Raw genomic sequence first — 57,671 nt, forward strand, 5'->3', positions numbered from 1 at the left:
GCAACCGACGGAAGCACGCGACGCAAAACGTGAGAACCGTGCGGAGCAGCGGTTGACGGGGCCGCCCACGGAACTATCCTATGGTCGTTCCCTCTGCCGACTTCGTGAGGCGCTGGACGATTGAATCCCGAGTAAGCGAGAACCAGGGAGCCAACAACGATACCGTGGTGAGCTAGGCCCGGAACCATTCACCGGGAAGCCTGAAGCGGTACTTAGGCTCCCACCTAGCAGCTATGCTAGGGGTTCAAGTCCTTCTGCCCACGTCCTCGGCGGTACGGAACATCTCTCCTCTGCGGGCCGTTCATGCGGCCCGCAGTTCTTTTGTGCGCGCGACATCCGCTGTGCCCGCGACAGGTGCCCAGCGGTCGCCGCACCGCGGCGTCGCAGGTGACGCACGCCGCCCGCCCAGGCGCCGTGCGGCGCGCAACGGGGTGCGGGGCCCCCGTGCTGCGCGCCGCGCGCGGCGGCGTCGGTCCCCGCCGGGCGCGCGCGCCGCACAGGACGCGCGTCGGTCCAGGCCGGCGCGCGCCGCGCGGGCCGGCGTCGGTCCAGGCCGGCGCGCAGCGCGGGGCGCGCGTCGGTCCGGGCCAGCGCGCAGGCGGCGCCGGTGTGCGGCGGAGCAGCGCGACGCGGGGCGCGCGGCGCGCGGTGCCATCACGCGGACCGCGGCCCGGCTTTTGTTTCCGTTCTCATCCCCCTTCCGGTAGCTTCGGCCCTGCGATGGACACGAGATCCCCTCGATCTGCAGGAGCGCAGCACGACGAGCGGCGCCCGCTCGCCGGCGCAGCGCGGTTTGGGTCGTCGAGCCACCTCGGGCGCCGCGCCCCCGGCCGCGCGCGCCTCGCACGGCGCCTGGCCCTGACGCTCGCGATCCTCATGGCGCCCGGGGCGGCCCTGGCCGCGGTGACGCTCAAGGGCAGGACCACGGGCATGCCCAAGCTCCTGAACCCGGTCTGGAACGAGGCCAAGGACCCGAAGGCGAACCGGTACACGTTCCGCGAGCCCTCCCCGACCGTCCGCGCCGACGTCCGCGCGCTCGTCGGCTACATGCCGAAGGAGCTGTGCGTCGTCGCGCTCGGCGAGAAGGGCGAGCCGCAAAAGACGCCGCGGACCGTCGTCATCTCGGGCGGCCGCACCTCGCCCGTGACCGTCGTCGTCGCCCCGGGCCAGCAGATCCAGTTCGAGAACCACGATCCGTTCCCGCACAAGATCTACGACGTCGGCAACAAGGCGCTGCCGCCGGTCGAGATCGCCGCCGCAAAGACCCGCGCCTGGACGCCGCCAGGGCCGGGCAAGTACGAGATCCGCGACCAGCTCGCCCCGAGCATCCGGTCGTGGATCGTCGTCGAGCCGAAGGCCGTGGCGAGCGCCTACCCGGATCGTCAGGGGAACTTCGCCCTGGAGGTCGAGGCCGGCACGTACATGCTCCAGGGCTACTTCAACGGCGAGCCGGTCGGAAAGACCGTCGAGGCCGTCGTGAAGGCGGGGCCGGACCAGCAGTTCCTCAAGGAGCCCGTCGTCGTGGGCGAGGCCGGTGGGCCGAGCGCGGAGGCAGGAAAGTAGGCCATGCTGCTGTCGCGCTTCTGGTACGGGGTGCTCGCGCTCGCGCTCGGCGCCGCGATCTTCGTCCTCTTCGTCGCCGCTCAGCTCTACAACCGCTCGAGCCACCGCGCGATGAGCGAGGCGCTCAGCGCCGACTCCAGCGCCGTCGAGTGGTTCCTCAACGACGACGCCCGAAAACGATCGAGCGCGCTCATCCGCGTCGCGCTGAACCCGGCCCTGCGGACGGCGCTCGCCAAGTCGTCGGCCGACCCCAAGCCGGGCGCCGAGCAGCGCGAGAAGGCCCGCACCGCGCTGCGCAGCGCGGTCGCCGAGGTGCCCCCGGAGCTGAAGTTCGACCACGTGTGGGCCGTCGACGCGGCCGGCCGGGTCGTCGCGTCGGTGGACTTCGAGCACCGCGAGGACTGGGAGCTCGGCGGCTACCCGCTCGTCGCCGACGCCCTCCACGGCTGGATCCGCGACGACGCGTGGGTGTGGAAGGGCCGCATCCTCCGCGTCGTCGCGCGCCCCGTCGAGCAGGACGTCAACGGCGAGCCGGTCGGGGCCGTGATCGGCGCCAAGATCATCGACGACACCTTCGCCCGCGCGGTCACGAAGCGCACCGGCGCCGCCGTGGGCTTCTACGCCGAGGGGGCGCGCGTCGCCTCCGGCGCGCCCGAGGGGTTCGACAAGGCGAACCTCGACCAGATCACGCAGGATCTGAAGCTGCTCGACGACAACAAGGACTACATCGAGAAGGGGCGCTCCGAGGTGCGCGTCATCGGCCAGCACCTCGGCGTCGTCTACGCGCGGCTGCCCGGCGAGGCGTGGGAGCTGGGCGCCGGCTACGCGGTCGGCCGCCTCGCGGCGTCGGTCGACTCGCCGCTCAACTTCCTCGACAAGGCGAACAACGACGACAAGAGCCAGGTGCCCACGCTGCTGCTCCTGGCCGGCACCCTCGTCCTGGCCGCGATCGGGCTGGCCTTCTCGTTCCTGGAGCACACGCGGCCGCTCCACGTCTTCCGCAACGAGGCGGCGCGCTTCGCGAAGGGCGAGGTCGACGTGCTGGCGCCGAGCCGGTTCCGCGGCGCGTACCGGAAGATCGCGGCCGACATCAACGACGGCGTCGAGAAGGTGGCCGCGAAGGGCGGCGCGCCCAGGAAGGCCGCCGACCTCGAGCAGGTGCTCGGCCCGATCCCGGCGCAGCCGGCGATGAGCGCGTTCTCGGTGCCGCTCGGCCCCGGCGAGCCGCGCCCCGATTCGCGCCCGTCGTACCCGAAGCCGATGGTGAGCCCGCGCGGCCCGACGCGGCGGCCCGGCTCGCACCCGCTCAGCAACCCCCCGCCCGCCCGCGACTCCGAGGAGCCGGTCGAGGCGGTCGAGGAGATCTCGGACGCGAACATCGCGCTCTCCCCGCGCGGCCCGACGGGCGCCCCCGGGCTCCCGCCGCCGCGGCGCCCGCCGCCGCCGCCGCCGCCCAAGGCGCCGGGCGCGCCCGCCCCGGCGCCCCCCGTCGCCGAGGCGACGAGCGCCCCGGAGGCCCCGGCCGCGCGGCAGGACGGCGCGGGGGACCCGGACGAGCTCGCCGAGTGGAACGCCGTCTACGAGGAGTTCCTGTCGGTCAAGCAGCAGTGCGGGGAGCCCACGAACGCCCTCACCTTCGAGAAGTTCAAGGGGACGCTGCAGCGCAACAAGGACGCGCTCGTGGCGCGCCACAACTGCTCGCGGGTGCGCTTCACGGTCTACGTGAAGGACGGCAAGGCGGCGCTCAAGGCGTCGCCGGTGAAGTGACCCGCCGGGGATCGCCCGCGCGGAGACGGAGACCATGAGACGAGGAGCTGCCGGCGCCGCGGGCGCCGCGTTCGCTGCGATGGTGGCCGCCGGCGCGGCGCGCGCGTCGTCGGGGCTCGACTCGCCTGACATCGGGGTGCTCCAGCTCGGCCGCGGCGGGGCGTGGGTCGCGCGGGCCGACGATCCGCTCGCGGCCTACTTCAACCCGGCGGGGCTCGCCGCGCAGCGGAGCAGCGTGCACGGCGGCGTCCACTTCATCCACCAGGCGCAGTGCTTCACGCGCCTCGGCCCCGACGGGCGCCCCGTCCCGCCGAGCACGACGACGGCGATCCCGGCGCCCGGCAGCGAGGGGGGCCCGGACCCGGAGGTGTGCGCCGAGGGCGGCCTGTTCCCGAACCCCCAGCTCGCCGCGACCTTCCGCGTGAGCGACGCGCTCGCCGTCGGCGTCGCGGCGCTCGGCCCGCACGGCGTCGGCGCGCGGTCCTGGCCCGAGTCGCTCCCGTACACGCACCCGAGCTTCGGCGAGATGACGCAGCCGTCGCCCCAGCGGTACCTGCTCGTGTCGCTCGACGCCCTGATGCTGATGCCGACGCTCTCGGTCGGCTTCACGCCGACGGAGGGGGTCTCGATCGGCGCCGGCTTCATCTGGGGCGCGGCGGTCATCGATTTCGTCAACTTCGCCGAGGCGACCTCGGCCGCGGGCGGCGACGACTTCAACGCGCACGGCGATCTGCGCACGCGCGCGGAGGCGGAGGATCTCTTCGTCCCGGGCTTCGTCCTCGGCGCGCGCTGGGCGGCGACGGCGCACCTCGATCTGGGCGCGTGGTTCAAGTGGCAGGACGCGGTGCGCGCGAAGACCGACCTGACCGTCGAGTCGCGCTACTGGACGCCGGCGGGGGTGAAGAACGAGGACCCGTGCAGGGGCGAGGCGCCCGGGTGCAACGTCACCGAGGCGCGGGGCGCGGGCGAGCTCAAGATGCCGATCCCGATGGAGGCGAAGCTCGGCCTCCGGTACCACCGGCCGCGCGCCTTCGCCCTGCGGCCCGCGCAGCCCACCGCCGCCGCGCCGCGCACCCGCGACCCGATGATCGACGATCTCTTCGACGTGGAGCTCGACTTCACCTGGGCCAACAACAGCGCGGTCGACGCGATCGAGGTGCGGTTTCGCGAGGGCATCCCGGTGCGCGGCACGGTCGTGGGCACGGTGCCGCCCAACGCCGACGTCCCGCACCGCTGGCGCGACGTCTTGGGAGTCCGGCTCGGCGGCGATTTCGTCGTGCTCCAAAATCTCCTCGCGCTGAGGGCCGGCGGCTTCTTCGAGCAGAAGGGGCAGGACGACGCCGATCTGAACCTCGATTTCCACCTCGGCTATCGGGTCGGCGTCGGGGCCGGCGTGACCGCGCGCATCGGCCCGGTCGACGTTTCGGCGGCGTTTCAGCACACGTCCTTCGGCCCGCTGGACAACGGCGGGAGGGGGCGCATCAAGGCCGTCTCCGGCGCCGTGCCGAGCGGCTACCGCAGCATCCAGAGCGTGAACGGCGGCCGCTTCGAGAGCAGCCTGGACGAGTTCGGTCTGAGCGGAACGATGCGCTTCTGAGCGGGCGGCCGATCGCGCGTGGAAGCGGCGGGGGGCGCGGCGCAATGCGGCGCGGCCGCAGCCCAATGCGGCGCGACGGGGGCGCGGAGCCGCGCCGGGCGGTCGACGCGGAAGGCGGTCGCGCCTATAAGATGGCTCCACCATGAGTGAATCGAACGTCCGTAACCTGGTCATCATCGGCTCCGGTCCTGCCGGGCTCACCGCCGCCATCTACGCGGCGCGCGCCAACCTGAAGCCGCTCCTCATCGAGGGCTTCAGCGCCGGCGGCCTGATCCCGGGGGGCCAGCTCATGTTCACGACCGACGTGGAGAACTACCCCGGCTTCCCCGAGAAGATCACCGGCCAGGAGCTGATGCAGCGCTTTCGCGACCAGGCCGCGCATCAGGGCACGGAGATCGTGACCGCGGACGTGACCAAGGTCGAGCTCACGGGCCACCCGTTCAAGGTGTGGGTGGAGGACACGCTCTACCTGGCGAAGGCGGTGGTGATCGCGACGGGCGCGCGCGCCAACTACCTCGGCCTCGAGAGCGAGGAGAAGCTCAAGAACAAGGGCGTCAGCGCCTGCGCCGTCTGCGACGGCGCGCTCTTCCGCGGCCAGGACGTCGTGGTCGTCGGCGGCGGCGACACGGCGATGGAGGAGGCCTCCTACCTGTCCGGGCTCTGCAGCAGCGTCACGCTGGTGCACCGCCGCGACGAGTTCCGGGCGTCGAAGGCGATGGTCCAGCGCGTGGTCGAGAACCCGAAGATCAAGATCCTCTACAGCCACGTCGTGGAGGAGGTGCTCGACGTGAAGGCGGACATGGTGACCGGCGTCCGCGTCAAGAACCTCAGGACCGGCGACAGCCACCTCGTGCCGGCGGCGGCGATGTTCGTCGCGATCGGCCACACGCCGATGACGGATCTCTTCGTGGGGCAGCTCGAGACGCACCCGAACGGCTACCTGAAGACGGTGCCGGGCTCGACGCGCACGAACATCCCCGGCGTCTTCGCCGCGGGCGACGTGCAGGACTGGAACTACCGCCAGGCCGTGACGGCCGCCGGCACGGGCTGCATGGCCGCGCTCGACGCGGAGCGCTGGCTCGCGCAGCAGGGCGGCCACTGAAGGGACGGCGATGGTGGACGCGCTGCGCGAAGAGCTCGCCGATCTGACCGCCTCGGTCCGGGCGTTCCTGGAATGGCACGCGATGACCGGCGCGGACGGGCTGCCGGGCGACCCTTCGGCGCTCCACGAGGCGCTCGGCGCGTCGTCCTCGGAAGGCGGTCCGCCGGCCGCTCGGCGGCCGGACCGGGGCTTCGCCGGGCTGGACGCGCCCGCGCCGGCGGCGCCGCGCGGTGGCGGCGGCGCGGCCTTCGCGCCGGCAGCGGGCGCGGCCTTCGCGCCGGCAGCGCAGCGCAGCGCCCCCGGCGCCGCCCCGGCGCATCCGGAGCAGCGCGCCGCCGCCTTCGCCTCCCCGCCGCACCCCGAGCAGCGCGCCGCCGAGGCGCAGCCGGCGCGGGCGCCGGTGCAGCCGCCGCGGGCTCCCGAGCCGTCCCCCCGCCCTGCCGTGAGCGCCGCGGCGGCGCCCCGCGCCGAACCGGCTGCGCGCGCGATCGCGGCAGCGCAGCCGGACGCGCCCGAGGAGCGCTTGGCGCGGCTCTCGCTCATCGCGGAAGAGGTCCGCACCTGCCAGAAGTGCCCGCTCCACGAGGGCCGCACCCACACGGTGTTCTCGCGCGGCGACCCGCTCTCCGAGATCGTGTTCGTCGGCGAGGGGCCGGGGGCAGAAGAGGATCAGCAGGGGGAGCCGTTCGTCGGCCCGGCGGGGCAGCTGCTCGACAAGATGATCGCGGCGATGGGGTACCACCGCGACGGCGTCTACATCTGCAACATCGTGAAGTGCCGGCCGCCGAAGAACCGGAAGCCGGAGCCCGCCGAGATGGCGGCCTGCAGCCCCTACCTCGCGTCCCAGCTCGCGCTGATCAAGCCGAAGGTGATCGTCGCGCTCGGCGCCACCGCGGTGCAGGGGCTGATCGGCACGACCGAGGGGATCACGAAGCTCCGCGGCACGTGGAAGCTCTACAAGGGCTCGATCCCGATCATGCCCACGTTCCATCCGGCCTACCTGCTGCGCCAGCCGGGCGCGAAGCGAGAGGTCTGGAGCGACCTGAAAGAGGTGATGCGCCACCTCGGCAAGAGCGCGCCCGACCGGGGCTGACGTGACCGCGTGCGCCTCCGGGCGCGAGACCTCGGCGGCGCAGGCGCCCGCAAGCGCCGACGCCGCGGCGCAGGCGCCCTCCGCCGGGCTCGACGGCGCTGCGGCGCGGCCCTCCGGTGGCTCGACCGCGGCCGAGCCGTCGCCGCGGCTCTCGGCGGTGCGCTGCGCGCTGGCGCTCGTCGGCGCCCTGCCCTGGTGCATCCTCCTGGCGCGGAGCACCCTGCCGCTCGGGGGGCTCGGCGCCGCGCTCGATCGCCTCTTCGCGCCGCTGTGCCACCGCATGCCGGAGCGGTCGCTCGCGCTCGAGGGCGTCGTGATGCCGCTCTGCAGCCGCTGCGCCGGCATCTTCGCCGGCGTCGCGGCGGGCGCCGCGATCGCGCGGCCTCGGCTGGCGATGTCGGCGTGGCGGCCGATCCTCATCGCCCTCAGCGCGTTGATGGCGCTCGACGTGGCGACCCAGGACCTCGGGCTGCGCCCCCCCTGGCATGCCACCCGCCTCGCCACGGGCCTGGCCTTCGGCTACGCCGTGACCGCGGGGTTCCTCGCGCAGCTCGCTCGCCGTCCGGGCTGAGCGCAAGCTCGCCCCCGAACGGCGCCCGGGCTGCGCACGGCGCGCTGGTCGCCCGGGCCGTGCGCAGCGCGCTCGTCGCCCAGGGTGCGCGCTACTTGCGACCGCCCATGGCCCTGCACTCGTGCACGGGGCCCTTCGTCGCATGGCGAACACACTCGCTGTACGCCGCGACGCCGTCCTTCCACTTGCCCGTGTCCTGGAGCGCCGAGCCCAGGTAGAGATAGGGCAGCGCGTCGGTCGGATCGGCCGCGATCGCCGCGCGCGACGCCTCGATCGCGTCCTTGTACCTGCCGCGGTTGAGGAAGCTCAGCGCTTCCTTCTTCAGCTTGCTTGCGTCCTCGGCGTTGGCCGCGGGCGCCGCGGCCTTCTCCGCCTCGGCCGCCACGGCCTTCTCCGCCTCTGCCGCAGCGGCCTTCTCCGCCTCGGCCTGCTCTGCGGCAGCCTTCTCCGCCTCGGCCTTCTCCGCGGCAGCTTTCTCCGCCTCGGCCTTCTCCGCGGCAGCCTTCTCCGCCTCCTTCAGCGGATCCGGAGCGGCCTCCGCCCCCTTCGCGGCGGCGGGTGCCGGCCCCGCCGGCGCTGGCGCGGTCTCCCGTGCAGGGGAAGGATTCCCTGCCACGGCCACGAGCTTCGCCTGCGCGTGCGCCGGCTTCGACACGGGCGCCACCATCGCGATCGACGCAGGCGCGGACGGCTTGCTCGCGACCACCGACTTGGCGACCACCGCGACGGAGATCACCCCGGCGAGCCCCGCGACCGCCGCGACGATCCGGCGAAGGCGCGCCCGGCGGGCGAGCGTCTCGGGCGACAGCTGATGCACCACCACGAGGCGCTCGTCGGCGTGGTCGTCGGGATCGCTGGCCGCTTCGGTGAGCGGCGGGAACGACTCCTCCTCGCGCCGGAAGAACGCCGCCGTCGGCGAGGAAGGGTCGATCAGATCGAGCGCGTCCGAGTCCGGCGCCGGCTCCTCGGACGAGGACGCGGCGGCTGCCGGTTGCTCCGAGGCGCCGGCTCGCTGCTGCGCCATCGGCGGCTCGGAATCCTGCACCTTGCGAGGCGCCGCGTCGCCCACGCGGCTCGACGGGGCCGGCGCTTCGGAGACCCGCGCCTCCACGGACGCGCGAGCGGGCGCCTCCACGGACGCGCGAGCGGGCGCCTCCACGGACGCGCGAGCGGCGGGCGCCTCCGCGACCAGCGGAGCAGCGCCTTCCCGCGCTGCCGGCAACGCGGCAGGCGCCTCGACGGCCGGGGGCACAGCGGCCGCGCCGGCGTCGGTTGCCCCCTCAGGAGCATCGGAGAGGTCCGCGGCCGCCCCGGCGACGTCCTGGTCGCTCGCCGGCGGCCGCGTCGAGTCCTGCGTCGCGAGCGCCGGCCCCTCAGGCGCCGCCGACATGCGGGGCTGAGAAGCCCGAGGACGGAGGCTGCGGCCCCTGTTCGCGCGGGCCGATGCAAGAAGTCGCTTCGACATGTCCGAACCATCCTCCCGTGATCGTCACGCCCCCGATGGCGCAGGGGATCTGCGACTCGCCCTATTCATGATCCAGGCCGGCCCCAACGGCGAGCGCCCGCCCGCCATTTCCGTGCGCTCGCAGCGCCATCCCGTGTGCCGGATCGTGCCGCGTGGCCCCATCCGGCCACCCCCGCGCTCGACATGAGCACACGGCGTCTCGTCCGACGAGAAATCGACAGCTTGCTCGCAACGGCACGCGCCGGGCGCGCGGGACGCCCCTCTCGGCGGACGCGCCCCTGAGGGGGCGGCGATCCAGGGCGACGGCGCCCCCGGCGCAGCGCACGTCAGCCTCCACCGAGCTGCACCGGCCGCCCCGCGACCGGGGCAGCGCGGAGCAGGACGAGCGTCGCGAGCTTCTTCTTCGCGTCGGAGCCGAGGATCGTGCCCGCCAGGTTGTGCGCCATCTCCCACGGCACCTCGTCGTCCGCCGAGAAGAACGCCACCGACGCGCTGCACGCGGCGATGTCCTTCGTGAGCTGCTCGCCGGTGTGCGACAGATCCGGGCCGGCGAGCCCCTTGCGCTGGCGCTTGCCCATGCCGCCGCCGAACGGCCAGATCGCGGTCGCGAGGTCCTTCAGCACCATCGCGCTGACGGCGCACGCGGGGGGCTTCGACACGCGCCCCTCCGGGACCACCGTGATCTCCTTCGGGAGGTCGTCGCGGCCGTCGGTCTTGATGAGCACCGTCGGCGCGCCGGCCGCGCCGAGCTCCGTCACGACGGCGGCCACCGCGCTCGGCTTCGCCTTCTTCTCGGCGAGCAGCGTGACCGGCTTGCCCTCGATCGGCAGCGCGCGGATCACCTTCGAGAGTTTCTCGGCCCCGTCCTTCTGCGACAGGTCCACGCGCTGGCCGCCGAGGTAGGGGCCCATCGAGTCGACGAGCAGCTCGGGCATGCCCTTCGGCTTCGGCGGCTCGGCGGGCGCCTCGGCGACCGGAGCCGCGGTGGCAGCGGGACCGGGCTCGGGCGGCTTCGGCGCGCTCTCGCACGCCGCCGCGGCCAGGGTCAGACCGGCGACGGCCGCGAGGCGGGGCAAGACGCCGGAACAGAGGCAGGAAGCTCGCATGGCGCGGCAGTGTAACCAACCGGCCTGGCTCCGCGCACCTTCGCTGTGCGAGAGTTCGCGCGATGGCTTCCCCGCTCGTGGAACGGCTCGCTCAGCTCGGATCGTCCGCCCGAACCGCCGTCGAGGACGACCGGGGGCAGACCACCTTCGCGGCGCTCACCGAGCGAGCCCTCCGCGTCCGCGGCGCGCTGCTCGCCGACGGCGGGCGGCGCGCCGCCAACGCGCTCGCGAGCCCGAGCTCCCTCGAGGGGGAGCGGATCCTGCTCCTCGTGCCGCCCGGCGCGGCGTGGGTCTCGGCCTTCCTCGGCGTCCTCCTCGCCGGCGGGATCGCGCTGCCGCTGTCGGCCCTGTACCCGCCGGCAGAGCTCGCATGGCTCGCGAGCGACGCCGGCGTGCGGCGGATCCTCGTCGGCGACGAGCTCGCCGGGGTGGCCGCCCCGATCGCGCAGGGCCGCTCGGTGCTCCGCGTGGAGGACCTCGAGCGCGCCGCCCCCGGGCCGGAGGGGGCGCTCTCCGACATCGCCGCGGACGATCCGGCGCTCTTGCTCTACACGAGCGGCACGACCGGCAAGCCGAAGGGGGCGCTCCTCACGCACCGCAACCTGGCCGTGCAGGCGGAGCTCCTGCGCGCGGCCTGGGGCTTCTCCGAGCACGACGCGCTGCTGCACGCGCTGCCGCTGCACCACCTCCACGGCGTCGTCATCGCGCTCACGACGTCGCTGCTCGCGGGCAGCGCGACGAGGATGCTGCCGCGCTTCGACGCCGAGCGCGTCGCCGCCGAGATCGCGCGCGGCTCCGTCACGGCGTTCATGGCGGTGCCCACCATGTACCAGCGGCTGTTCGAGCAGATCGACCGCGGCGGCGCGCCCGGCTTCGCCGCGGGGGCGCGGGCCCTACGGCTCGCGACGAGCGGCTCCGCGGCGCTGCCGGTGACGCTGGCCGAGCGCTGGCGCGACCTCACCGGCGCGATCCCGCTCGAGCGCTTCGGGATGACCGAGATCGGCGTCGGGCTGAGCAACCCGCTCGATCCGGGCGGCCGGCGGGCGGGCTGGGTCGGCTCCCCGCTGCCGACCGTCGAGGCCCGCATCACCGACGACGCGGGCAACGCGTCGGAATGGGCGCCGGGCGAGGCGCCGGCGCGGCCCGGCGGCGCCGCGGTCGCGCGGGGCGAGCTCTGGATCCGCGGGCCGAGCGTCTTCAAGGGCTACCTCGGGCGCGAGGACGCCACCGCCGCCGCCTTCCAGGACGGCTGGTTCCGCACGGGCGACGTCGCGGAGCGCTCCAGCGACGGGTGCTTCCGGCTCCTCGGGCGGACCTCGGTCGATATCCTCAAGAGCGGCGGGTACAAGCTGTCGGCCCTCGAGATCGAGGAGGCGCTGCGGGAGCACGGCGCGATCGCCGAGGTCGCGGTGATCGGCGTCCCGGACGAGGCGTGGGGCGAGCGCGTCGTCGCGGTCGTCGTCGCCGCGCCGGGGCGAGAGGCGGAGTGCGCGACCGGACCGCTCCGCGCCTGGGCGAAGGAGCGGCTCGCGCCCTACAAGGTCCCGCGCGAGTCGCTCGTCGTACCGAGCCTGCCGCGCAACGCGATGGGCAAGGTCGTCAAGCCGGAGCTCGTGAAGGCGATCGCGGCGGGCGGCTCCGGAGGGAAGGACCCGCGCGCGGGGTGACGGCGAGAGCCGCCCGAGCCGCGCGGCGGACGTGCTTGACCGAGCCGCTCCGCTCCGGCCTACTCGGCCCGATGCAGACTGCCCCCTTCGGCCCGGCCGCGTACGGCGGCCTCGCGGTTCAGCCGTTCGCGCACCCCACCTACACCATCAAGCGGCCCTTCTGGTCGCTGCTCGGCCGCAAGTTCCACGTCTATGCGCCCGACGGCACCCTCGTGTGCTTCGTCAAGCACCCGCTGCTCAAGCTGCGCCAGGAGTTCACCCTCTTCGCCGATGAGTCGGAGTCGCAGCCGCTGCTCACCATCCGGTCGCGGCAGGTCGTCGCCCTGAACCGGTGCCTGGACGTCCTCGACGCGCGCACCGGCGAGCGGGTCGGGACCATCCGCTCGCGGGGCCTCAAATCGATCGTCCGCGACACGTGGGACATCCTCGATCCCGCGGATCAGCCGGTCGGGCTGATGCAGGAGGACGGCGCCGCGCTGCTCCGCCGCATGTTCCCGCTCCTCGTCGGCAAGTGGCACATCGAGCTGCACCAGCAGGAGGTCGCGAAGGTGACCCAGGTGTTCCGGTTCTTCGTCAAGGAGTTCACGCTCGACCTGTCGATGAACCAGGGGAGGATCGACGCCCGGTTCGCCATCGCCTGCGCCCTGCTCGCGCTCATGGCCGAGACCGCGCGCGAGTCCGGCTGACCCCGCGCCCCGCCGCGGGGGGGCGCCCGCCGCCTCCGCGCATCGATCGCCGCCCGGTCGCCGCCCGGTCGCCGCCCGGTCGCCGTCCGATTGCCGCCCGATCGCCGAAACTTGGCCCGTTTCGGTGAGTTCTGCGAGGTTGCCGCGCGATGCGCCTCGATCCTGTCTCCCGCCTCGACGTTGCCTCCGAGGAGGGCCGACCGCCGTCCCCCCCTGTGCCCCCGTCCGGACTGGCCCGCTTCGCCGCGAGCGGGCAGGGCGAAGGCGCCGAGCGCGAGCTCAGGGCGCGGCGCTTCCTCTGGGCGAGCGCCCCGGCGGCGCAGGACGGGCAGCTCCGCGCCGCGCTCGACGAGGCCGTCGAGCTCGCGCTGGCCATGCGCGGCGCGCTGCCGCCGCGGGTCCAGGAAGGCGCCCCGCTCGAGGCGGTGATCGCCGACCAGGTCTTCCGCGCGAGGGCGCTCGGCGCCGCGGGGCTCGCCGTCGGCCTGCCGCGGCTCGCGGGCGGCGCGCGGGGCGCACTCCACCCGGAGGACAGCGCGACGCTCCTCGCGTGGCTCGGCGCGGCGCGCGAAGCGCCCGTCGCCCTCGTGTTCGATGAGGTCGACAGGTCCGCGCAGGTGCTCGCGCCGGTGCCCCTCGCGGACCTCGTCGAGAGGAACGCGCCCGAGGGGCACGGCGCCGCCTCCCACATTCGCGCGCAGGCGCGTGGCCTCGCCGCGCGCGAGCCGGAGCGCGGCCTCGCAGCGCGCGAGCCGGAGCGCGGCCTCGCAGCGCGCGAGCCGGAGCGCGGCCTCGCCGCGCGCGAGCCGGAGCGCGGCCTCGCCGCGCGCGAGCCGGAGCGCGGCCTCGCCGCACGCGAGCCGGAGCGCGGCCTCGCCGCGCGCGAGCCGGAGCGGCCCATCCGGCCGACGCAGCCGAGCGCCGCCGCGCCCGCCCCGGACGAGGCGCCCCCGGCCGAGCCGACGGCCTCCGAGCCGCCCGCAGCGCCCGCGTCGCCTGCCGCCGCCGAGGGGCGGACCGAGGCGAGGCCGCGCGGCGTGCTGCCCCCCCGCTCGTCGAGGATCCGCCGCCCGGACGCACCGGCGGCCGTCCTCGCCCCCGGGAGAGGCCCGGGCGCCGCGCCGGCGCAGGGGGCGGGCTCGCCGCCCGCCGCGAACGAGACGCTGGCGATGGCCCTGGCCAGCGTCGACCCGGGCGTGGCGCCCGCCGATCCGGGCGCGCCGCCCGCCAACCCTGGCGCTGCGATCGAGGGCGCGGGGACCACGCTCAGGCCGCCGCGAGCCGCGCACGAGGCCGCGCCCATCGCGCCCGCCGCGCCGATCGTGCCCATCGCGCCCGCTCCGCCGGTCGCCGAGGCCGCCCACGCGGACAACGACGCGCTGCCGCCGACGCGCAGGGAGCGGAAGGCGCCGCGCAACCGCATCCTCAGCGCGGCCGAGTGGCGAGCGCTCGCCGTCGAGCTCGACAACGCCCGCGGCCCGAAGCCGGTCCGGGTCATCGAGCAGCTGTTCGCGACCCACTACACGCCGCTCCTCGGCGCGACGCTCGCGGGCGAGACGGACGCGGCCGTGCGCGGCGTCGTCGACAGCTGGAGGACCAGCTTCGAGCACAGCTACCGCGAGGCGTTCTCGGCGCTGCGCGTGACCGGCAAGCGGCCGCCCATGGTGTTCGACGCCCCGGACATCGCCGCCCGCATCGCCCGCCTCAACGGGGCGCGCGGGGTGAAGCTCCTGCTCGTGGACGCGATGCGCTTCGACCTCGGCGAGCGCGTCGCCGCCCACCTGAAGGAGATCATGATGGATCGGGCCATCCTGGTGGAGCGCTCGCTGCTCTGGGCGGCGCTGCCGCCCACCACGACGGCGCAGATCTCGCTGCTCGCCCGCGGGCCGGACGGGCTCCGCGAGACGATGCCCCCGAGCGAGGCGGAGCCCGCCATCGCCCGCGGCCGCGCCGTGGCGACCCTGCGGCGCGAGCGGGTCGGGTCGCGCGAGCTGATGAAGCTCGATCTCGTGGAGGCGCGCCTGCGCGCCGCGGGGCCGCCGTTCGCCGAGCGGATCGAGGCCATCGCGGAGGAGGTCGCCGACGTTGTCGCGCGGTTCATGGCCAGCCTGCCGCCGCGGACCCTGCTGCTCGTCTTCGGCGATCACGGGTTCCGCATGACGCCCATGGGCGACGGCACCGCGACCGGCCCGGCGTCGCAGGGAGGAGGCTCCCCCGAAGAGGTGCTCGTCCCGGCGCAGGCGTGGCTCGTCGGCGGCGTGCACTGAGCGGCGCAGGGCATCAAGGCGGCGCGCTGGGCGAGCCCGACGGCGTGTCGCGGTCGCCTTTCTTGCTCTCCGGCGGGCCGGACTCGGCGAGCGCTTCGAGCTGTCGCTCGACATCGTCGCCTCCGATGCTCCCGAGGGCTAGGCCGGCGAAGTCGCGCACGGTCGCGTCGGCGTCGGCGAGCAGCGAGACCAGCCGCTCCACGGCTGCGGTCGAGCGCAGCTCGCCGAGCGCCAGCGCGGCCATCGAACGGCGCGCGGGGCTCTCGTCCTCGAGCCACTTGAGAAGCGCCTCGGCGACGCGCCCGCCGAGCTCGGTCACCGCGAGCTCCCGCAGGAACTCCCGAGGTGCATCGAGCGACGGCGGATCGACGATCCACGCCGCCATCGCGGCCGCCACGCGCTCCTGCAGATCCGCCGGCAACGCCTCGCCCGCCTCCGCGGCGAGCAGCGTCGCGATGGGCACCTGCTTGCGCAGGACGCTCGTCACCCACCGCCGCGGCTCCGGCTCTTCCCACGACAGGACCCGCTCGACGAACCTGCGCGCCGCCGCGGGTCGCTTCTGCTCGAGCGCCATGTAGCCCACGCCGAGCCGGATCACCTCGCTCCAGCGGGCATCGAAGAGACGCGCCAGCGCCACCTCCTCGAACCGCTCCATCGCGTGGAGCCCGGCGGCCGCGAAGAACTCCTGGAAGGTGAGGTGCATGAACCCCCACGCCTGCGCTCCGCGATCCATCAAAAGGCCCAGCTCACGCCCCGACTTCTCGAGGAAACGGCGCGCCGCGAGGAGACCTTCTTCTCCGGAGACCCCCGCTTGCGCGCCGAGCGCCTCGCTCAGCGCCTCCACCACGAAGGGCTCCGGCGCGACCCCGGCCGGATAGCGCTCGTGCATCGCCAGCGCGAGCTTCCCGAGGATGGGCAGGGCCTCCTCTTCGTACGCCATGGAGGCGTCCGACGCGCCGCTGGCCGAGAGGCGGCGCGCCGCAGCCCACGTCTCGCAGAGCGTGCGTGAAATCTTGGCGTACGCCTGGACCCGGTGGCGCGGCAGGCGACCTTCCGCGCGGTGAATCGACGCGAGCGCCGAGAGGAGGAACGGGTTGCCCGCGAGCGCGCCGAGCCTCGGGCTGGCGTCGATGGCGGCGAGGAGCTTCCCCGCCGTCGCGTCGGCCTCGTCCGTGGAGGAGGCCGCGTCCCCCGGCCCCTTCCATCGCCCATAGGCCCGGTGCCAGGCGCTCACGTAGCGCTCGACCTGCTCTCGATCGAACGGCCGGAGCGTCGCCTCCACGCGCCCGGGCAGATCGAACCCGGTGTACCCGACGATCCGCGAGGTGACGACGAACCGGTTCCGCGGATGAGCCGCCGCGAACGAGGCGAGCCACCGCTGGAGCTCGTCGCGCTCGGTCGAGCGGACCTCGTCGAGCCCGTCGAGCAGCACGAGGCAGCGGCCTGCCAGAAGCTCGCGGGTCAGCGCCTCGCGCACCATCGCCTCGTCGCCAGCGCCGCGCTCGTGAAAGTAGCGACCGAGCGCTTCCACGACAGGCACCTCCCGCCGCTCGGCGCACCGACGCAGCTCCGCGAGCTGGCCGACGCTGACAGGCAGCGGGAGGAGGCGCTCGGCAGCGCCGCTCTCCGACGCCAGCACGAAGCGACCCGCCGCCGCCGTGATCGCGAGCCACCGGAGCAGCGTCGTTTTCCCCGAGCCGGGATCGCCGAGGAGGACGAGATGCCGGTGCCTCGCGAACAGCTCCTGGAAGCCCTCACCCATGCGATGGCGAGCGAGGCGCACCCGCTCGCCGGACGGCTCGGCGCTCCCGCCCTCGATCCCTCGCGCGCTCCGCTCCGTGGCGCTCGTGCGCGGCGAGCTGACGTCGAGCCGCGGAGACACGAAGACATCGCGGAGGTCCAGGCTCGGCGGCTCGACCCTCCGGAGACGGAAGCCCACGTAACGGATGCGCCGCAGCTCCGGGCTCTGCGCGTAGCCACGGAGCGCCGCCCATGCCTGGTCGCGCTGCGTCGCCGGCGGCGCGCCGCGAGCTGCGCTCTGGGGGAAGATGTAGGAGGGCGCCCCCTCGAGCACGAGGCCGCACGGCGTGAGCTCCCGCGCGTCCGGCGGCGGGAGGGCGAGCGCCAGGTCCTCGCTCAGCGCGGCTGCGCCAGGCGGGATCGCCGCCATCCAGCCGCGCAGCACCCTCTCGGCGTCATCGATGAGCTCGCGGGTCCACGGCGCGCGGACGAGATGCGCCGCGAGGCGCGCCGAGAGCTGGAGATCGATGTGCACGCGCTCCCAGAGCTCTCTCAAGGCGCGAAAAGCGAGCGTGGCCAGCGCCTCGCCGGGCGCAGCGCCGAGCACGAGCATGGCGGCGTCCTCGCTCCACGCGAGCGGCTGGATCGCCCCGAGCGCGCGCGCGAGGTACTCGACGCCGGCGGTGTACCGCACGCGACGCTGCAGGTACCCGCTGTCCGGCAGCTCCTTCCAGGGGAAGGACGGCCCGACGAGATCGATCCGGACGAGCGCAAGCTCGACCACGGCGCCGCTCCGGAGCGCCTCCCACCACGGCGCGACCGCGTCGCCCGGATCGTTCATGTAGGCGCCTCCGGGGAGGGCGCCACGCGCAGCACCACCCGGAAGTGCCCTCCCTGCAGATCGAACTCCGGCGGCGGCAACCCTCGCGCGCGCATCTGCGCGACCATCTCCGGGATCCCCATCCCGAGGCTCTCCCCGCGACGAGCGCGCGCGAGCACCGAGGCGAGCACCGGGTTCCTGCGCTGGCTGATGCCCCCGACCTGGATGCTGTCGAGCGTCAGGTGATTCAGGAGCACGCCAGGATTGATGATCTCGACCCGATCCTGGAAGGCGAGGATCCGGATCTGGGACGCGGCGCGGTAATCCCGGTGGGCGACGGCGTTGAGGAGCGCCTCGCGCAGCGCCGTCTGCGGCACGCCGCGCTCGACCCGCTCCCAGCGCTGGATGTGCGCCGGCGCGGGTGTGTAGCGCTCCAGGAACGCCGCGGCGCTCTCGATCTGCTTGAGGAGGTGTCCGGTGATCTCCTGCCGATCGACGAGCTCCGTCGACATCCCGGTGCCGGCGAAGCAGACCGCAGAGATCCTGGCATCGACGAACCATCGCTCGGGCTCGCGGCCAAAGAGCAGGACGCCGGCCACGGTCGGTGTCTCGCCAGGATCCACGCACTTCAGCGCGCGCAGGTAACGGTTCCGCTGGGCAGGTGCGCTCGGGTCGTAGACCGAACGCAAGAGGTCGTCGACGACGGCAAGATCGAGGTCCGCCATCGTCGCCCCATGGACGACGCTCTCGTCATGGTAGGCGTTCTGCGACTGGAGCATGCGAACGAGCTCATGGCGCGTCGCCTCACGCGTCATGCTCCCGTCGCGGATCCAGTAAACATGCTTCGCCCGGTAAGGCCTGTCCGGGCTGGACGCCGGCACGTCGACGACGAGCAGCAGCTTCCCCGCAACGTCGACCTTCGTGATCGGGCACCAGATGGCCGGATGGACGACGGTCTGGCACGCCTGAACCACCGACAGCATCAGCGTGTCGGCCTCCTTCATCGTGCCGACCCCCGTCGGCGTGCCGTCGTCCTCGACCCCGAGGAAGATCTGACCGCCCAGCGCGTTGGCGAAGGCCGCGATCGTCTCGGCGAGGTCCTTCGGCGCCTTGCCAGGGGCCTCGATCCGCTTGAACTCGGTCACCGAGTCCTCGCCGAGCCGCAGCCTCTTCTCGATCGGATCGGAGGTCACGGCGCGATGCTAGCGCGCAGCCTTCAGCGGAGGTACATCGGCGCTCGCGCCGTCCGAGACGGGCGAAGCCAGCTCAAGGCGCCGTGCGGTAGGGGCCCCCCGCCCCCTCCCGCGGCCTCGGCCGGAGGAGCCCCGCGAGCCGGGTGGCGACGAGCGCGCCGGCGCCGATCAGCGCGACGGCCGCGCAGAGCGCGCCGCCGACGTAGGGGATCCCGCTGACGATCAGCAGGCCGAGGCAGCCGATGGCGAGGTGCGCGTAGGGGTTCCTGGTCCGGTGACCGAAGAGCCCCGCCCCCGCGGTCTCGAGCACGGCGCAGCCGCCCGCGACCACGGCGACGACGGCGAGCAGCAGGCCGATCACCGCGAACGGGATGCCGATCAGCGTGACGCACAGGGCGGCGGCGACCGCGACGGCGCCGAGGACGCCCACCGCGCCGAGCGCGAACGATCGCATCGGCCGGGCGGCGATCTCGACCTTGAGCGCCTCCATGCGCCGCGGCCAGAGCGCCAGCATCACCGCGCCGAAGGCGAACAGGAAGGCCGTGCGCGTCACCGCGTTGCCGGCCTTGCGCGCGAGCGTGGACGCGCCCTTCGCGCTCGATCCGTCGCCGCCCATCGGGTTCGCGTCGTTGTTCACGTCGCCGCGGATGCGCGCGCGCTCGCCCCGCCGGAGCGGGCCGCCCACGACGTCGACGTCGCCGTCGATGCTGGCGCCGTCGGCCACGGTGAGCGGGCCGCCCACCGTCGATACATCGCCGCGCACGCGCGCGCCCTCGTGGATGTGCGTGGAGCCGCCCATCACGTCGATGTCGCCGGTGACGGTGCCCCACACGTCGAGCGAGCCGCCGATCACCGACACGTCGTTCACCACCTCGCCCTTCTCGATCCGGAGGCTCCCGCCGGTCACGAACCGGTCCCGGCCGCGCGACGACGGCCGCGCCTCCTCGGCGTCCTCGTCCTCGGCGTCGTCGGGCGACGCCGCGGGCGAGGGCGCCGGCGGGGACCCGGCCGCGGGCTTCTCCGGGGCCGGGGCGATCGCGATCAGGTCGCCGTCGCGGGTCGCGACGTAGCTCCCGTCGGCGAGCAGGAGCTCCAGCACCCGGTCCGCCGGCTGGTCCTGGACGTGGAGATCGACGGCGTCGCCGGGCGGCACGTTGAGCACGAGGCTCCACCCGGCCGCCTGGGCGACGCGCTTGAGCGCCTCGTTGCGCGGCTCGTTGCTCACCTCGACGCTCACCTTCGGCTCGACGTCTGGCCATGCCCCCTTGCGGAGGATCTCCGCCGTGGCCGCGCCGCTGGCCGAGGCCCCCAGCGCCGCGCCCAGCGCGGCGGCGGCGAGGCGCGAGGAGACGAGACGAGTCGAGACGGTGCGCATCAGATCCCTCCGTTCAGCGAGAGCTGCTTTCCCCTGGTCCACGCGACATAGGCCCCCACGAGCACGAGCAAGGCCGCCGAGAGCCACGGCAGCGCCGTGAGCCAGCCGGACAGGGCCCCGCTCCCGGCGACGGCGCAGCCGACCCTCACCACCACCGAGCAGGCGTGCCAGAGCCCCGCCCAGCTCTCCCGCAGGCCGCCCGCCCCGGCCACGAGCGACGGCGCCGCGCCGAGCGCCGAGATCGCCAGGGCGAACGCGAGCGCCGGGACCGGCAGCGGCGCGCGCGGCGCGGCGGTCTCCCTCGCGCCGCCGTGCGCCGCCTGCGCGCGCAGGAGCTCCCCCGCGCGGAGCGACAGGAGCGCCGCCTGGCCGAGCTCCGAGGAGCAGCTCTGGCAGCGCGCGGCATGCTCGAGCGCGCCCTCGGGCAGGAGGGCCCCCTCGCCGTCGCCCAGCGCGCAGAGCGCTATCTCGGTGAGGTGACCGTTGGACTGCCACACGAGGTCGGGCGCGAGCCTGTCGTCGTCTTGCATCGTCACTCTCCGAGCGCCTCGGCCAGGCAGCGCCTGCCTCGCGCGATCCACGTCGCCACCGTCCCGAGCGGGATGTCGAGCCGGCGCGATATCTGCTGGTAGTTGAGGCCTTCGACGTGGAAGGCCAGGAGCGCGCGGCGCTGGGGTTCGGCCAGCTTCTGCAGGGCCAGCTCGATCCGGCGGGCGCGCTCGGTCTGGGCGGCGCGCTCCTCGGGCCCGGGCGCCGGGTCCTCGACCGAGTCGAGGAGCTCGCGCTGCTCCTCGGCGCTCGCCTCCGGGAGCGCCTCGGCGCGCCGCGTGCGGCGGCGGCGGCGCAGCACGTCGAGCGCCACGTGGCGCGCGATCCCGAGCACCCACGGGCGCAGCGGCTCGCCGTCGCGCAGGCGGCTGCGCCCCTCGAGGGCCCGGGCGAGCGCCTCGTGGGTGCAATCCTCGACGTCGGGGTGATCGGACCGCTCCCCGAGCACGCACGCGATCGCCGCGCGCACCACCGGCCGCAGGGCGGCGGTCTCGTCGAGAGACGCCCCCACCGTCACAAGCGACGCCGCGGGGAGCCCGTCGGACGCTTGGGGACACGGCGGCGTGGCCACTGGAATCATGCTGGACCCAAACAGTTCGCGCGAGCCCTCCCCCAAATTTCACGGGCTGGCAGAGAACACGCCAGCGGCATCGAGATGGCTGGGTAGTGCTCGAATTTGCCCGGAAAGAATTCACATGAAGGCGGGAAGGCAGGAAGATCATTGATCTTTTCTTCCCGCCTTCCCGCCTTCATGTTCAATTTTGAGCACTGCCGACGGCTGAGGGCCGCCGCGGCCCGACCGAGCCCGTTCTCGGTTCCTGGACGGCCACCCTCGGTTCCTGGACGGCCGCCCTCGGTTCCTGGACGGCCGCCCTCGGTTCCTGGACGGCCACCCTCGGTTCCTGGACGGCCACCCTCGGTTCCTGGACGGCCACCCTCGGTTCCTGGACGGCCGCCCTAGGCGCCGGGCGCAAGGAAATCGATGAGCTCGGGGAGGACGAGCGCCGGGTCTTCCAGGTGGGGCGCGTGGCCGAGCGGCACGAGGCGCAGCGTGGCGCGGGGGATCGCGGCGGCCGCGGCGATGCCGAGCGGCGCCGGAAACACGTCGTCGCGCTCGCCCCAGAGCACCAGCGTCTCCGCCCCGATCTCGCCGAGCCGCGAGAGGCGATGGGGCACGGGGCCGACCGCGGGGAAGAGCGCGTTGAACGCGGCGACAGGGGCGACCCGGCCGTCGGGCACGGCGTAGAGCTCGCCGTGCAACGCCGCGAGGCGCTCGCCGCGCGGCGTGGGCTGCGGGGGGCGGACGCGGCGGAAGAGCGCCTTGCCGAGCACCCGCATCAGGCGCTCCGGCGGGGCGCGGAAGTAGGCGCGGCTCCAGGCGGTCATGACCGACCCGACCCCCATCGCGCCGATGAGCACGAGCTTCCGCGGGCGCGCGCGCCTGCGGAGCGCGATCTCCGCCGCGACCAGCCCGCCGAGCGAGTGGCCGACGAGCGCGGCGTCGCCGAGATCCAGCTCGAGCAGGAGCTCCTCGACCGGATCGGCGAAGAAGCGGAGGCCCTCCTCGAAGCCCCCGCCCTCGAACGGCGGCGACGAGGCGTGGCCGAAGCCCGGCAGATCCACGGCGATGACGCGGTGGCGGCGCGCGAGCTCGGGGAGCAGCGGGAACCACGTCGTCGCGGCGTTGCCGCGGCCGTGCAGGAGGACCACCGGCGCGCCGCGGCCGCCCTCCAGGTAGCGGAGCGTCGAGCTCAGCGCGGCGCGGCGGTGCACCGCGAACGGTGGCTCGCCGGCGGCGAGCTCCGCGAGGATCGCGCGCTCGGCCGGGCCCAGGCGGGAGACGACGGCGTGGACATTCGTCACGGGCGCTCCCCGTAGCGCGAACGATACGGCGCGGAAATGCCGCAGCCCCGAGGGGCGCCGCCGCGCGCCCGCCCGTGCGTCGGCACCGGCCGTCGCCGGGCCTGCGTCAGCACCAGGGCTGCGCCCGGGCCTGCGTCAGCACCAGGGCTGCGCCCGGGCCGGCGTCAGCCCCGACCCCGGGACCTGCGTCAGTCCCGGCCGTGCCCGGGCCCGAGGATGAGCTGCATCTTGGCCATGGGCTCGAACCCCTCGACGTGCGGCGGGTGGTGGCACTGCGTGACGCAGCTCTCGGGCGAGGGCGCGAGCACGATGAGCCCCTTCTTCTCGGGATCCTTCGCGTGCAGCGAGCCCGGGCCGTGACACTCCTCGCACTGCACGTTCTGGAGGGAGGCGTTGTGCGTCACCGTGGAGCCGCCCGGCTTGCCGTAGCCGGTCACGTGACAGCTCACGCAGTCGAGGTTGTACTCCTTGAAATCCTGCTGCAGCGTCGCGTAGGCCCGCGCGTGCGCGGTGCCGTCGAAGACCTTGCGCTCCTCGTCGTGGCAGTTCGTGCAGGCGTCGATGCCGATGTAGCTGGCCTCGCCCTTCGCCGGCGGCTCGGGGACGCGATCCGCGAACGCCTCCTTGTTGTGGGCGTTGACCCGCTTGTAATAGGCGAGGAGCTGCCCGGCGACGTCCTTGTCGGCCCCGAGCTTCTCGCGCACCTCCACCGCGCTGTAGCGGAAGAAGCTGCCGGTCACCTTCGTCTCCGCCGACTCGAGCTTCGCCTTCTCCGCCCGGAGCTTCTCCAGATCGGCCTTCCGATCGGCGATGTCCTTCGCGGAGACCGTCTTGCTGCCCTCCCAGCCGTTGAGGCGGATCTCGAGCTCCCGGATCCGCGCCGACAGGCTGATGAGCTCGTCGGCCTTGGCGACGCCGCCCGCGTCCGCGAACACGAGCGGGCCGTCGCCCTTGCCGCGGACGAAGAGATCCACGACCGCCACCGACTGGAGGTGGTTCGGCGTCTCGACGACCAGCGTCGTCCCGATGAGCACCGGCGGCTTCGGGCCGTCGTTGACGTCCCCGCGCTCGCTGGGCTTGCCCAGCACGAGCACGTGCAGCTCCGGCGCGTTGTCGGCGAGCCGCAGCGCCTCGCCCCGCGGCAAGGCGGCGAGCCCCACGAACACCGTCGCGCCCTGCTTCTTCGCCTCCTCGACGCCCGCCTTCACCGCCTCGACCGTCGAGCCGGCCTTGACGCCGTCGGGATAGGCGCCGGCGAGGCCCTTCGGATCGCTCACGCCGATGAGGCCCACCTTCACGCCGGAGACGTCGCGCACCACGACGCCCCGGACGCCCTGCGCGCCCTCGAGGTTCTTGGCGAGCACGGCCGCCCCGGACTGCTCCTGGTACTTCGCGAGCGCCTCGGCGCCGAGCGCCCAGTCGTTCTCGCCCGGCGCCCACGCCGCGAGCCCGATCTCCTTCGCCGCCAGCGCCATCGCCTCGGCCTTCCAGGCGTCCTGGGTGCGGCGCTCCGGCTTCACCTCCGGCTCCATGAACAGCAGCGGCCCGGCGCCGACCACGAGGCGAGCCGGCGCCTCGCCGCGCTGGCCCTCGATCAGGGCGGCGAGGTGGTCGATGCCCCCGAGCTGGTCCTTCGTGCAACCGCACGGCTCCAGCGCGCCGGCCACGGTGCTGAGCACGTAGAGCCGCACCGTCGGCCGGGTCGCGCCCGCGTCGGCGTCCGCCTCCGCGCTCGCGGCGCCCTGCTCGGGGACCTTGCACCCCTGGCAGGCCGCCGCGCCGGCCGCCGCGGCGATCGCGAGGAAAGGGATCAAGAGCGCGTACCCCCGACGCACTCCGCGAAGAAGCGAGCGCTTCATGCCCGCGCTATAGCACACGAGCTCGGGCGCATAAGCGGAGGCCGCGCCGAGGCGCCGGTGTCGAGGCGCCGGCGCGGGCGCCGGGGACGCTCAGAAGCTCGACGGCGCGAAGGGCAGGACCGTCTTCAGGTCGGCGTCGTTGAACCGGAGCTGCAGGCCGATGAAGTAATCCCGGCGATCGGTGTTCAGGATGTCGTCCATGCCGCCGAGCAGCCACAGCTTGCGGATGAACTCGTACGCGAGCGCGACGCGCCAGCGCGGCGACAGCTCCTCGCCGAAGCCGAAGAGGTCCTGCCGGAGCTCGAACCGGTCGTCGAGCAGGTGGAGATCGAGGCCGAGGCCCCCCGTCGACTCCTTGATGCCGAAACGGCCCGTGAACGGGCCGAGCCGCTTCGCGAACTGGAACGAGAAGCGGAAGGCGTTCGTCGTGATCGTGCGGACCTCGCGGTAGTGCGCCGGGTCGTTGATGTTGGTCGTGTCGACGTCGATCTGCTGGAAGTCCGTCTTGCCGCGCGGGTCGTTCACCAGCTCGACGACGTAGTACTTGTCCTCGGTCGGCTGGAGCCGGAGCTCGACGTAGCTCTTGATGGTGTTGGCCAGGAAGTTGTAGTCGGTCCGGAGCCCGACCACCGTCTGGAAGCGGCTGATCCCGCCGACGAGCTCGCCGACGTCCTCGACGACCGTCTCGACCTCGTTGATCAGCGTCTCGTCCTTGGTGAGGCGGCCGAGCGTCCCCTCCCCGCGGTCGACGCGCGCGGCGATGCTGTCCACGTGCTTCAGCGCCGACTCGAGGTTCTCGGTCGCGCGCCCCACCCGCTCGGCGGCGCGCCGGAGCTCGCCGGGCTGCCCGCCCTGCTGGCCGGGCACCTCGGCCGCGGCCGTCATCGTGCGGATGTCGCGGGTCACCTGCTCGACGTTGCGGAGGATCTCCCGCAGGCGCGGGCCCGACTCGCCCGTGATCTGGTTGATGTTGTTGATCGTCTGCGTGACGCCCGCGCGGTTCTCGCGGACGGTCGCGTTCATCTGCTCGGTGACGTCCGCGAGGTTGTCGAGGATCTGCGCGAGCCGCTCCTGCCCGGTCTCGGAGCCGACGGTGTTCTTCAGCGTCTCGGTGACGGTCTTGACGTCCTTCAGGATCTCGGCGACCTGCCCCTGCATCGACTGGATCGTCGGCTCATCGATGTAATAGAGGACCCGCCCCTCGTCGGGGATGCGCGGCTTGCCCTCGGTGCCGGGCGAGAGCACGACGAACGACTCGCCGATGAGGCTCGTGGCGCGCTTGCCGATGGCCGCGTCCTCGTAGAGCGGGACGTCGGGGCTCATCTTGATGTCGATGCGCGCCTGGCCGTTGTAGAGCGAGATCTTGTCGACGACGCCGACCTGGATGCCCGAGATCATCACCCGCGATTGCGGGGACACGCCGATGGCGTCCGGCAGCGTGGCCCAGACGCGGTAGCCGTTCCCGCCGCCCACGTCGCGCGAGACGAAGCGGTAGCCGCCGTAGGCCGCGCCTGCGAGCACGATCGTCATGACGCCGACCTTCGCGGCCTTGGAGACCTCAGCCATCCTGCGCGAGCGCCACGGTAGCACGAGCCGACCGCGGGACCGCGCGGCTTTCTCCCCGACGCGACGGGTGGCGGCGTGGCGCGCCGCGGTCCGGTGCGAAGAGGCGCGCGCGGGTCCGGCGCGTGCCCGTCTCCCGCCGCACGCGGGCGGCCGGAGACGGGCGCCAGGTCCGGAAACCTGCTAGCCGAGGCGTATGCGGTCGTGGTGGGCCAGAGGGGTGTTCGTCGCGGCGCTCACCTTCGCCGGGGCGGCAGCAGCGGAGCCGCCGGCGCTCACGTGGGAGGCGGCGACGCGATCGCCGCAGCCGCCCGCGGCCCTCGCGCCGGACGTCGCCGCGCTCGCGGCGCGCTGCGGGAGCGCGGACGCGGCGCTCGCCGCCGTCGCCCGGCGCAACGTCGAGCGGCAGCTCCAGGGAGGGGAGATCATGCCGCCCGACGAGCTCGCCTTCACGCTGCGCGCCGCGGGCGCGCCGCACGCGTGGCCGAGGGGCTGGTCGATCTCCGGCCGAGGGCTGGGGCCGGACGAGGTCGGGGCGCGGCTCGACGGGTGGATCGCGGGCTGGACCACGCTCGGGGTGCGGCGATGTGGGGTGGCCCAGGCGAAGAAGCCGGATGGGACGGTGATCGTGGCCGCGGTCGGGGTGGACGCGCTCGCGGATCTGTCGCCGCTGCCGACGACGGCGCGCGTGGGGCAGTGGGTGACCCTCGAAGGGACGATGCGGGTGCCGGCGAGCGCGGTGAAGGTGGTGCTGCTGGGGCCGCGGGGCGCGCCCAAGACGGTGCTGAGCTCGCTGTCGGGCGCGCGGCTCCGCTCGAGCTTCGCGGTCGACCAGCCGGGGAGCTGGCTGGTGCAGGTGCTGGCCACGGTGTCGACCGGGCCGAGGCCCGTGCTGGAGGCGATGATCTTCGCGGGGAGCGCCCCGCCGGGCCGGTACGTCCGCGCGACCGCGCCCGGCGAGGAGGCCGCGAAGGGGGCGCAGGGCGACGAGGACGCGATGCTGCGGATGATGAACGCCGCGCGGGCCTCGGAGCGCCTGCCGGCGCTCGCGCGCGACGCGGCGCTCACCGCGCTGGCGCGGGCGCACTCCGAGGAGATGATCAAGGCGAAGATGGTGGGCCACGACGTGGGCTCGGGCGACCCGGCGGTGCGCCTCAAGGCGGCCGGCTACCGGGCGACGATCGCGGGGGAGAACGTCGCCAGCTCGAGCACGACCGAGGGCGCGCACCGCGCGATCTGGGCGAGCCCGTCGCACCGGGGCAACCTGCTCGACCGGCGCTACGGCAGGACCGGCGTCGCCGTCGTGCGCGACCCGAGCGGCCGGGTCTGGGTGACGCAGCTGTTCGCGGGGTGACCGCGGACGTCAGGCGTCAGGCGCCGCCGGTACTCTCGCCGGAGCCGCTCGAGCTCCGCCAGCGCGTCCGCGAGCCGGCGCTCGGCCTCTTCACCGCCGCGCCGGCGCCTGCGGCTCGCCCGGGCGGCCGCCGTGCCGCGCGTGTATCCTTGCACCGATGGCTGCACGCCCGCTTTACGTAGGCATCGACCTCGGCACCACGAACTCGACCGCGGCCGCCTTCGACGGCGAGAAGGTCACCCTGGTCAGGAACTCCCATGGCGCGACGCTCACTCCGAGCGTGGTGCGGATCGACGCGCGCGGGACGACCACGGTCGGCGCGCGCGCGCGCCGGTTCCTCGAGAGCGACCCGCAGAACACCCGCGCGGAGTTCAAGCGGCTGATGGGGACGGCCCAGCCGATCGAGTTCGCCGCGGCGAAGGTGACGCGGAAGCCCGAGGAGCTCGCCGCCGAGGTGCTCCGCTCGCTCCGCGCCGACGTCGCCGAGCACCTCGGGGCCCTGCCCGCCTCGGCGGTGATCTCGGTGCCCGCGCTCTTCGAGCTGCCCCAGAGCGCGGCGACGTCGGAGGCGGCGCGGCTCGCGGGGTTCGAGCGGGTCGAGCTCATCCAGGAGCCGGTGGCCTCGGCGCTCGCGGCCGGCTGGACGGCCGAGGAGCCCACGGGCAGCTGGCTCGTCTACGACCTCGGCGGCGGGACCTTCGACGCCTCGCTGCTCGAGACGCGCGACGGGCTGCTCCGCGTCGTCGGGCACGACGGCGACAACTTCCTCGGCGGGCGCGACTTCGACTGGGCCATCGTCGACTGGGCGCTCGCCGAGATCGCGCGCACCCAGGGCGTCACCGTGAGCCGGGCCGACCCGCGGCACGCGGCCGCGCTCCGCAAGCTCAAGCTCGCGGTCGAGGAGGTCAAGATCGAGCTCACCCGCGCCGACGAGGCGGCGCTCGCGATCCCCGGGGCGTTCGAGGTGGACGGCGCGCACGTCGACGTCGATCTGGTCCTCGGGCGGCCCACGCTCGACGCGCTCTGCGCGCCGATCATCGACCGCTCGATCGAGGTCTGCCGGCGGCTCCTCGCGGCGCATGGCCTCGACACGTCGCAGCTCGCGCGCGTCGTGCTCGTGGGCGGGCCGACCGTGATGCCGGCGCTGCGGGCGCGCGTCCGGGACGCGCTGGGCGCGCCGTTCGGCGAGGGGCTCGACCCGATGACCCTCGTCGCGCAGGGGGCCGCCATCTACGCGGCGACCGCCGGGCTCGACGCGCGGACGTCCGCGGGCGCGCGGGCCGAGGGGGCCAAGGAGGAGGGCCGCCGGCTCTGGCTCCAGTACCCGGCGATGTCGAGCGACCTCACGCCCCACGTGGTGGGCCGCGTCGTGGAGGGGCCGGGGCCCGCGCCCGAGCGGATCCGGCTCACGCGCGAGGGCGACGGCTGGACGAGCGCCGAGGCGCCGCTCGACGCCGAGGGGGCGTTCGTGGTCACCGTCGACCTGCTCCCGCGCCGGCCGAACGTGTTCCGCGTCGAGGCGACCGCGGCCGGCGGCGCGCGGGTGCCGGTGCACCCGCGGTCGATCACCATCGTCCAGGGGCTCACGATCAGCGATCCGCCGCTGTCGCGCACCGTCGGCGTCGCGCTCGCGGACAACTCCGTGCGGGTCTACTTCGAGCGGGGCGCGCCGCTGCCGGCCCGGCGGACGTTCGTGCACCACAGCGTGGAGAGCGTCCCGAAGGGCTCCAGCGCGTGCGTGCTGAAGATCCCCATCGTGCAGGGCGAGCTCGACGTCGCCCACCTCTGCCGCGTGGTCGGGACCCTCGAGATCGACGGGAGCGGGCTCACCCAGGCCCTGCCCGCGGGCGCGGCGATCGAGCTCACGCTCGAGCTCGATCGGGGCGGGCACCTGTCGGCGCGCGCGCTGATCCCGTCGCAGGGGCTCGTGTTCGAGCGCGTCGCGCACCTGCTCGTCCCCGAGGCGGCGCCCGAGGTGCTCGACGCCTCGCTCGCGGCCATGCGCGAGCGGCTCGCCTCGGTGCGCGAGAGCGCCCTGCGCAGGAACGCGCCGCACGCGCTCGGCAAGGTCACCTACGTCGAGTGCGCGCTCGTCGAGGTGGAGCGCGACGCGGCCGCGGCGCGCGGCGGCGACGCCGACGCAGGGCAGAAGGCGCGGCGCGCGCTGCTCGAGCTCGACGTGCTGCTCGAGCAGGCCGAGGCCGACAAGCGCTGGCCGGAGCTCGAGGCCGAGGCCCAGGCCGCCGTCGCGAACGCGTCGGTGTGGATCTCGCAGCTCGGGTCGAGCACCGAGAAGGCGCTCCTCGAGGAGGCCGCGCAGGGCGTCTCGCGGGCGCGCGCCGAGAAGAACCAGGTCGAGCTCCAGCGGCAGCTCCGCCTCGTCCGCAACCTGAGCAGCGCGGCGTTCCAGCGGCACCCGAAGGCGTGGGTGTGGATGTTCGAGGACGCCGCCTCCGAGGCGCACCAGGCGTCGGATCTGGTCCGCGCGCAGAAGCTCGTGCGCGACGGGCGCGGCGCGGCGGAGCGCGGCGACACGGCCGCGCTGCGGGCGATCACCGAGGAGATCTGGCGCCTCCTGCCGGTCGACGCGCAGAAGCGCAGGCTCGGCCACGAGTCGGGGGTGCGCTGATGGACGGCGCGCTCGGCCGCATCCGCGACAACCCGTTCTACGTGCTCGGCCTGCGGCCGACCGCGAGCCGCGCGGAGATCGAGCGCGAGGGGCAGAAGCTGCTCGGGATGCTCGAGCTCAAGCTCGCGAGCGCGGCGACCTACCCGACGCCGGTCGGCCCCGGCGCGCGGACCGCCGACAAGGTGCGCCAGGCCATGGCCGCACTCCGCGACCCGGAGCGGCGCCTCGCCCACGAGGTCTGGGCGCGGCTCGACCCGAGGCCGCCGCCCAGGGACGACCTCGACGACGACCTCGGCGAGCTGCCGCCGCCGGAGCCGCCCGGCGAGGATCCGCGCGCGCCGTGGCCGGACGCGCTGTCGGCGCTCGGCTGGAGGGCGCGGTGAGCTGGGGCGCCGCCCTGTGCATCGCGATCGCGCTGCGGGCGATCGGCGTGGCGGTCGCGCGGAAGGCCCGGCCCGAGGCGCCGTGGCGCGAGCTCGTGCTCGGCTCGGGCAGCTGGCGCATCCCGATGACCATCGTCCTCGTGCCGTTCGCGTTCGTCCTCGCGCTCGGCCTCGCCGTGGGCCAGCTCTGGTGCGCGCTGCTGCTCGCGCCGCTCGCGCTCTTCATCGCGCCGTGGCTCGTCGCGCGCGGCGTGCTCATTCCGCTCGGGCTGCCGCGCGCCGCGTACTTCGTCGCGTGGCTGTCGGACTGGACATGGCGCGCCGATCGCCGCGGCGGCGCGGCGCTCGCGGCCGCGTGGGCGCTCTGCCGCGCGCGGAGGCCGGACGCCGCGGTGGAGGCCTGGGTCGGCGAGCGGATCGAGCGCGCGGGGGCGGGGCCCGCGCCGTCGTCGACGAGCGCCGTTCCGCTCCGCGGCGCGGGGATCGCCGCCGGCGCGATGCTCGCGGCGCACCGCGGGGACGTGGAGGGCGCGCGGGCGCTCTTCGACAGCGTCGCCGGCCTGGACGAGCGCGCCTGCCCCCGCGAGGCCCGCCGCGTCGCCGCCGGGTGGCTCGCCGCCGAGGCGGCCTCGCGCGGCGACTGGCCGGCCGTGCTCGAGCGCGCGCGGGAGGGCGGCGGCCGGGCGCTGTCGCTGCTCGGCGCCGTCGCCGCGCGGCTGCTCGGGGAGGCGCCCGCGCCGGGCGCGCTCGAGCTCTGGCTCCGCTGGCTCGCCGCGCCGCACCGCCGCGCCACGCTCGCGCTCGTGCGCCGCGCCCTGGCCGCCAGCGAGGGCGCGCCGCCCCCGCAGCCGGAGGAGCCCGAGCCGTGCGCCGCCAAGGTCGCCGAGGGCGACCTGTGGAGCCGCGCGGTGCTGCTCCACGCGACGATGCTGCTGCGGCCGCGCGGCAAGGTCTCGGGCGACGATCTCCGGCGGCTGGGCGGCGCGTGGGACGCGGCGCTCGACGACGAGCGCGCCCAGGCCGAGCTCCGCGAGCGCGCGCAGCTGCTCGGCGCCTCGGGCGCGCAGGCGGCGCTCGGCCCGCTCTCGCGCGCGGTCGAGGAGGACCTCGCGGCGGCGCTGCGGGCGGCGCGCGTGCCGCGCGAGGCGTGGGACGATCTCGGCGGGACGATCGGCCGCACGCGCCGGCGCCTCCGGGACGAGCTCCTCTCCGAGGTGGAGCTCGCGTGCGACGCCCTCCGCCGCCGCGTCGACGAGAAGCGCGAGCTGCCGGCGCTGTCGGAGTGGCGCGAGTGGATCTCGCTGCGCGCGCAGTACGAGGCCGCGGCGGCGCTCGCCGGCGCGGAGTTCCGCCGCCTCGCGTTCCCCAAGGTGCACGCCGACGTCTGCCACGCGGCCGTCTGGCTGTTCAACGCGCGCAAGGAGCGGGCGATCGCGAACGCGATGTTCCGGTGGCTCCTCGCCGAGGCCGAGGCGCTCGAGGACGCGCGCCTCGCCGGGCTCCAGCGCGGCAACGTCGGGTGCGGGGTATGACGCGGGAGAGCGCGCCCGCGCCGCGCGCCGGGGCGGAGGCGGTTCGTCCGGATCCCTCCGAGCCGGCCGCATGATCGAGCTCGACCGGGTCACGAAGCGCTACGCCGGCGCGATCGCGGTCGACGGGGTCTCGCTGCGCGTCGAGGAGGGCGAGCTCCTCGTCCTCCTCGGCGGCTCGGGCTCGGGCAAGACGACCACGCTCAAGATGGTGAACCGCCTCATCGAGCCCACGTCGGGCGCGATCCGGATCGGCGGCAAGGACATCACCGGCGAGCCGCCGCACGCCCTGCGCCGGCGCATCGGCTACGTCTTCCAGCGGCTCGGGCTGTTCCCGCACCTGACCGTGGCGGAGAACATCGGCGTCACCCCGTCGCTGCTCGGCTGGGACGCGGCGCGCATCCGGGCGCGCGTCGACGCGCTCCTCGAGCTCTGCGAGCTCGATCCGGCGGCCGTGCGCGACCGCCGCCCCGACGAGCTCTCGGGCGGCCAGCAGCAGCGGGTCGGGGTCGCGCGCGCGCTCGCCGCCGAGCCCCGGGTGATGCTCCTCGACGAGCCGTTCGGGGCGCTCGATCCGCTGACGCGCGACCGGCTCCAGCAGTCGTTTTTGGCGATCCGGCGCCGGCTCGGCCTGACCGCGATGTTCGTGACCCACGACCTCGTCGAGGCCCTCCTGCTCGGCGACCGCATCGCCGTGATGCAGGGCGGGCGGCTCGCGCAGGTGGGGACGCCGCGGGAGCTCATGACCGCGCCCGCGGACGAGTACGTGGCGCAGCTCGTCGGGACGCCGAAGCGGCAGGCGGCGGTCATCGACGCGCTGCTCCGGGAGGGGGAGCGCCGGCCGTGAACGAGCAGCTCGCCCTGCTCCCCGGGCGCCTCCTCGCGCACCTCGAGCTCACGCTCGTCGCGCTCCTCGTGGGGACGGGCGTCAGCGTGCCGCTCGGCGTGCTGGTCTCGCGCGCGCGCCGGCTCGAGCAGCCGGTGCTCGCCGTCGCGAGCGTCATCCAGACCGTGCCGAGCCTCGCGCTGCTCGCGTTCATGGTGCCCGCGCTCGCCGCGATCGGCGCCGCGAGCATCGGCTACCTGCCGGCGCTGATCGGGCTCGTGCTCTACAGCGTGCTCCCGGTCCTCCGGAACACGGTGGTGGGCCTCTCCAGCGTCGATCCGGCCCTGATCGAGGCGGCCGAGGGCGTCGGCATGACGCCGGGCCAGCGGCTCCGGCGCGTGGAGCTGCCGCTCGCCACGCCGGTGATCGTCGCCGGCATCAGGACGGCCGCGGTGTGGACGGTGGGGACCGCGACGCTCTCGACGCCCATCGGCGCGGAGAGCCTCGGCAACTACATCTTCAGCGGGCTGCAGACGCGCAACACGGCGGCCGTGCTCGTCGGGTGCGCGGCGGCGGCGGCGCTGGCGCTGGTGCTGGACGGCACGGTGCGGGCGCTCGAGATCGGCCTGCGCCGGCGCCGCCGGGGCCTCGTGGCCGCGGCGATCGGCGCGTTCGCGCTGCTCTACGCGATCGCCGCGGCCGGCTTCGCCCGGGGGGCGCTCGGGGGCGGCGCGCGGCGGATCGCCATCGGATCGAAGACCTTCACCGAGCAGTACATCCTGAGCCGCGTCCTCGCGGGGAAGATCGCGCAGGAGACGGGGCTGCCCACGGAGGCGGTGGAGTCGCTCGGGTCGACGGTGGCGTTCGACGCGCTGAGGACGGGCCAGATCGACGCGTACGTGGAATACTCCGGGACGCTCTGGACGGCGGTCATGAAGCGGGGCGACACCCCGGCCGACCGGGGCGAGGTGCTCCGCGGCGTCACGCGGTACCTGCTCGAGGAGCACGGGATCGTGGTCGCCGCCGCGCTCGGCTTCGAGAACACCTACGCGCTCGCGCTGCGGCGCGAGCGCGCGGAGCGGCTCGGCGTGCGGACCATCAGCGATCTCGTGCCCGCGGCGCGATCGATGTCGATCGGGGGAGACTACGAGTTCTTCGAGCGCGCCGAGTGGAAGACGGTCGAGCAGCGCTACGGAATCGCGTTCGCGAGGCAGCGCAGCATGGACCCGTCGCTCATGTACGAGGCCGTGAGGGCGGGCGAGGTGGACGTCATCAGCGCCTTCTCGACGGACGGGCGGATCGTGTCGTTCGACCTGCGCGTGCTCGAGGACGACCGGCGGGCGATCCCGCCCTACGACGCCGTCGTCCTCGCGAGCGCGCGGCTCGCGCGGGAGCACCCGGAGGTGATCGAGGCGCTGCGGGGGCTGGAGGGCAAGATCGGCGCGGAGCGGATGCGGGAGCTCAACGTCGCCGTCGACGAGCGGGGAAAATCCCCCGCGGAGGTCGCCGAGGCGCTGCTGCGGGAGCTCTGACGGGCCGCGCTCGGCTACGCGCCGCTCGAGTCGCCGGCGGGACGGTCGCCGCGCGGCGACCCGGCGCCCGGGCGCCGGAGCGTCACGAGGCGCTCTTCGTGGAGCGGCTCGGGCTGGATCGTGCAGTGGTCGAGCGCGTGCCGCTCGCGCAGCCGCCGGCCCACGGCCGCGGCCACGTCCGTCCCGTGGTACCCCCTGGCGAGCACCACGTGCACCGTGAGCACGTTGAAGCCGTCGGAGATCGACCAGACGTGCAGGTCGTGGAAGTCGAGCACGCCGGGCACGCTCCGGATCGTGTCCTCGACGTGGGCGAGGTCGATCTCGATGGGGCTGCCCTCCATCAGCACGCGCGACGTGTCGCGCACGAGCCGCCAGCCGCCCCAGAGCACGAGCGTGCCGATGGCCACGCTGATCACCGGGTCGGCCCGGGTCCAGCCGAAGGCGAGGATGAGCACGCCGGCCACGATGGCGCCGACCGAGCCGAGCGCGTCCGACAGCACGTGCGCCAGCGCGGCCCGCGTGTTGATGTTGTGCCCGCGCTCGCCGGTCGAGAGCAGCAGCGCCGAGGCCACGTTCACGAGCAGCCCCAGCGAGGCGGTGATCGCGAGCGCCTCGGCGTGCACCGCCTGCGGCGCGCGCCACCTGTGGACCGCCTCGATGAAGATCCAGATCGCCGTCAGCGCGAGCGCGATGCCGTTGGCGAACGCCGCGAGCACCTCGGCGCGCCGGTAGCCGTACGTCCGCGCGCGCGTCCGCGCCTGCGCCGCGATGCGCTGCGCGATGATGGCGAGCCCGAGCGCCGCGGCGTCGGCGAGCATGTGCCCCGCGTCGGCCAGCAGGGCGAGGCTCTTCGACCACCACCCGACCGCCGCCTCGACGACCAGGAACGACGCCGTGAGCGCGAACGCCGCGACGAGCCGCCGGAGCGGCGCGTGCCGGTGGTCGTGATGGTGGTCGTGGTGCCGCGAGCCGCCGTGATCGTGATCGTGGTCGTGCTCATGGTCGTGGCCGGGCGCGCCGTGATGGTCGTGCGCGCGCGGCTCGCCGCGCGGAGCGTCGTCCCGGTGCGGGTGCTCATGGGCGCCGCTCCCATGATCGTCGGGCACCCCCATCGCGGCGCCGGCGCGGCTCACACCCGCTCGATGATGGTCGCCACGCCCATCCCTCCGCCGATGCACAGCGTGATCAGCGCGGTCGCCTTATCGGCGCGCTCGAGCTCGTCGAGCGCCGTGCCGATCAGGCACGCCCCGGTCGCGCCGAGCGGGTGCCCGAGCGCGATCGCGCCGCCGTTCACGTTGACGCGGTCGAGGTCGATGCCGAGCTTGCGCGCCGTCTGCAGCGGCACCGCGGCGAACGCCTCGTTGATCTCCCAGAGATCGACGTCGCGCGCCTGCATGCCCGCCTTCTTGAGCGCCCGCTCCGACGCCGGCGCCGGGGCCGTCAGCATGATCACCGGCTCCGCCCCGGCCGTCGCCATGGCGCGGAGCCGCGCCCGCGGCCTGAGCCCGTGCGCCTTCACGTAGTCGCCCGACGCGAGCAGCACCACCGCCGCGCCGTCCACGATGCCGCTCGAGTTGCCCGCCGTGTGGACGTGCTCGATCGACGCCACCTGCGGGTACCGCACGCGCGCGAGCTCGTCCACGGTCTCGCCGGCGGGGCCCATCGGGGTCGAGCCGAGGCCGGCGAACGCCGGCTCGAGCTTCGCGAGCGCCTCCATCGTGGCCCCGGCGCGCGGGTGCTCGTCGCGGTCGAGCAGCGGCTTTCCGTCGAGATCGACGACCGTGAACAGGCTCTTCGCGAACCGCCCCTCGCGCGCGGCCCGCTCGGCCTTGTGCTGGCTGTCCAGCGCGAAGCGGTCGACGTCCTCGCGCGAGAAGCCCTCGATCGTCGCGATGAGGTCCGCCGAGATGCCCTGCGGCACCATCGCCAGCTTCTTGCGGAGGGCGAGGTTGTTGCCGTCGAGGGGCGCGCCGTCCGAGCCCATCGGCACGCGCGACATGCTCTCGACGCCCCCGCCGACGGCGACCTCCTGCTGGCCGGACATGACGCCCATGGCCGCGAAGTTCACCGCCTGCGCGCCCGAGCCGCAGAAGCGGTTGACGGTCACGCCGGTCACGCCGTCCGGCCAGCCGGCCGCGAGGATGGCGGTGCGCGCGACGCACGCCCCCTGCTCGCCCGCCTGGGTCACGCACCCGACGACGACGTCCTCCACGTCGTCCTTGCGGATCCCGGTCCTCTCGGCGAGGCGGTTGAGCGTCTGCGCGAGGAGCTCCTGGGGGTGCACGCCCGAGAGCGCCCCCTTGCCTGCCTTGCCGCGCCCGCGCGGCGTGCGAACGGCATCCACGATGAAAACGTCTCGCATGACAGGCCTCCCGCGCTCGGTGTCCGGCCCTGCCTTAGCATACCACCCGTTCCCGGGGCAGCCCGCTCGCGCCGGGTCTCGGTGGCCCTGAACCGGCGCGGATCGGCTATGCTCGCCGCCGATGACGGACCGGTCGCAGCGCATGGTGTGGGTCGATCTCGAGATGACGGGGCTCGACGAGAGCTCGTGCGCGATCGTGGAGATCGCGACCATCGTCACGGAGCCCGATCTCACCGTCGTCGCCGAGGGGCCGTGCCTCGTCATCCACCAGCCCGAGGACGTCCTCGCGGGGATGAGCGACTTCGTCCGCGATCTCCACGAGCGCTCGGGGCTCCTCGCGCGCATCCGCGCCTCCACGCTCTCCGTCGGCGACGCGGAGTCCGAGACGCGCGCGTTCCTCGAGGCGCACTGCGACAAGGGCACGGCCGTGCTGTGCGGCAACTCGGTCTGGAAGGACCGCGCCTTCCTGCAGCGCTACATGCCGGACCTCCTCTCTTTCCTGCACTACCGCATCGTGGACGTCTCCACCCTCAAGGAGCTCGTGCGCCGCTGGTATCCGACGCGCGCCGCGCCGAAGAAGCGCGAGATCCACCGCGCGCTCGACGACATCCGCGAGTCGATCGAGGAGCTCCGGTGGTACCGGGCGAACGTGTTCCAGCCGCTCCCGGGCACCGGGACGCGCTGAGCGGCACGCCGACGCGAGGCGCGCTCGAGGGCGAGCCCCGAGCTCGCGGCAGCCCGCAAGCTCGCCTCCCCGCCCGGCGCTCCCCCCACGCGCTCAACCCCGGAGCGCGCTCCGTCCACCCCCCGTCCATCCCAGGGCAAGCCGCGCGCTCGACCCGGCGTCGAGGTCTGCTCCCTCGGGCGAAGACGCCGCGCTGCTGGCAACGAGAAGAAAAATGTCGGCGTCACGAGAAAAATAGATCGATCGAGGGAATGCATTTAGTAGGCTAGCCATGCGTCCAGGCCTCCGGCACGAGGTCTGCGGCGCGGACGCCCCGGCGGCCCCAATCCGCCGGGGTGTCGTTTGCCAGCGGGGCAGCGGGATCGCCTCAGAAGAGCTGGTCGCCGTACCACCGCTGATCGGGGCTGCGGCGGGCGTCCACGGCCGGGGTCGCGGCCATGGAGGCGGGCCCGGCGCGGCGCGTCGCCCGGCCCCTCAGGGTCGGCCTCTCGACGGCCGGGCTCACCGCCTCGGGCACGCTCGGGTCGCAGCTCACCGGCGGGGCCAGCGTCGCGCTGTGCTCCACATCGCTCACGTGCGCCGGAGGATCGGCCGGCCGCGGGGATGGCGCACCGCGGCGGGCGAAGTACCAGCTCAGCGGTACCGCGATGGCAGCGCTCGTCAGGGCGACGACCAGGAACACCCCGGCGGCCCGGAGGGCGCTGCGGCGCCGGGGCGCGGCGGCGACCTGGACCGAGGGGTGCCGCATCGCCTCGGGGGGGAGGGTGCCGGTGGGCAGCGTGTTGCGCGACGCCGGGGCGGGCGCGCTCCGCTCGGTGTCGGGCGGCGGCTCGGGCGGCCGCGGAGCCCCGCCGGCGAGGGGCGCCGAATCCGTGAGGAGCAGCGGCCGCACGGCGGTCATGAGCTCCTGGACGGTCTGGAAGCGCGCGTCCGGATCCTTGGCGAGCGCCCGCGAGAGCGCCTCGCGCACCTGGGGCGGCACGCCCTGGAGCGGCGGCGGCACCTCGTCGAGCGCGCACGCCTCCAGGTCGTCGCGCCCCTCGAACGGGCGCTGGCCCCCGAGGACGCAGTACAGCAGCATCCCGAGCCCGTAGACGTCCGTGCGCGGATCGATCGCGCGCGCGTCGAAGAGCTCCGGCGCCCGGTACCGCGCCGCGTCCGCCACGGGATCCGCGGGCGCCCCGAACAGCCGGTGCAGCCCGAACGCCCTCAGGACGGCGGCCCCCTGGCCGGTGATCACCACCGTATGCGGGCCGACATCCCCGTGCGCGAGGCCCAGCGCGTGCGCCGCGCCGAGCGTCCGCGCGACGTCGACCGCGAGCTCGTAGGCGACGGAGCGGAGCCGGGGCAGCAGATCCTCCACCGAGGGATCGTCGCTCGGCCGGGCGGCGATCCACCCGGTCGTGCCCTCCATGCCGCCGGCGATGACAGGCACGGTGCCGTGCATCGCCGGAGACAGCGAGAGGAGCCGATCGAGCTCGCCGCGGAACGCCTCCGGGTCGAGGGCGACATCCTCCTGGACATACAGCGTGACCTCGCGGCCGTCCGCGTCGAGCGCGCGGTAGGCCTCGGCCGGAGCCGGAGAGTCGAGGCTGGCGACGATGGTGTACCCGGCGAGCTCCTGGCCCAAGATCACCATGGGCCCTCCGCCGCGAGCCCCCCGAGGAGCGCGGCGGTTTCCACCCCTCCGCGCGGGAAGACAGCAGAGCGAAGCGCGATCTGCGATGTTCGATCAGCCCACGAAATTCTGTTCACTGCGTCGGACCTCCGGCACGAGGTTCGAGTCCATGACACCCCCGGACACGGCTCGGGGAACATCGGTTGGCGCGAGGGTAACAGAGGTCTCCTGCGCGCGGAAGCCGTCGCCCGGGCGGACCGGGGATCACGGAGCGAGCGAGACGGCGCGCTCACTTTCCGGAACGACGGCTCGACGGCGGGGTACGCCCTGAAACGGCGCGCTCCGGCGGGCGCGACTTGGGCGGAGCCGCCGCGCGAGAGCGCTCCGGATCCTCGCTGGCCAGGGCGAGCATTGCTTGCTTCCTGGGCGAATCGTCAGGCTCCATGAGCAGAAAGAGGATCGCGTTCTGGAGCGTCTCCTGCGCCTGGTCAAAGAGCTCTGCCACGACGGACGCGACCGGGCTGCGCCCGTCGCCGGGCAGGAGCAGGCGCGGATCGCACTGGAGCCCCTGCGCGATGAGGCCGAGCGCGCCGAGCCCGAGATCCCGCTCGCCGCGCTCCACCTGCCGCAGGTAGGTGGCCGAGAGCTGCGCCCGCTCGGCGAACTCCTGCATGCTGAGCCCGCGGAGCAACCGGAGGATGCGGATCGCCTGACCGACCTCCCTGGGGAGCGTGTCGCGCATGAGCGCGAGCCTAGCAGGCAGAGCTCGCCTGAGCCGCCGAGAAGGAGCCGGGCGCGCTACAGGTATCCTTCGGCCTGCAGCGCGAACATGCGGGCATAACGCTGGCCGCGGGCGACGAGCGCGTCGTGGGTGCCCTCCTCGACGATGCGCCCGCCGTCGAGGACGACGATGCGATCGGCCATGCGCACGGTCGGGAAGCGGTGCGAGATGACGATCGTCGTCCGCCCCTTGGACAGCGACCGGAACCGCTGGAAGACCGCGTGCTCGGCCTCGGCGTCGAGCGCCGCGGTCGGCTCGTCGAGCACGAGGATGTCGGCCTGCTCGCGCATGAACGCCCGCGCGAGCGCGATCTTCTGCCACTGCCCGCCGCTCAGCTCGACGCCGTCCTTGAACCAGCGCCCGAGCTGCGCGTCGAGGCCCCCCGGCACCGCGGTCACGACCTCGTCGGCGCCGCCCTCGGAGACCGCGCGCGCGATGCGCGGCTCGTCGCCGAGGTGATCGAGGCTGCCGAGCCCGACGTTCTCGCGCAGCGTGAGCTGGTATTGGTTGAAGTCCTGGAACACGACACCGATCCTCCGGCGGAGGTCGTCGAGATCCCAGGCGCGGAGATCCTTGCCGTCGAGCAGGATGCGCCCCTCGGTGGGCTCGTAAAGCCGCGTGAGCAGCTTGATGAACGTCGTCTTGCCGGCGCCGTTGTGCCCGACGAGCGCCAGGCTCTGCCCGCTCGGGATGTGGAGATCGATGCCCCGGAGCGCCCAGCGCGACTGGCCAGGATACCGGTAGCCCACGCTCTCGAACCGCACGCCCCTGTCGAGCGCGCGGTCGGCGGGCGCCGCGGGCGCGCGGTCGGCGGGCGCCGTGCGCGCGCGGTCGGTGGGCGTCGCGGGCGCGCCGCCGTTCGTCAACGCGGGCGCCTCGCCGGCCGGCAGCGCGGGCGGCGCGCTGGTCGGGATGCTCAAATACTGAAAGAGATTCGACATGTAGAGGTTGTGCTCGTACATGCCGCCGATGCCGCCGAGGACGGCCTGGAACGCCTGCTGGCCCTGCCGGAAGGCGGCGACGTAAAGGACCATCGCGCCGAGCGAGAGGCGCCCCGCGGCGGCGGAGGCCGCCATGGCGGCATAGCAGCCGTAGAACGCGGCGGTCCCGAGGAGCGACAGGGCATAGGACCACCCGGCGCGGCGGACGGCGAGGGCGCTGTCCTCCCGGTAAAACGACGCGGCGAGCGCCTTGTAGCGATCGAGGAACATCGGCCCGAGCCCGAAGAGCTTCACCTCCTTGGCGTGGCCGTCGTTGGCGAGCACGTACTCGAGGTAGTTGAGCCGGCGGGCCTCGGGAGAGCGCCAGTTGCGGAGGCGGAACGCCGCGCCGGAGAAGCGCGCCTCGGCGACCGTGGCGGGGACGGCCGCGAGCACGAGCGCGAGCACCGCGAAGCCGCTGAACCCGACGAGCAGAGCGGCGTACCCGGCGAGCGTGATCAGGTTCTGCACGAGGGAGAAGCTCTCGGTCACGACCGACGCGGGGCGCGACGACGCCTCGCGCCGCGCGCGGGTGAGCTGATCGTAGAACTCGGGGTCTTCGAAATGGCGGAGCTCCAGCGAGAGCGCCTTCCCGAGGATCATCGCGTGGATGTCGATGGAGAGCCGGGCGCCGAGCAGCTGTCGCGCCAGCGAGAGCCCGCGCTGCGCGAGCGCGAGCGCGGCGACGAGGCCGAGCTCGACCGAGACCCACACGAGCGCCGCGCGCTCCTCGCGGGCGACCACCGCGTCCATGATCGCCTTTCCCACGTAGGCGACCCCGAGCGGCAGCACCGCCGCCGCCAGCGTGAGCGCGGCGAGCGCGAGGCTGGCCGCCTTCGACGAGCGCCAGACGAGCTGGAGCGTGCGCGGGGTGTAGGCAAAGCTGTCCCGCAGGCGGGAGAGGCCGAGCATGAGGGCGGATTCTAACCACGCCGCCGCGCGCTGCCCGCGCAGGCGCCCCCGAGCGAGCGCGCAGGCGTGGGGAGGCCCGCGAGAGCGCGCGCAGGCGCGGGAGGGGCGCGCGCAGGCGTGGGAGGGGCGCGCGGCGCAGCGAGCTCCGCCGGCCTCGCCGGGGCGGGGACGCTCCCGGCGCGCGCTCGGCGGCGGCGCTCGCGCCTCAGGTCACCCGCGCCGCGGGGCACGCGCGCGGGCGGCCGCGGTGGCGGGCGCGCCCCGGGCGCGGTATCCCGGGGGCTCCGAACAAGGAGGCTGTGCATGTCGAGCATGTCCACTACGACGATAGGCTACGGAGCGTTGCTCACCGCGCTCGGCGTCGGCGGCTTCGCGGCCACGAGGGCGCCGACGGCGCTCATCCCTGCCGGCTTCGGGGTGGTCTCGATCGGGCTCGGCGTGCTCGCGCGTCAGGAGAAGTACCGCATGCACGCCATGCACGCGTCGGCGCTCGTCGGCGTCCTCGGCGTCGTCGGCTCCGCCCGCGGCCTGTCCCAGCTGCCGGCCCTGCTCTCGGGCGGCGACGTCGAGCGCCCGGCGGCCGTCATCGCGCAGTCCCTGATGGCCGTGCTCTCCGCGGGCTACGTCGCCCTCTGCGTGCGCTCCTTCGTCGCAGCGCGGCGCGCCCCCGCCCGCCCCTGAGCGCGGCGCGCCCCGCCCCTGAGCGCGGCGCGCCGCCCCCGAGCGCGCCGCCATCCGCCCGCCGAGCCAGGCGCCGTCGCAGAGCCCCTCTCACCCTCACTCCCCCAGCCGGGGCGCTTCGAGCGGTCCTGTCGGCCGCGCGCGCCATCGGAGCCATCGAGCGATGGGCTCCTGTCGAATCCGTAGAGAACGGCCGGCGCGGCGGCCCCCGCGCGCCGATGAGCTCCCTCCCCTCGCCTTACTCTGCACGTCCCATCTCCGTATGTCCCATCTCCGCGCGTCGGATCCGGGCCCCCGCGCCGCCGGAGAATCCCCTCATGTCGATTCTTTGACAATCTGGACCAGCAGTCCGGAATGCCAGAAATCCGCGCGTAAACGGCCAGATCGGTGCCCTTGCCGGCCGTGCTTGATGTACTGTCGTCGTTACCGGACCATCAACTACCAGAAGAGCGAGCACCATGCTTCGACGCGTCACTGCATTGGGGCTGACGGCGACTTTTTTCCTTTCGTGCGGGGAGGATGGTGCCGTCATGATGTGGGATTGCAACGAATGCCCCGAGGGGTGGACCTGCACCGAGAACACTTGTATCCCGCCGCATTGCAGCAATGGGATCAAGGATGGTCATGAAGGTGAGACCGACACCGACTGCGGCGGCTCGTGCGAGCCTTGCCGCTTAGGGGCCTCCTGCGAGACGGGAATCGACTGCAAGGAGGGCGTCTGTCGTTTGGGAGCGTGCCAGGCCCCGACGTGCGTGGACGGCGTGGCGAACGGCTTCGAGACCGGCGTCGACTGCGGCACGCGCTCGTGCCCGCTCTGCGCCGCGGGCGAGGGGTGCGTCGCCGGCGAGAACTGCGGGTCCGGCGTGTGCAGGGAGCGTGTCTGCCAGGAGCCGTCGTGCGACGACGGGGTCATGAACGGAAGCGAGCTCGACGTGGACTGCGGCGGGGAGTGCCGGAGCTGCCGGTAGCGCGAGGAGCGGGGCGAGGCGGCCGGAGGGCGCGCTTGCGGCGCGGCCAGGTGCGCGCGCGGCCGGGGAGCGCCTCCGGCTTCAGCGGGGATCGACGGCGGGCGTGGTCTCCACGCTCACGGTGCCGCCGGTCGCGATCCAGCGGAATCCGTCGATGAGCGCGGTGGAGTCGAAGCGATCGTCGCCGGTGTCGAAGAGGATGAACCGGAGCGAGATCTCCTCGCCGCCGCGCACCGGCGCCCGGGTCTTCAGCCACCGGGTGCCGCCGTCGCGGCGCGGGCTGAAGCCCGTCCCGACGAGCTCGCTCGAGCCGAGCGGACATCCGTCGCAGACATCGAAGAACGCGATATTGACGCTGACCGGCCTGCCCTCGCCGTCGAACGAGAGATTGCCGTTGTACGACCCGGGAGGCGCCGGCGTGGCCAGCGCGACGAATTGATCGTTGAAGTCCTCGCAGACCCACTCCGGATATTCGTACGTATAGAACTTGAAGAGGAACTCGTAGCCGGTCGCGTTCCGCGGGGCGCGGAGGACGACCTCGAGGCCGATGTCGTCGTTGATGAAGTCGGAGGGAGGGCAGTCGGGGTTGTCCTGGGGGAACCCGGGGGGCGCGGCGCCGGGGCCGTAGCTCGAGCAGCTCTCGGACCGGCAGGCGTCCGGGTGGTCCGGCAGGCGGGCGCGCCCCGTCGAGAGCGCGAGCAGGCGCGCGCCGCCCTGCGCGCGCACGTTGGGCCCGAACCCGTCGAAGAGGCCGACGGCGGGCGACCGCGCCGCGGGCGAGCCGTCCCCGCGGACGTACCTCGCGGAGAGCACGCCCCAGCGGCGGTCGTCGCGGGAGGCGAACGCGCAGAGGTCGATCGCCCGGGCGCCGTTCGCCGGGTCGAAGTCCTCGAGCGAGAGGCCGTCGTCGCAGGGGGGTGCGACGTTGTCGATGGCGCCGTCGCAGTCCTCGTCGGCGGGCGCGGGGATGTGGCCGCTCGCGTCGGGCTCGGTGACCTCGACCTCGATGGCGCCGGGGTTCACGTTGGCGTCGGCGTCGTTGCAGTCGCCGGCGGCGGGCGTGAAGCCGTCTCCGTCGCTGTCCGCGTTGGGGTCGGTGACGGGGCCGGCGCCGCCGCTGCCCGAGCCGGGCGCGCCGGGCGCATCGAGCCCGCCGGAGCCGTCCTCGCCGCCGGTGTCCGGGGGCTGCGCGGGCCGGTCGTCCGCGCCGCCCTGGGCGGGGGAGCCACCGACGGCCGAGCAGCCGAGCGCGACGAAGAGCGCCGTCATGGCGGCGACGCCAGGGACGGGGGGAGCGAGCTGACGATCAGTCATACTGCACTTTGCCATGGGGACAGGATCGAGCCCGGGCCTGCACGCACTCCGGATCGGATCGGGCGCCCACCGGACGGCCTCAGACGGCCTCAACCTCGGACGGCCTCGGACGGCCTCAACCTCGGACGGCCTCAACCTCGGACGGCCTCAACCTCGGTCGATTCGGCCCAACCTCGGCCGGGCGACCTCAACCTCGGTCGGGTCGGCCCAGCCCCGGCCGGGCGACCTCAACCCCGGTCGGGTCGGGGTCGGCCCAACCTCGGTCGGCTCGGCGTCAACCCCGGTCGGCTCGGCCGCAACCTCGGTCGGCTCGGCGTCAACCCCGGTCGGCTCGGCCGCAACCTCGGTCGGCTCGGGTCGGCCGCAACCTCGGTCGGCTCGGCTTCAGCCCAACCCCGGTCGGCTCGGCGTCAACCTCGGTCGGGTCGGCCGGGTCGGCCTCAACCCCGGTCAGGTCGGCCCAACCCCGGTCAGGTCGGCCTCAACCACGGTCGGGTCAACCTGCCGGTCGGGTTGGCCCAACCCCGGTCGCCTCGGTGGTGGCCCAATTTGCCCCGGAGTGATTCACATGAAGGCGGTAAGGCAGGAAGATCATTGATCTTTTCTTCCCGCCTTCCCGCCTTCATGTTCAAATCCGGTCACCCCCGGTCGGCTTCCCCCCGGCGGGTAACCCGCCCGCCCCCCGGGCGCGCTACATCCGCTCCGGGGCCTCGATCCCGAGCAGGCCGAGGCCCTTCGCCAGCACCTCCGCCGTGAGATCGCACAGCGCGAGCCGCGAGCGGCGCACCTCCTCGCTCTCGGCCCGGAGCACCGGACAGCGCTCGTAGAAGGTCGTGAACGACCCGGCGAGCTCGAACAGGTAACCGCACAGCCGATGCGGCTCGAGCGTGGCCGCCACGTCCTCGAGCACGGCGCCGAACCGGAGCAGCTCCAGCGCGAGCGCCCGCTCCGCCGGCTCGCCCACCGTGATCCCCACCCCGCGCGGCGACTCCACCCCCGCCTTCCGGAAGATCGACCGGATGCGCGCGTGCGCATACATCAGGTAGGGCGCCGTGTTCCCCTCGAACGCCAGCATGCGATCCCAGTCGAACACGTAATCCTTGATCCGATCGCTCGAGAGATCCGCATACTTCACCGCCCCCACGCCGACCGCCCGCGCCACCGCGCCCGCAGCCTCGGCGTCGAGCTCCGGGTTCTTCTCCCGCACCACCTTGGTCGCGCGCTCCACGGCCTCGTCGAGCAGATCCGACAGCTTCACGGTGTCGCCGCTCCTCGTCTTGAACATCTTCTTGTCGGCCCCGAGCACCGACCCGAACGCCACGTGCTCGGCCCGCGCCGGCGGCCTGAGCCAGCCCGCCTCCCGCGCCGTCGCGAAGACCATCGCGAAATGCTGGCTCTGCGGCGCGCCGACCACGTAGATGAGCCGCTGCGCGCCGACCGTCGTGAGCCGGTGACGGATCGCCGCCAGATCCGTCGTGGCGTAGCCGTAGCCCCCATCCTGCTTGCGCACGATGAGCGGCAGCGGCTCGCCGCCCTTGCCCGTGAAGCCCGCCGGAAAGACGCAGAGCGCCCCCTCGCTCTCGCGCGCCAGCCCCTTCTCGCCGAGCTCCGCGAGCACGTCGAGCAGCATCGGGTTGTAGAAGCTCTCGCCCGCGAAATCGGCCTCGGTCAGGGTCACGCCGAGCCGGCGGTAGACCGACTCGAAGTAGCGCGTCGACTCGCGCACCAGCTGCCGCCACAGCCCGAGCGTCTGCTCGTCCCCGCCCTGGAGCCGCACGACCCGCCGGCGAGAGCGCTCGGCGAACGCCGGATCCCCGTCGAATTTGGCGCGCGCCTGCCTGTAGAACGCGTCGAGATCGCCGACCGAGAGCTCCTGCGAGGCGGCCGCCTCGCCGAGATCGAGCATGTGCTCGATCAGCATGCCGAACGGCGTGCCCCAGTCGCCCAGGTGGTTCTGGCGGATCACCCGGTGGCCGAGCGCCTCGAGCACGCGCGCGAGCGCGTCGCCGATGATCGTGCTGCGCAGGTGGCCGACGTGCATCTCCTTCGCGGCGTTCGGGCCCGAGTAATCGACGATCACCGTCTCGGGCTGCGCCGCGGGCGCGATCCCGAGCCGCCCGCCGCTCGCCGTGTCGGCGAGCTCGCGCGTCAGGTAGGCGTCCTCGAGCGTCAGGTTCACGAACCCGGGGCCGGCGATCTCCACCTTCCGGCAAATCCCGCCGAGCTGCAGCGCCCCCACGATCGCCGCCGCGACCTCGCGCGGCGGCCTGCCCAGGCGCTTGCCGAGCGCCATCGCGGCGTTCGCCTGGTAATCGGCGTGGCTGGAGCGGCGCAGGGAGGGATCGGCTCCGGCGTGCTCGGCGCCGAACGCGGCGGTGATCGCCTCCTGGAAAGCGCGGGAAAGGACGTGGACGGGATCGGCCATGGCGCATCCTTGGCCCGGCCCCGCGGCCAATTCAATAGGAAGCCGGCGCTCCGTGGCCGAACAGCGCGCCGAACCGCGCGCCGAACCGCGCGCCGCCGCCCGCGGCGCGCGCCCCGGCGCGGCCGTCTCGGCCGGGCGCTCGCGCCGCCGCGCGCGGCAGCGCGGCGATTGCGCGGCGACCCGCGGATCCACCGAGGAAAACGGGCCTCCGTGCGCGCGCGCCGGCGCGGCGCGCGGCGGCGATCCCCCTTTGACAAAAATCGGGCTAGGCCGGACAGTTCACGCCTCCCGTGAGCGCCTCCCTGCCCCCTGCCCCCGGCGATCCGAAGCCCGCCGCGAGCGACGCGCCCGCGGAGAGCGCGGCCGCCCAGATGGTCGGGACGGTCATCTCGGACCGGTACCGGATCGTGGAGCTCGTCGCGACCGGCGGGATGGGCGCGGTCTACAAGGCCGAGCACCTGCTCCTGCGCAAGTGGCTGGCGGTGAAGATCCTCCTGCCCGCGGCGCAGGGCTCGCCGGAGCTCACCGCGCGCTTCGAGCGCGAGGCGATCGCGGGCGCGCACATCCAGCACCCGAACATCGCGTCGGCGACCGACTTCGGCACGCTCCCCGACGGCTCCCGGTTCCTCGTGCTGGAGCACGTCCGCGGGACGACGCTCGATCGCATCATCAAGAAGGGGCCGGTGCCCGCCCCGCGCGCCGCCGAGCTCGCGCGGCAGATCGCGGCGGCGCTCGCCGCGGCGCACGAGCGCGGGGTCATCCACCGCGATCTGAAGCCGCGCAACGTCATGGTCGAGCACGGCACCGACGCCGTGAAGCTCATCGACTTCGGGTTCGCGAAGGTCCCGCTGGAGCGCCTCGCCACGACGACCGCGCACGGCGGCGAGGAGCGGCCCGAGCCCATGCGCATCACGCTGAGCGGCATGGTCTTCGGCACGCTCGCGTACATGGCGCCGGAGGCGGCGCAGGGCATGGAGCACGTCGACGAGCGCTCCGACCTGTACGCCCTCGGGCTCATCCTCTACGAGATGCTCGCGGGCAAGCACCCGTTCGACTCGATCGTGCCCGTCGAGCTCTTCCGCGATCAATGCGAGACCGCGCCGCCGCCGCTCCGGCTGCGCGCTCCGGGCGTGGAGGTGCCGCGCGAGCTGGAGGCGCTCGTGATGCGCCTCCTGCGCAAGGACCCGGCGGCGCGCCCCGCCAGCGCGCGCGCGCTGCTCGCCGCGCTCGACGCCGCCGTGCCGCGGTCCGAGGCCCTCGGCCTCCTCCCGTGGAAAGAGCCGCTCTCGAGCGGGTCGTGGTCCCTCGGCGACCCGCTGCGCGCGCTCCAGGCCGCCACGCCGCCCGAGCCGCCGGCGCGGCAGGACCGAGCCGCGGCGCTCGAAGGCGCAGCGCGCGGCGGGGCCGCGGCCGCCGGCGGCGCCGCGATGGCGGCGTCCGGCGCGCCGCTCGCGGCGCGCGGGGACGAGGCGCGCGGGAACGAGGCCCACGAGGCGCGCGGAACGGCGGAGCGCCGGCCACGGCCGCGGAGGCGCGCCCGGGGCTGGCTCGTCGCGGTGGCCGCGCTGGTCGCCGCCGGCGTCGCGGGCGGCGCGGTGCTCCTCCGCCGCTTGCCCGCGGGCGCGCCGGCGGTCGCGGGCGCGCCGGCGCCGGCGGTCGCCGGCCCGGTGCTCCAGGAGGCGACCGCCGCCATGCACGCGCCGGCCGCCGCAGCGCCGGCCACCCGGGTGCCTGAGCCCCTCGGCGCGCCCCCGCCGGCCCCGTCCGCGGCGCCGACCGCGAGCGCCTCGGCCCCCGCGCCGGCCGGCTCCGGGGCGGCGTCGGCCGACGTCGCGGCGCTCGCCGGGCCGGCTCCGCTCGAGGGCGCGGAGCTCCCGGCCGAGCGGGAGCGCCTCGTGGGGGCGGTCCGGGCGAAGCGATGGGAGGACGCGGAGAGCGCGCTCTTCGTGCTGCTCGACAAGGATCGCGCCGCCTTCGAGCAGCGCGACGTGATGACGGCCGCGGCCGCCGTCGCGGTGAAGAGCTCGTACCGGCCCGACGGCCGCGCGGACCCGATCTTCGAGGCGCTGGAGAGCCGCCTCGGCCAGGAGGGCCTCGACATCGCCTACGAGATCGTGAGCGGCTACGGCGGCACGCAGGGCGGAAAGCGCGCGGCCGCGCTGCTCCGCCGCCCCGAGGTGCTGGAGCGCGCGAGCGCCCCGCTGCGCATCGCCGTGGAGCTGCGCGAGGCCCCCTGCCGGCGCAAGCAGGCGCTCTTCGAGCGGGCGGCGCTCGAGGGGGACGCGCGCGCGCTCGTGTTCCTCGAGATGCTCCGCTCGTCGCAGTGCCAGCCGCGCATCGGGCAATGCTGCTTCCACCACCACGCGGGGCTCGAGCGCGCGGTGCGCTCGCTGCGCGACCGGCTGCGCTACTGATCCGCTGCGCCGCTGCGCCCGCGCTGCGCCGCTGCGCCCGCGCTGCGCCGCTCCCCGAGGGCCCGTCCCGCCGCTCCCCGAGGGCCCGGGCTCCCGGCGGGACACGGGCCACCCCCGACGGCCGGGAGATGGGCTACGCTCGCGCCCGCGGTCCCGAGCGCTGAGCAGGCCCGAGCACGGCGGCGAACGGCGCGCGGACGACGAGAACAGGGAAGAGGAATGAGCGACAAGACAAATGAGGAGATCTACAGGGCCTACCTGCTGGCGTACGCGTGCAGCGGCGACACCTCGAAGGTCGCGGTGCTCCAGGACGCGCGCCCGCTGACCGCGACGGTCGCCGCCGCGCTCGCCCTCGCGGAGCGCGATCGCCAGGCGGGCGAGCCGCCGGACACGTGGGACTCGCTGACCGAGCGCCTGCAGGCCATGTTCGACGAGTTCGATCCGCACGGGTACGACCTGGCGACCGGAGACGACGAGGCGCTCGACGACGAAGACGAAGAGGACGGCGACGAGCCGATCGCCTCCTGAGTCCGCGCCGCCGCCGCCGCCGCGGCCGCGGGCTCCCCTCGCGACGCGCGGCCGGCGGTGGCCAGGCAAGGACGGGAAGGCGGTGAGCAGGAAGAAAGGATGAACGTTCTTCCTGCTTTACCGCTCTCCTGAAAGGCTCTCTCCGGAGGCACGTCACCAGGACCGGCGCCTCCCGGGGAGGCGCCGGGGAGCGGCCCGCTCAGCCCCCGAGGGTCGCGCCGTTCGAGGCGATGACCTCGCGATACCAGTGCGCCGAGTCCTTGAGCACGCGCTTGCCCGTCGGGTAGTCGACGAAGACGAGGCCGAAGCGGTGCTTGTAGCCGTGGGCCCACTCGAAGTTGTCCAGGATCGACCAGTGGAAATAGCCGTTCACGACGGCGCCCTCGGCGATGGCCCGGCGGAGCTCGATCAGGTGGCGCGCCATGAAGTCGATGCGCTGGGGGTCGTGCACCTTCCCGTCGAGCGAGATCCAGTCCCGGGTGGACAGGCCATTTTCGGTGATCACGATGGGGCGCTTGTAGCGCTCGTAAAAGAACCTCGGCCCCCAGTAGAGGCACTCGGGGGTGACGGACCACTCGAAGGCCGTGATCGGGTGTCCCACCGGGTGCGGCACGACCTCGGCGCCGCCGTTCGCCCCGGCGCGCACCGGGACTCCCCAGTAGACGTTCACGCCGCAGAACTCGACCGGCTGCGCGATGATCTCCATGTCGCCGCCCCGGATCTCGGGCAGCTCGCTCGCGAACAGGCGGAGCCCGTCCTCGGGGTACCTGCCGAAGAACACGGGATCCATCCACCACGTGTTGGTCCACGTGGTGCGGGCGCTGACCGACCACGTCGCCGCGCGCGCGGCCTCCAGATCCTCGGGTGACGCGCTGGCGGGGTATTTCACCTGCGCGACCGGCGCATAATAGACGTTGCACTTCCCCGGGCTCGCCGCGCGGATGGCCTGCACCGACTTGCCGTGCGCGAGCAGGACGTGGTGGCACACGCGCAGGATCTCGGCGAAGCGCAGCCGGTCCCCGGGCGCGTGGCGCCCCTCGTAGTGACCGGCGCCGGCGAACACCTGCGGTTCGTTGAGCGTCATCCAGTCCTTCACCCGATCGCCGAGCTTCTTGACCACGACGCCCGTGTACTCGGCGAACCAGTCGGCGCTGTCGCGGTTCAGCCAGCCGCCCTTGTGGTAGAGCGCGAGCGGGAAGTCCCAGTGGAACAGCGTGACGTGGGGCGCGACCCCCGCCTCGAGCAGCGCGTCCACCAGCCGATCGTAGAACGCGAGGCCGCGCTCGTTGACGGCGCCCGTGCCCTCCGGCAAGACGCGCGGCCACGAGATGCTGAGTCGGTAAGCGCGGAGGCCGATATCGCGCATGAGGGCGACGTCCTCCCGGTACCGGTGGTAGTGGTCGCACGCGACATCGCCGGTCTGGCCGTTCCAGATCGCGTCCGGCTTCTTGCAGAACATGTCCCACACGGACGGCCCCTTGCCGTCCTCGTCCGCGGCGCCCTCGATCTGGTACGACGCCGCCGCGGCGCCCCACAGGAACCCTTCCGGAAAGCCCTTTTCGCTCGGTGCCTCTTCGCTTGGTGATCGCGTCATGGTGGCCGCACCATACCAAACGCGGCCGAGCGCCGCACCGCGACGTCAGCCAGCCTCGCGCGCCTCGTAGCCCTCCTCGCGCACGGCCGCCACGAGCGCTTCGGCCGTCGCGCTCCCCTCGACGATCGCCTCTCCGCGCTCGAGGCTCACCTCGCACACCCGCGTGACGCCGGGGACCTTCGCGAGCGCCTTCGAGACCGCCCGAACGCAGTGGCCGCAGGACATTCCTTCGATAGCGAGTCTGCGCACCTCCCCCCTATGCCCCCACCAGGCACCAGCGTCAACGAAGCCGCGCAGCGTCAAGCAACCGCGCAGCGTCAAGCGGCCGCGCAGCGTCGAGCGGCCGCGCAGCGTCGAGCGGCCTTGAGGCGCCGAGCGACCTTGCAGCCCCGAGCGGCCCCGCTGCGTCGAGCGACCGCGCCGCGTCACCGCGGGCACTCCGGGCACGCCGGCCCGCCGCAGTCGACGCCGAGCTCGCCGCCGTTCCGCACGCCGTCGATGCACGTCGGCTCCTCGCACACGCTCGCCCAGCAGACGCCGGTCTCGCAGTCCGCGCCCGTCGCGCAGCCCTCGTCCGGCGGACACGGCGCCCACGGACCGCCGCAGTCGACGCCGGTCTCGGAGCCGTTCCGCACGCCGTCCGAGCTCGACGGCCTCTGGCACGTCTTCGGGTCCCCGAGGCACACCCCGGAGATGCAGTCCTGCGGGACGGAGCAGCGCGACCCGTCCTCGCACGGCCGCCTGCAGATGCCGCCGCAGTCCACGTCGGCCTCGTCCGGGTCGCGCCGCAGGTTGATGCAGTGGCTCGGCGCGCAGAAGCCCCCGCCGTGCTGCGCGCCCACGGTCGGGACGCAGATGCGCCGGCTCCCGCACTGGTCGTCCTCGACGATGCAGTCGAACGGCTGCGCCTCGTAGCAGATCTGGTCGACCGAGTAGAGATCCATGAGGCTGATCCCGTTGTCGAAAGGCACGTTGACAGGCCTGTTCTCCGCCGAGCAAACATCGGAGGTGCACAGGTTGCCGTCGTTGTAGAAGTCGGCCGGATCCGGCTTGGAGACGACCTTTCCCTCGTGCGTGCACTCCAGCTGCGCGCAGTCGCCGCGCACCTGGGAGGGCAGCGGGCCCGGGTAGATCTCCAGCTGGCACACCCGGTCCACGCACCGCCCGGCGCCGCAGCGCGGGTCCGGCGGCCCGGCGCACTTCGCGTCGTTGTCGCACGCCGTCCCGGCCGTCCCCGGCGCGCAGCTGAACCAGCCCTCCTGGCACTCGCTGCACGGCCTGCAGGCGAGAAAGCAGTCGGGCGCCGTGTCCTCGGGCGCGCAGCACAGCGTGTGCCCCTCCTGGACGCACGTGCACTCGTTGTCCGTGCACTCCGTGCCGGGCGCGTACTGGGTGTCCGACTCACAGTCGGCCGTCGATTCGCAGCGCCCTCCCATCTGGCTCATTCGCTCGCAGGAAGAAACCGCCACGGAGATGAGAAATATGGAGCTAACAACGGAATGCTTAAAGAACCTGATCATGCGTCCAGTCCTCCGGCACGAGGCCATGGCGCCGACACCCCGGCGGCCCCAATCCGCCGTGATGTCGCTTCCAACTCGCGACGATCCTACTCGGACCCGGCACAGGTCTGCCAGTCCTGACGACAGTTTTCGACACGTTCGATCAACCCGGCATCGAGACGCCGGCGCCGGCGTCAACGTGATTACGGGCGTGCGTCTCGTCCCATTTCGGATTCGGCTGCTCGCGGCGGCGCTCCGCGGCTCCGCGCTTGCGCCGCCCGCGCCGGAGTGGTTCGCTGCTGCGCGTGACCGCGCGCGAGCACACGGCGCTTGTCGGCCACGGCGGTGTGCACGTCGTCGAGGGCGCCGGGGCGACGCGCCGCCACGCGCTCCACCTCGTCAAGCTGATGGTGCCCGTCGACGGTCCGCTCGAGGTCGACGTCGGGGGCGGGCGGCCGTTCGGGGTGCGCATGCCCGTGCTCACCGGCGCCGGGGTCGCCCATTCCGTCGGCGCGCCGGGCGCGACGGTCACGGTGTTCCTGCCGCCCGACGGGCTCGGCGCCGGCGCGCAGGCGGCCGCCCGAGGGCGGGCGCTGATCCTCGAGGGGGCGCAGGCCGATCGGGTGCGCGCGGCGGCGCGCGACGTGCTCCGCGGCCGGCTCGACCACGCGGCGGCGCGCGAGCTCATGCGCGCGTGCGCCCGGGCGTTCGCGCCGAGCGGCCCGCCGTGCGACCGCCGCGTGCTGCGCGCCATGCATCGCCTCGCGGAGCAGGCGCCGGCCCGCCCCGCGCTGGGCCCGCTCGCCGCAGCCGAGGGGCTCTCGCGCTCGCGGCTCTCGCACCTGTTTCACGACGCCTTCGGCCACCCGCTGCGCGACTACGTGACCTTCCTGCGCGTCATGTCCGCCGTCCGGGCGCTCGTCGACGGCGCCGCGCCGGCCCGGGCGGCGCTCGCCGGCGGCTTCCACGACCAGGCGCACCTGGCGCGCGCCGTCGCGGCCACGCTGGGCCGCACGCCGGGCTCCGTGGCGCGCAGCCACTTCGTACAAGCGCCGGCCTCGGCCGGGCTCATCGTGGTCCTCTGAACCCTCAAGGAGGACCCATGCCCCCTCGCGCTGTCGGCGCGGCCCGCGTCGCCCTCGGTCTCATCGTCCTGCTCGGCGGCATCAACGGATTCGTCCGCATCGTGCCGGTCCCCGAGCCGCTCCACCCGTTCGTCCAGCTGCTGCTCGACAGCGGCTACGTCTATGCCGTGAAGGCCGTGGAGATCACCGCCGCGGTCCTGCTCCTGCTCGACCGCCGCCGCCCCCTCGCGCTCGCGCTGCTCTGGCCGGTCGTGGTGAACATCGCGCTGTTCCACCTGCTGCTCGACCCCCGCGCCGGCATCAACGCCGTCATCCTGCTCGGCCTGCTCGGCGCGCTCACGTGGCACGATCGACACGCCTTCGCGCCGCTCCTCGCCGAGCGCCGCCCCGGATCGGCGCCCCCCGCGGGCAGCCCGGCCGGCGTGGAGCGCGCCTCGCCCGCGTAGCGACGCCACGCATGGGGGAGACGAATGAAGAGGATTGGAACCACAGAGAGCACAGAGGAAGAGAGAGATAGAGAGAGCTGGGGAGCAGAAGATATTATCTCTCCTTTTCTCTCCCTCTGTGCCCTCTGCGCCTCTGTGGCTCCAGCTCTCTTCCCCCCGTGGAGCCCCGGCGCTACGGCGCGCTGTCGCGCTACGGCGCGCTGTCCTGGAGCACGCCGTCGGGCACGAGGCGGAGCGAGCGCACCGCGCCCTCGCGCGCGAGCAGGACGGCGCCGAGCAGGCCGGCCTCGCTGCCGAGCGGAGAGGCGACCACCGGCACCGCCCCCGCGCGGACGGCGTGGCGCGGCAGCTCCTCGCGCACGCCTTCGAGCAGGATGTCGGGCGCGGCGAGCAGCTCGCCGCCCAGCACGACGAGCTGCGGGTTGAGCAGGTTCAGCAAGACCCCGATGCCGCGCGCGAGCCGCACGCCCGCCTCGTGGAAGATCGCGCGGGCGCTCTCGTCGCCGGCGAGCGCCGCGCCCGCGACGGCGCCGACCGCGTGCGGCCGGGGGAGCCCGGCCAGCTGGGGAGAGCGCGCCGACGCGACCTCGGCGGCGCGCCGGAGCGCCATGACCGAGGCGAACGTCTCCAGACAGCCCCGGCGACCGCAGCCGCAAGGCGGGCCGTCGTCAGCGACGCGGCAGTGGCCGATCTCACCGCTGTACCCCTGCATCCCGAAGAACAGGCGCCCATCGACGACGAGGCCCGCGCCCACGCCGAGCCCGACGTAGATCCACACGTACGACACCTGTCCTCGCGCGGCGCCGAGCTCCCCCTCCGCCACCGCCGCCGCCTGAGGCAGGTTGTACACGGGCACCTGCATGCGCAGCGCGCGGCTGAGCTCCGCGCGCAGCGGGAACCGCTCCCAGCCCAGGTTGGGCGCGAGCACGCACACCCCGCTCGGCCGCTCGATGAGCCCAGGCACGATGGCGCAGGCGCCGCGCAGCCGCTTCCGCGGCACCCCGCTCAGCTGCAGCACCTTCGGCAGCAGCTCGGCCACGTCGCGGACCGTCCGCTGCGGATCGCGGAGGACGGTCGGCTGGTCGAGGCGCGCCCGCAGCCGCCCGCGCGCGTCGGCCACGGCGACGGTCGTCTGCTCGACGCCGATCTCGATGCCCAGGTACGCCGCGCTGTCATCGTTGAACTCGAGGAGCCGCGCCGGCCGCCCGCCGCGCGACTCGGTCCCGACATCGCGGACGCTGCCGTTCTCGAGCAGCTCCTCGATGATGGCCGAGACCGTCGGCTTGGTCAGGCCGCTCAACCGCGCGAGGTTCGTGCGGGAAATCGGCCCGTGTTCCTGCACGAGATCGAGGACGAGGGAGCGGTTCAGCTCCCGAGGGGTGCGGTTGCTAGCCGTCTTGTCGTTCGCACGGGCCATTCGAGCAGACCGAGACTTAGCCGTTCTCGCGCAGTGAAAGCAAGGGGCGTCACCACCGCGCCGCCACGAAGCGCGCGCGGCGCGCCGCCGCCGGGCAACCCGCGCGCTGACCGCACCTGGCCTCCCCTCGCGCCCCGCGTCCCTCTCCTCCCCTGCCCTCCCCCTCTCCTCCCGCTCACTTCCCTTGGTTTCCTCCCTCGCTCGCCGCGCGCCACTGCGCTCCACACCCCGGGGCGCCGGCGGATCGCCGGAGCCGTTATGTCATCATCACACTTGCTGAGATCGGGCATGCGTCGCGGGTGCCCCCTCCAGGTCTTCCGCGTAGCAAACTGCCCCGCAGCGCGGGATGTGATCGTACGATGAGCGCCCCCTGTGTGGCGGAACGCCTCATCCCCGCGTGTGAGGTGGGAACAGGGGGTGCGCGCGGTCTTCTCGCCGTCCGCCCCGCCCGGCCCTCCCCGGACCCGACGACCGCCGCGCTCCGCCGTGCCGTGACGCCGCAGAAATCGGCGGCGAGCGGACTCATCTCTTCTCGCGGGGAACGCTGATTGCAAACGGCCCACGCGGGAGGCGAGCAGACGTTGAGTCGATGAGAGCTGACGACGTGGATGAGTGAGGGAGAGCGATCGTCAAGGCGCTGGCGTGCGGACATACAGACGCACCACCGCCCCAGGTCGGGCGAGGACTCGACGGCATGGAGGATAGGGCGACATCGCGGCGAGGCGCGTCGCGCATGGGGGCCGTCGCGCGAGGCGGCTCGGCGCGCTTTTTCAGGGGCGATTGACGGGTCCTCGATGGGGTCCGGGCGACCGCTTGCCTGAGAGGGCGGACGAGGCGGCTCGCCCGGCGGCTGCGCTGGCGCTGCCGCTCGCGCGCGATTCGCATTTCCGAGGAGACGCCCGGAGCGCTGGGCGTGTCTCTTCACGAGGAGTGTGCACGATCATGAAGATGGTAGATGTTCTGGGAGCTGTTCTCGCTGTAACGCTCGCTGGCTGCATGGCATCATCCGACGGTGCCGAGGGCGCGGATCTAGAGGAGACCGGGACAGCGGAGGGCGCGCTCAGGCTGAGCGACGTGGCGGTCGTCCCCGTGTATTTCGATCACGAGAACCGTTTCACGGTCGACCGGGAGCGGTCGGTCTACGCGCACTTCACGAGCCATCCGGGCAGGACGCTCACGCTCGAGCTGCAGCCGATCGCCGGGGGCCGGAGCGCCGCGGTCGACTTCAGGCTCCACGAGGTCACGAGCGAAGGGAGGCTGAAGCACATCCGGCGGCTCAGGGACGGCCGGGGGCAGGCCCTCGCGACGTGGGAGAGCCGGGGCACCGGGTCGTACGTCGTGCAGGTCCTCGCGCCGCGGGCGCCCGTCGAGGTGGAGCTCCGGCTCTCCTGCGGCGCCGACGTCTGCTCGCCCGTCGCGCAGCCGGGCGAGATGTGCGCCGGCATCGCGGGCATCCGCTGCGCGGAGGGACTGTATTGCGACTTCGCCCCCGAGGCGAACTGCGGCGCTTACGACCGCAGCGGCACGTGCGAGTTCGTGCCCGAGGTGTGCAGGCAGGATTACGATCCGGTCTGCGGCTGCGACGGCCTGACGTACGGCAACGACTGTGTCGCGGCGACGGCCGGCGTCTCGGTGAGGAGCCTCGGGGAGTGCGGCCCCACGGTGGTGGGTCTCGGCGAGAGCTGCGGCGGCTTCACCCTCGGCGGGCTGCGCGTCTGCGGGGACGGCCTCTACTGCAAGTACGCGCCCGACGCGATCTGCGGGCGCGCCGACGCGGCCGGCACCTGCGCGGAGAAGCCCGAGGTCTGCACGAAGGAGCTCGCGCCCGTGTGCGGCTGCGACGGCCAGACGTACTCCAACGCG

44 protein-coding genes and 1 other RNA gene (1 of these 45 only partly in view) are annotated in these 57,671 nt (G+C 74.1%); 24 read left to right on the forward strand and 21 right to left on the reverse strand.

Annotation, left to right across the window (positions count from 1 at the left end):
* Positions 1–87 precede the first annotated feature (87 nt).
* The 7 genes from ssrS (at position 88) to WME98_RS15155 (ending at position 7,693) form a co-directional block, all read left to right on the forward strand.
* Positions 88–280: non-coding RNA, 6S RNA (gene ssrS, locus WME98_RS15125), on the forward strand.
* A gap of 440 nt (positions 281–720) precedes the next feature.
* On the forward strand, positions 721–1,563 hold the full coding sequence (locus WME98_RS15130) for a hypothetical protein (protein ID WP_437951924.1): 843 nt from the start codon (positions 721–723) through the stop codon (positions 1,561–1,563).
* A 3-nt stretch (positions 1,564–1,566) separates the two neighbouring features.
* Complete coding sequence (locus WME98_RS15135; protein ID WP_437951925.1) at positions 1,567–3,330, forward strand: MXAN_5187 family protein; 1,764 nt, start codon at positions 1,567–1,569, stop codon at positions 3,328–3,330.
* Positions 3,331–3,364: 34 nt separating this feature from the next.
* Positions 3,365–4,927: an OmpP1/FadL family transporter gene (locus tag WME98_RS15140; RefSeq protein ID WP_437951926.1), complete on the forward strand. Its 1,563-nt coding sequence runs from the start codon at positions 3,365–3,367 to the stop codon at positions 4,925–4,927.
* A 142-nt stretch (positions 4,928–5,069) separates the two neighbouring features.
* Positions 5,070–6,029, forward strand: coding sequence for a thioredoxin-disulfide reductase (gene trxB, locus WME98_RS15145; protein WP_020740678.1), 960 nt, complete (start codon positions 5,070–5,072; stop codon positions 6,027–6,029).
* A 10-nt stretch (positions 6,030–6,039) separates the two neighbouring features.
* A complete protein-coding gene (locus tag WME98_RS15150; protein WP_437951927.1) occupies positions 6,040–7,122 on the forward strand; it encodes a uracil-DNA glycosylase in 1,083 nt (360 codons plus the stop codon).
* Position 7,123: 1 nt separating this feature from the next.
* The gene (locus tag WME98_RS15155) at positions 7,124–7,693 is read left to right on the forward strand and encodes a DUF2085 domain-containing protein (RefSeq protein WP_437951928.1); all 570 of its coding nucleotides are present in this window, start codon (positions 7,124–7,126) and stop codon (positions 7,691–7,693) included.
* A 91-nt stretch (positions 7,694–7,784) separates the two neighbouring features.
* On the opposite strand, the gene WME98_RS15160 is transcribed toward WME98_RS15155, so the two are convergent.
* Positions 7,785–9,083 carry a hypothetical protein gene (locus tag WME98_RS15160; RefSeq protein WP_437951929.1) on the reverse strand — a complete coding sequence of 433 codons (1,299 nt, stop codon included), beginning with the start codon at positions 9,081–9,083 and terminating at the stop codon, positions 7,785–7,787.
* A 401-nt stretch (positions 9,084–9,484) separates the two neighbouring features.
* A complete protein-coding gene (locus WME98_RS15165) occupies positions 9,485–10,264 on the reverse strand; it encodes a biopolymer transporter ExbD (RefSeq protein WP_437951930.1) in 780 nt (259 codons plus the stop codon).
* 77 nt (positions 10,265–10,341) lie between these two features.
* On the opposite strand from WME98_RS15165, the gene WME98_RS15170 reads away from it, so the two are divergent.
* The 3 genes from WME98_RS15170 to WME98_RS15180 all read left to right on the forward strand — a co-directional run bounded on the left by WME98_RS15170 (position 10,342) and on the right by WME98_RS15180 (position 14,884).
* The gene (locus tag WME98_RS15170) at positions 10,342–11,931 is read left to right on the forward strand and encodes an AMP-binding protein (RefSeq protein ID WP_437951931.1); all 1,590 of its coding nucleotides are present in this window, start codon (positions 10,342–10,344) and stop codon (positions 11,929–11,931) included.
* Between the two features lie 71 nt (positions 11,932–12,002).
* On the forward strand, positions 12,003–12,617 hold the full coding sequence (locus tag WME98_RS15175; RefSeq protein WP_061621764.1) for a hypothetical protein: 615 nt from the start codon (positions 12,003–12,005) through the stop codon (positions 12,615–12,617).
* Between the two features lie 149 nt (positions 12,618–12,766).
* Entirely contained in the window at positions 12,767–14,884 is a 2,118-nt protein-coding gene (locus WME98_RS15180; RefSeq protein ID WP_437951932.1) for a hypothetical protein, read from the forward strand.
* 13 nt (positions 14,885–14,897) lie between these two features.
* Here WME98_RS15180 and WME98_RS15185 read toward each other — a convergent pair whose 3' ends face one another.
* The 8 genes from WME98_RS15185 to WME98_RS15220 form a co-directional block, all read right to left on the reverse strand.
* Entirely contained in the window at positions 14,898–17,465 is a 2,568-nt protein-coding gene (locus WME98_RS15185; protein ID WP_437951933.1) for an NACHT domain-containing protein, read from the reverse strand.
* Positions 17,462–18,637: an ATP-binding protein gene (locus WME98_RS15190; protein WP_437951934.1), complete on the reverse strand. Its 1,176-nt coding sequence runs from the start codon at positions 18,635–18,637 to the stop codon at positions 17,462–17,464. Before WME98_RS15190 ends, WME98_RS15185 begins: the two co-directional genes overlap by 4 nt.
* Before the next feature lie 73 nt (positions 18,638–18,710).
* A complete protein-coding gene (locus WME98_RS15195; RefSeq protein WP_437951935.1) occupies positions 18,711–20,012 on the reverse strand; it encodes a hypothetical protein in 1,302 nt (433 codons plus the stop codon).
* Positions 20,012–20,548: a hypothetical protein gene (locus WME98_RS15200; RefSeq protein ID WP_437951936.1), complete on the reverse strand. Its 537-nt coding sequence runs from the start codon at positions 20,546–20,548 to the stop codon at positions 20,012–20,014. The genes WME98_RS15195 and WME98_RS15200 overlap by 1 nt, the downstream gene beginning before the upstream one ends.
* A complete protein-coding gene (locus tag WME98_RS15205; protein WP_187345766.1) occupies positions 20,545–21,072 on the reverse strand; it encodes a sigma-70 family RNA polymerase sigma factor in 528 nt (175 codons plus the stop codon). Before WME98_RS15205 ends, WME98_RS15200 begins: the two co-directional genes overlap by 4 nt.
* Before the next feature lie 446 nt (positions 21,073–21,518).
* A complete protein-coding gene (locus WME98_RS15210) occupies positions 21,519–22,424 on the reverse strand; it encodes an alpha/beta fold hydrolase (protein WP_437951937.1) in 906 nt (301 codons plus the stop codon).
* Positions 22,425–22,612: 188 nt separating this feature from the next.
* Complete coding sequence (locus WME98_RS15215) at positions 22,613–24,238, reverse strand: multiheme c-type cytochrome (protein ID WP_437951938.1); 1,626 nt, start codon at positions 24,236–24,238, stop codon at positions 22,613–22,615.
* A 135-nt stretch (positions 24,239–24,373) separates the two neighbouring features.
* Positions 24,374–25,849, reverse strand: a complete 1,476-nt coding sequence (locus tag WME98_RS15220) for an MlaD family protein (protein ID WP_061625132.1) — start codon at positions 25,847–25,849, stop codon at positions 24,374–24,376.
* Between the two features lie 193 nt (positions 25,850–26,042).
* On the opposite strand from WME98_RS15220, the gene WME98_RS15225 reads away from it, so the two are divergent.
* From WME98_RS15225 to WME98_RS15250, 6 genes are all read left to right on the forward strand, one after another.
* Complete coding sequence (locus WME98_RS15225) at positions 26,043–27,200, forward strand: CAP domain-containing protein (RefSeq protein ID WP_437951939.1); 1,158 nt, start codon at positions 26,043–26,045, stop codon at positions 27,198–27,200.
* A 157-nt stretch (positions 27,201–27,357) separates the two neighbouring features.
* Entirely contained in the window at positions 27,358–29,829 is a 2,472-nt protein-coding gene (locus WME98_RS15230) for an Hsp70 family protein (protein WP_437951940.1), read from the forward strand.
* On the forward strand, positions 29,829–30,212 hold the full coding sequence (locus WME98_RS15235) for a hypothetical protein (RefSeq protein ID WP_061627831.1): 384 nt from the start codon (positions 29,829–29,831) through the stop codon (positions 30,210–30,212). The genes WME98_RS15230 and WME98_RS15235 overlap by 1 nt, the downstream gene beginning before the upstream one ends.
* The gene (locus tag WME98_RS15240; protein ID WP_437951941.1) at positions 30,170–31,744 is read left to right on the forward strand and encodes a hypothetical protein; all 1,575 of its coding nucleotides are present in this window, start codon (positions 30,170–30,172) and stop codon (positions 31,742–31,744) included. The genes WME98_RS15235 and WME98_RS15240 overlap by 43 nt, the downstream gene beginning before the upstream one ends.
* A gap of 70 nt (positions 31,745–31,814) precedes the next feature.
* Positions 31,815–32,588 (forward strand): ABC transporter ATP-binding protein, encoded by a 774-nt coding sequence (locus tag WME98_RS15245; protein WP_437951942.1) that lies wholly within the window; start codon positions 31,815–31,817, stop codon positions 32,586–32,588.
* Positions 32,585–34,099, forward strand: a complete 1,515-nt coding sequence (locus WME98_RS15250; protein WP_437951943.1) for a glycine betaine ABC transporter substrate-binding protein — start codon at positions 32,585–32,587, stop codon at positions 34,097–34,099. Before WME98_RS15245 ends, WME98_RS15250 begins: the two co-directional genes overlap by 4 nt.
* 14 nt (positions 34,100–34,113) lie before the next feature.
* On the opposite strand, the gene WME98_RS15255 is transcribed toward WME98_RS15250, so the two are convergent.
* Together WME98_RS15255 and WME98_RS15260 are read right to left on the reverse strand one after the other, a co-directional pair.
* A complete protein-coding gene (locus WME98_RS15255) occupies positions 34,114–35,232 on the reverse strand; it encodes a cation diffusion facilitator family transporter (protein ID WP_437951944.1) in 1,119 nt (372 codons plus the stop codon).
* The gene (locus WME98_RS15260) at positions 35,229–36,461 is read right to left on the reverse strand and encodes an acetyl-CoA C-acetyltransferase (protein ID WP_437936488.1); all 1,233 of its coding nucleotides are present in this window, start codon (positions 36,459–36,461) and stop codon (positions 35,229–35,231) included. The genes WME98_RS15255 and WME98_RS15260 overlap by 4 nt, the downstream gene beginning before the upstream one ends.
* A 121-nt stretch (positions 36,462–36,582) precedes the next feature.
* Between WME98_RS15260 and orn the strand changes: the two genes are divergently transcribed.
* The gene (orn, locus tag WME98_RS15265; protein WP_437333950.1) at positions 36,583–37,146 is read left to right on the forward strand and encodes an oligoribonuclease; all 564 of its coding nucleotides are present in this window, start codon (positions 36,583–36,585) and stop codon (positions 37,144–37,146) included.
* Between the two features lie 367 nt (positions 37,147–37,513).
* Here orn and WME98_RS15270 read toward each other — a convergent pair whose 3' ends face one another.
* The 3 genes from WME98_RS15270 to WME98_RS15280 all read right to left on the reverse strand — a co-directional run bounded on the left by WME98_RS15270 (position 37,514) and on the right by WME98_RS15280 (position 41,437).
* Positions 37,514–38,785 carry a serine/threonine protein kinase gene (locus WME98_RS15270; protein ID WP_437951945.1) on the reverse strand — a complete coding sequence of 424 codons (1,272 nt, stop codon included), beginning with the start codon at positions 38,783–38,785 and terminating at the stop codon, positions 37,514–37,516.
* Positions 38,786–39,053: 268 nt separating this feature from the next.
* Positions 39,054–39,506 carry a helix-turn-helix domain-containing protein gene (locus WME98_RS15275; protein ID WP_061623626.1) on the reverse strand — a complete coding sequence of 151 codons (453 nt, stop codon included), beginning with the start codon at positions 39,504–39,506 and terminating at the stop codon, positions 39,054–39,056.
* A 56-nt stretch (positions 39,507–39,562) separates the two neighbouring features.
* Entirely contained in the window at positions 39,563–41,437 is a 1,875-nt protein-coding gene (locus tag WME98_RS15280; RefSeq protein WP_437951946.1) for an ABC transporter ATP-binding protein, read from the reverse strand.
* 303 nt (positions 41,438–41,740) lie between these two features.
* On the opposite strand from WME98_RS15280, the gene WME98_RS15285 reads away from it, so the two are divergent.
* Both WME98_RS15285 and WME98_RS15290 read left to right on the forward strand, forming a co-directional pair.
* On the forward strand, positions 41,741–42,118 hold the full coding sequence (locus tag WME98_RS15285; RefSeq protein WP_437951947.1) for a hypothetical protein: 378 nt from the start codon (positions 41,741–41,743) through the stop codon (positions 42,116–42,118).
* 725 nt (positions 42,119–42,843) lie between these two features.
* Positions 42,844–43,086: a hypothetical protein gene (locus tag WME98_RS15290; RefSeq protein WP_061626082.1), complete on the forward strand. Its 243-nt coding sequence runs from the start codon at positions 42,844–42,846 to the stop codon at positions 43,084–43,086.
* A gap of 81 nt (positions 43,087–43,167) precedes the next feature.
* On the opposite strand, the gene WME98_RS15295 is transcribed toward WME98_RS15290, so the two are convergent.
* Complete coding sequence (locus WME98_RS15295; protein WP_437951948.1) at positions 43,168–44,400, reverse strand: choice-of-anchor L domain-containing protein; 1,233 nt, start codon at positions 44,398–44,400, stop codon at positions 43,168–43,170.
* 691 nt (positions 44,401–45,091) lie between these two features.
* Complete coding sequence (argS, locus tag WME98_RS15300) at positions 45,092–46,825, reverse strand: arginine--tRNA ligase (RefSeq protein ID WP_437951949.1); 1,734 nt, start codon at positions 46,823–46,825, stop codon at positions 45,092–45,094.
* A gap of 290 nt (positions 46,826–47,115) precedes the next feature.
* Here argS and WME98_RS15305 point away from each other — a divergent pair, with 290 nt between their 5' ends.
* Positions 47,116–49,239, forward strand: a complete 2,124-nt coding sequence (locus tag WME98_RS15305) for a protein kinase domain-containing protein (RefSeq protein ID WP_437951950.1) — start codon at positions 47,116–47,118, stop codon at positions 49,237–49,239.
* 219 nt (positions 49,240–49,458) lie between these two features.
* Positions 49,459–49,767: a hypothetical protein gene (locus WME98_RS15310; RefSeq protein ID WP_061623993.1), complete on the forward strand. Its 309-nt coding sequence runs from the start codon at positions 49,459–49,461 to the stop codon at positions 49,765–49,767.
* 199 nt (positions 49,768–49,966) lie between these two features.
* On the opposite strand, the gene WME98_RS15315 is transcribed toward WME98_RS15310, so the two are convergent.
* The 3 genes from WME98_RS15315 to WME98_RS15325 form a co-directional block, all read right to left on the reverse strand.
* Positions 49,967–51,361, reverse strand: a complete 1,395-nt coding sequence (locus WME98_RS15315) for a GH1 family beta-glucosidase (protein WP_437951951.1) — start codon at positions 51,359–51,361, stop codon at positions 49,967–49,969.
* A gap of 45 nt (positions 51,362–51,406) precedes the next feature.
* Complete coding sequence (locus WME98_RS15320; RefSeq protein ID WP_020740710.1) at positions 51,407–51,586, reverse strand: heavy-metal-associated domain-containing protein; 180 nt, start codon at positions 51,584–51,586, stop codon at positions 51,407–51,409.
* Between the two features lie 200 nt (positions 51,587–51,786).
* Positions 51,787–52,806 carry a hypothetical protein gene (locus tag WME98_RS15325; protein WP_437951952.1) on the reverse strand — a complete coding sequence of 340 codons (1,020 nt, stop codon included), beginning with the start codon at positions 52,804–52,806 and terminating at the stop codon, positions 51,787–51,789.
* Positions 52,807–53,165: 359 nt separating this feature from the next.
* Here WME98_RS15325 and WME98_RS15330 point away from each other — a divergent pair, with 359 nt between their 5' ends.
* On the forward strand, positions 53,166–53,945 hold the full coding sequence (locus tag WME98_RS15330) for a helix-turn-helix domain-containing protein (protein ID WP_437951953.1): 780 nt from the start codon (positions 53,166–53,168) through the stop codon (positions 53,943–53,945).
* Positions 53,946–53,962: 17 nt separating this feature from the next.
* Positions 53,963–54,391, forward strand: coding sequence for a membrane spanning transport protein (locus tag WME98_RS15335; protein WP_437951954.1), 429 nt, complete (start codon positions 53,963–53,965; stop codon positions 54,389–54,391).
* A gap of 190 nt (positions 54,392–54,581) precedes the next feature.
* Here the strand turns inward: WME98_RS15335 and WME98_RS15340 are convergent, their stop codons facing one another.
* Positions 54,582–55,808: an ROK family protein gene (locus WME98_RS15340; RefSeq protein WP_437951955.1), complete on the reverse strand. Its 1,227-nt coding sequence runs from the start codon at positions 55,806–55,808 to the stop codon at positions 54,582–54,584.
* Positions 55,809–56,804: 996 nt separating this feature from the next.
* On the opposite strand from WME98_RS15340, the gene WME98_RS15345 reads away from it, so the two are divergent.
* On the forward strand, positions 56,805–57,671 hold the 5' portion of the coding sequence (locus WME98_RS15345; protein ID WP_437951956.1) for a Kazal-type serine protease inhibitor family protein. It continues 69 nt past the right edge of the window; 867 of the gene's 936 nt are visible here — the first part of the coding sequence; the start codon lies at positions 56,805–56,807; its stop codon lies off the right edge, out of view.

It is taken from the genome of Sorangium sp. So ce296, assembly GCF_051529605.1.
Classification (GTDB): Bacteria; Myxococcota_A; Polyangia; order Polyangiales; family Polyangiaceae; genus Sorangium; species Sorangium cellulosum_D.

Coding starts and splice junctions, on each gene's coding strand:
- WME98_RS15195 (WP_437951935.1), bottom strand. CDS start 20,012: ATGCGCACCGTCTCGACTCGTCTCGTCTCCTCGCGCCTCGCCGCCGCC.
- trxB (WP_020740678.1), top strand. CDS start 5,070: ATGAGTGAATCGAACGTCCGTAACCTGGTCATCATCGGCTCCGGTCCT.
- WME98_RS15310 (WP_061623993.1), top strand. CDS start 49,459: ATGAGCGACAAGACAAATGAGGAGATCTACAGGGCCTACCTGCTGGCG.
- WME98_RS15280 (WP_437951946.1), bottom strand. CDS start 41,437: ATGCTCGGCCTCTCCCGCCTGCGGGACAGCTTTGCCTACACCCCGCGC.
- WME98_RS15325 (WP_437951952.1), bottom strand. CDS start 52,806: ATGAGCCAGATGGGAGGGCGCTGCGAATCGACGGCCGACTGTGAGTCG.
- WME98_RS15220 (WP_061625132.1), bottom strand. CDS start 25,849: ATGGCTGAGGTCTCCAAGGCCGCGAAGGTCGGCGTCATGACGATCGTG.
- WME98_RS15185 (WP_437951933.1), bottom strand. CDS start 17,465: ATGAACGATCCGGGCGACGCGGTCGCGCCGTGGTGGGAGGCGCTCCGG.
- WME98_RS15130 (WP_437951924.1), top strand. CDS start 721: ATGGACACGAGATCCCCTCGATCTGCAGGAGCGCAGCACGACGAGCGG.
- WME98_RS15150 (WP_437951927.1), top strand. CDS start 6,040: ATGGTGGACGCGCTGCGCGAAGAGCTCGCCGATCTGACCGCCTCGGTC.
- WME98_RS15235 (WP_061627831.1), top strand. CDS start 29,829: ATGGACGGCGCGCTCGGCCGCATCCGCGACAACCCGTTCTACGTGCTC.
- WME98_RS15295 (WP_437951948.1), bottom strand. CDS start 44,400: ATGACTGATCGTCAGCTCGCTCCCCCCGTCCCTGGCGTCGCCGCCATG.
- WME98_RS15165 (WP_437951930.1), bottom strand. CDS start 10,264: ATGCGAGCTTCCTGCCTCTGTTCCGGCGTCTTGCCCCGCCTCGCGGCC.
- WME98_RS15285 (WP_437951947.1), top strand. CDS start 41,741: ATGTCGAGCATGTCCACTACGACGATAGGCTACGGAGCGTTGCTCACC.
- argS (WP_437951949.1), bottom strand. CDS start 46,825: ATGGCCGATCCCGTCCACGTCCTTTCCCGCGCTTTCCAGGAGGCGATC.
- WME98_RS15230 (WP_437951940.1), top strand. CDS start 27,358: ATGGCTGCACGCCCGCTTTACGTAGGCATCGACCTCGGCACCACGAAC.
- WME98_RS15315 (WP_437951951.1), bottom strand. CDS start 51,361: ATGACGCGATCACCAAGCGAAGAGGCACCGAGCGAAAAGGGCTTTCCG.
- WME98_RS15135 (WP_437951925.1), top strand. CDS start 1,567: ATGCTGCTGTCGCGCTTCTGGTACGGGGTGCTCGCGCTCGCGCTCGGC.
- WME98_RS15140 (WP_437951926.1), top strand. CDS start 3,365: ATGAGACGAGGAGCTGCCGGCGCCGCGGGCGCCGCGTTCGCTGCGATG.
- WME98_RS15275 (WP_061623626.1), bottom strand. CDS start 39,506: ATGCGCGACACGCTCCCCAGGGAGGTCGGTCAGGCGATCCGCATCCTC.
- WME98_RS15180 (WP_437951932.1), top strand. CDS start 12,767: ATGCGCCTCGATCCTGTCTCCCGCCTCGACGTTGCCTCCGAGGAGGGC.
- orn (WP_437333950.1), top strand. CDS start 36,583: ATGACGGACCGGTCGCAGCGCATGGTGTGGGTCGATCTCGAGATGACG.
- WME98_RS15175 (WP_061621764.1), top strand. CDS start 12,003: ATGCAGACTGCCCCCTTCGGCCCGGCCGCGTACGGCGGCCTCGCGGTT.
- WME98_RS15160 (WP_437951929.1), bottom strand. CDS start 9,083: ATGTCGGCGGCGCCTGAGGGGCCGGCGCTCGCGACGCAGGACTCGACG.
- WME98_RS15245 (WP_437951942.1), top strand. CDS start 31,815: ATGATCGAGCTCGACCGGGTCACGAAGCGCTACGCCGGCGCGATCGCG.
- WME98_RS15270 (WP_437951945.1), bottom strand. CDS start 38,785: ATGGTGATCTTGGGCCAGGAGCTCGCCGGGTACACCATCGTCGCCAGC.
- WME98_RS15225 (WP_437951939.1), top strand. CDS start 26,043: ATGCGGTCGTGGTGGGCCAGAGGGGTGTTCGTCGCGGCGCTCACCTTC.
- WME98_RS15260 (WP_437936488.1), bottom strand. CDS start 36,461: ATGCGAGACGTTTTCATCGTGGATGCCGTTCGCACGCCGCGCGGGCGC.
- WME98_RS15340 (WP_437951955.1), bottom strand. CDS start 55,808: ATGGCCCGTGCGAACGACAAGACGGCTAGCAACCGCACCCCTCGGGAG.
- WME98_RS15335 (WP_437951954.1), top strand. CDS start 53,963: ATGCCCCCTCGCGCTGTCGGCGCGGCCCGCGTCGCCCTCGGTCTCATC.
- WME98_RS15320 (WP_020740710.1), bottom strand. CDS start 51,586: ATGTCCTGCGGCCACTGCGTTCGGGCGGTCTCGAAGGCGCTCGCGAAG.